Here is a 57671-nt window from a genome sequence, read left to right as displayed (position 1 = left end):
ATCAGGCCCATTACGGTTTGCCGATAACAGTCGCAACGATCATTGAGTATGCACACCTACGAAAGACTGAAATTGATAAACTACTTGAGGAGTATGAAAGATAAGCAAGTGCTTCCTAACTGAATTTCTTTTTTGGTTTGCCCTTGAAAAGTTTAAATCAAAAACGTAAATCGTTATCTTTGTTTACTAACCTACCAAAGGCAATGGAAAATACTGACACCCCCGAAAATCAGCCGACTCCCGGCGAACCGGTTTCAAAAGAAGAGCATAAATCCAAAATTGAACTCGCCAAGTGGCAATTTGAGCAAGGCTTTATTACAGAACAACAGTACAACGCTATTGTCAATGAGCATCAGGACAAATTGCCTGAATAGCCCTTAATTGAAGGCAGATTAGGGGGTGAAAACACGTTTGAACCCTATGCTCAAACGAATCAGAGTAGCTTTTCAAAAGCGCGGAAAGCAGCAAAATCTATAATTCAGGAGGCAAGCCAAAGGTTCAGCTTGCCCCACAATTTCACAATCGCTATAACTGATTTCAATCTATTGCTTTATCTCACCGGCTTGGAATGCCTATGGATATTTTGAGTTGCTACATCGGCCAAATCCATCCCAGCAACCTATCCGATTCATATCGGGCCAGTCCGGTGAAAGTAATCGACCCGTCTACGATTTGAATAGTTACATTCCGGTCAGGATATTCCAACATTACGCGTTTTTCCCAGTATTCGCGGGTCTGAATTTGTTGTGCAAGTTTTTGAAAGCGTTCGCTAAAATTCATGATCATTATTGAGTATAGGTAAAGTGTTTTTTTGCAGTACAAAGAAAACGGACATTTGCTTACTCCAAACCTGAAATAAATGAAATCGGCATTTTAAAGAGTGAACGCACTAAAAAATTAACTAATCGTTAATTTCTCTTAATCAAAGAGTTAGCCCAGAATTTAGCTAAAATAAGATCGCCCGGCTTTCAAATGAGCCGGGCGATACTCCAAATTATCCCTTATATATTATTCTACTATTATATCCATCAACAGGGCAAATAATATGCCAAAAAGGTAAAAATTAACCTAATTTTACTAAAATTTACATAAATATATTCCAAATAGATATTCCGCAACTGACATAAAAAATCGGTTTGAACTGAATTGGCTTTTCTATAGGTCTGTCTCTTATTAGTCCCGCGAAGATTTTTTCTGATTTTATCCGATTAATTTCGGCTTTTAATTCTTTAAAGTCAGCCACTGCCTGAGCCGGAGTAGTCACCGGCTATTTTAACATTCTACAACGGGGTAATAATGAAATTAGGCCCGGTTGTCCGGGTTTTTCTTTTTGGGGCGTCCGCTATCCGGCACACGCCTTGCAAGGTTTTAAATATATATCTTCGACAGAAAGGTTCTCCCAAATCCAAAGCTGTGGATACACCGCAGCACCAAAGCGGGAAAATTTTCTTGAAAGGAATGGGGAGTACTTACCCCATCGGGTATTTAAAACCCCAAAAGCAGGCAGACTTTATGTCTGATAATAGTGGTACAATCCTTTCCTTAATATAATAGAAAATTGTATCCTTTAATTCCTGACCAATAAATAGTAGAGCCACTAAATCGTAAAGGAAAAATTCCAAAAAACGACTGCTAAAGACTCTGAACTCCGATTCCAAGTAGCCGATACCGAAGGAGTATCTAAAAACAAAAGCTCGCAAAGTAAAAGCGCCGGTGGCCGTGTTGTCGGTACCAACAAAACCGGTAACAAAGGGAAACAGCGAAACTCCCTTATTACAACTTTGGAAATTCCCGGTCTTTCCAAAGTATAATTTGTGTGCCCCAACAGTCGGAAGAAATAACCGAAACAGCTCGAAATCGCACTGAGCTAAAATAAAAAAAATGTCACACTGTTATTTAAACTATTATGGAGCACTTATTGACTGACATTGTATGCTTTTCTCATTTACGTTGGGATTTTGTCTACCAAAGACCTCAACATTTGTTGAGCCGATTTGCCAACCATTCACGCGTTTTTTTTATTGAAGAACCCGTTTTCTACGACGGCATTGATAAGATAGAAGTAAGTACTCCCCAAAAAAACCTCTGGGTCGTTACACCCTTTCTGCAATCTTCTTCTTCCGGCTGTTCGCGGGAAAGACAAAAAAAATTAATCACGGCATTGTTTTACCAAGAATCCATCAAAAACTATCTGTTTTGGTATTATACTCCTTTGGCACTGGCCATCAGTGACATTTTTAGTCCACGCCTTATCATCTATGACTGTATGGATGAATTATCGGCCTTTAAATTTGCCCCGGTCGAATTAAAACAAAAAGAAAAAGAACTTTTTTCGAAGGCCGATCTGGTTTTTACCGGAGGAGCAAGCATTTTTGAAGCGAAGAAAAAGACGCATGAAGCTGTCTACTGTTTTCCCAGCAGTATTGACAAAGCTCATTTCAGCCAAGCTCGACAACGCTGCGAAGAGCCCGCTGACCAAGCAGCTATTCCTCACCCCCGTATCGGTTTTTACGGCGTTGTGGATGAGCGCTTTGATATTGAATTGTTGAGAAAAGTAGCAGAACAGCGCCCCCGATGGCATTTTGTCATCATTGGTCCCGTCGTCAAAATTGACCCGGCCCACTTGCCGCAAGGGGCTAATATCCATTATTTAGGCAGCAAGAAATACGACGAATTGCCACGCTATCTGGCCGGTTGGGACATTGCCGCCTGCCTGTTTGCCCGCAATGAATCTACCCGTTATATCAGTCCCACCAAAACACCGGAATACTTGGCCGGAGGTAAACCGGTTGTTTCCACGGCTATCAAAGATGTGGTGGATACCTACGGAAAAAATGACTTGGTACACATTGCCGAAACACCCGAGGATTTTATCGAATGTGTCGAGAAAGAGCTGGCAACTACCGATAAGAAGATCTGGCTGCAACGGGTTGACACCTTTCTTCAACATGATTCGTGGGATGCTACTTGGGCGAGTATGGCGGCCTTGGTACGCCATCGGTTGAAAACAAAAAAAGAAACTGCCCTCCAAAAAATCGAAAGCAATACGGCAATTTTGCCCGTAACAGGTTTTCCTGCCGCAATTGCCTGATACAAATAGGCTTATGGGGAGTGCCGATGTTAAAAGGAACTAATGTATGACGCCTGAAAATATTCATAATTTCGTGCCGGAGATGTGGGCCGGTTTGGAATGCAGTTATAACCGGGTGGAAGATCTGTTCATTGATCAATTATCTCTAAGCCGCCATTATGACCGTCCTGATGACCTGGAGCGGTTCGCTCGTTTGGGGATAAAAGCGCTGCATTACCCGTTGCTTTGGGAAAGGCATCAGCCCCGGCAAACAGCTCCAATACAGTGGGATTGGGCCGCATCACAACTGAATAAGTTACGTTCTCTTTCTATTTTGCCGATCGTTGGGCTGCTTCATCACGGGAGCGGCCCTGCGTTTACTCATTTGCTTGCAGATGATTTTGCCGAAGGCCTAAGTGCTTTTGCCAAACAGGTTGCCACTAAATTCCCTTGGATTACCCATTATAAACCGGTCAATGAACCGTTGACGACGGCGCGTTTTGCGGGGCTGTACGGGCTTTGGCATCCGCATGGCAAAGACGATGCCGTTTTTGCAAAAATACTACTGAATCAATTAAAGGCCATTGTGCTTTCCATGCAGGAAATTCGGAAGATCAATCCCGAAGCTAAGCTAATCCAAACCGAAGATCTGGCGAAAACCTACAGTACGCCCTCGCTGCTCTACCAAGCCGACTTTGAAAATCAACGCCGTTGGCTGACCTATGATTTTCTTACGGGCAACTTCAACCGGCATCACCCCTTGTGGGATTATTTTATCAACTTACGTATCCCGGAGAAAACGCTTTTATTTTTTTCGGACAACCCTTGCCCTCCTGATTTATTGGGGGTAAATCACTATGTTACTTCAGAACGCTATCTGGATGATGGTCTTTCTTTATATCCCACACACTTACACGGCGGCAATGGCAAAGACGCTTACGCCGACATTGAAGCCGTTCGTATCCCGCACGGCCAACCTTCGGGCTTGAAAGTTTTGCTGCAAGAACTACGCAGTCGTTATTCCGGTGACATTGCGTTGACAGAAGTCCATCTGCATTGCAGTCGGGAAGAGCAACTTCGTTGGTTGAAACATGTTTGGGACATCAGTACAGAATTGAACCGCGAAAAACCGACGATAAAAGCCCTGACGGTATGGTCATTGCTGGGGGCTTATGGCTGGAATAAATTACTCACCCAACCTGAAGGTGAGTACGAATCCGGTATTTTTGATCTGCGTTCGCCGGCCCCAAGGCCTACGGCATTAGCCCACTATGTTGAGGCATTGAGCAAAGGGACTTCCTTTCAGCACCCGATATTAGAACAAAAGGGATGGTGGCAAAAAGACAGTCGATTTATTTATCATCCATTGCCGGGAAGCGTGGAATTTCAGAATGACCCGTCTTCGCCTCCATTATTGTTATTGGGAGACAATGGCTCATTGAGTCGGGTATTTGAAGCCTGTTTTCGTCAACGGGGAATCAAGTACCAACTCCTGAACATCCACGGGATGAATGCAGATGCAGGCACTGCCTTGGAAGAAGCGGTACGAGGCTACAAGCCTTGGGCTTTGGTAAATGCCATAGGCTACCCTACCGTAGCCGGTCATGAGCAGATGGTTGCCGGAGGTTTTATGAATCAGACCAACGCTATGCAACACCTGACGCTGATCTGTGAAAGGTACGGGCTGAGACTCCTTACATTTTCATCAGTATTGGTCTTTGACGGCACCAAAAACAGCCCTTATTTAGAGAGTGATGACGTAATGCCTCATAACTCGTATGGCAAAAATATGGTTGAAACCGAAGGCATGGCGATTGCCGGTAATTGCCGGGCATTAATTATTCGCACGGGCTTTTGTTTCAGCCCTTGGGACTCCCCCGATTTTATTTACACCATTTCAAGTTGTTTGGAACATCACTATCCCTTTGCAGATATGGAGCGTACGGTCATTTCCCCTACCTATGCCCCTGATTTGGTGAATATGGCACTGGATCTATTCATTGATAACGAAAGTGGTATTTGGCACGTGAGCAATCGCGGAGAAGTAAAATGCGCAGAATTTGCCCGGGAAATAAATCGCCGGAAGCGTTCCGGTTCACAAAAGATGAATCCTTTTCCTCCGCAAAGTGTGACTCCGTTGCCTAATCGCCCGCTTTATTATGCCTTAGGTAGTGAAAGAGGGAATTTTCTTCCTGTCATCGACAATGCGTTAGACCGCTATTTTGCCGAAGCGATGTATATATGAACCTGCGTACTGTGTAGGTGTTTTATCAAGATTAGTGAAATGCCCCTGATTTGTTTGCAGAGTTATCTTTTGTGTTTTTACCGGTTGCTTCACGTATGGCATCTACGTCATGTTGACTGTAAATCGAGCCATCGGGGCGGAAGATATCATGAAACCATACGGTTGGCTCTTCTCCGCTGTGAATCGGTTCATTCCAAGCATAAATGGTGTTCGTTTTACCTTGGACCAGCCCCCAGTTAATGGCTCCTACTCTATGCTTTTTAAAGATAGGCAACGAACCTTCAAACGTGCTTTTCTGGGTTCGGGCCATGTATTCCGTACAAATGACCGGCCGATGAAACCGCTCTTGCAGTTCTCGGATCTGACGCTCCAAATACGGCGGTTCCAGATAGTTATGAAAGGTAATAATATCAGAATTGGCAAACATAAACTCGTTGGAAAGTGCATGATCGATCCACCACCCTGAAGTGATAGGCTGTGTCGGATTGGCAGCGCGGGCCCATTCAAATGATTTTTCCAACAAAGGCATGATCGCATCCGTATAACCACTGTTGCTGGGTTCATTGTAAATATCCCAAACCAAAATACGGGTATCATGAGCAAAATGACCAATGGTATCTTTGGTATAGGCTTCCAGCCGATGCCAGGTAGAGGTATCAAACAGCATTTTACTTCCGGGGCAACGCAACCAACCTGAATTATGAACGCCCGATTTGGGTGGGATCTGCGGACCGGAAACAGGATCATCGTTCCAACAACTGTCAAAGAAGACGAACATGACTTTTATTTGATGCTTATCCGCAATCTGTAAAAAATGCTCCAAGCGTTGAAAATAACCTTGGGTATCTTGCTCATACGCAAGGTTATGCAGAAAAACCCGGACAATATTCATTCCAAGACCGGCTGCCCAACCAAGCTCTCGATCAATGACATCCGGCGACCAAGTATCTGCCTGCCACATTTCCAATTCATTGACCGCGTTGCTCGGAATGAAATTACAACCTACCAAAAAAGGCTGTTGGGCATACCATGCATTGGCTTTTTCAACAGGCCATTTGCCTGGAAATATCGTTATATTCTCTGAAACGGCGTTGGAAGAAGTAGAAGGAATGGATGAAGTTATCATACTTAAGATACAATCAGATTTGTTAGAATCAGTACGTTAAAAGAGCAAAAAGAATGATTGTAGATTTTAATGAAGCAATAGAAAAATCGTTAAGCACTACCGATCAGGTTCCTCCTGAAAACGTATGCCTACTGATTTAAGTGCAATTTTGGTATACTATTTTGGTGGCAGATAACTTATTGGAATGCGTCGCTTTACTCATTTCATGAGCTATTCAGGTAGAATATTCCTCGTTCTGCTCCAAAATACCTTTGGAGGAAGCGTACCAAACTAACCACCATTATTTTCACACTGAGCAATTCTTTTCCCAAAATTTCGAATAAGAAGGAGAATACTTCCCTTACAAGAGTCTTTCCCTTTGGGCATACTATTTTACGAATACTCCCGGTAAGTCAGATGATTGGAACCAAATTGATAAAACAATGAAAACTAACGTAATTTCTCCTAAAATGCATGGTTTGAATGACTATGTATTGGCCGCTATTTTATTATCGGTCCCTCGTATGCTCAATTTGGATAAAGAATCACAGCAATTATACAGGGGAGTTGCCCTTAATCTTTTGGGATATAATGCTTTTACCGATCATCCATTGGCCATTAAAAGAATGATTTCCATAGCTGATCATTACAAAATGGACATGGCGAGTCTAAGTGGTTTGGCGCTTGGAATTTTAAGCAAACATATCAGGAAAGACAAAAAATCCCTTGTTTTCCATTTGGGCATTCTTACCCTGTCTACTTTTAATGTTCTCCTGACCGATTGGAACACCAAATCAGTCGTTGATTAGTCGTTTACCATGTCCCCGTGCAGAGGGTTGCTCACAACCTCACCATTCGACGGACCATCTGACCGTTAGAGAAAAAGCTTATGAAACCCTCGATTTTTAATGGGTTGCCGTTGCTCTACAAACTCTTTTTCTTTCACCTAAACTGCTTCGGCTTCATTTTTTGGGCGGCGAATTCTGCTATTTCATCAATTCTTTTTTGTCGGGTTTCGGGTCGTTTGGCAAGTACAAGCCATTGCAACATACTTTTTCTTACCGACTTGCTTAAATTTGAAAAAAAATCGTTTGCCCCTTCCCTGCTTTCGAATGCAGCAGCTAAGTCAGGGGGAATTTGTAATGTTTCCACCTCATCTAAAATTACCCACGAACCATTTTGTTTAGCAATTTCAATAGAATGCAGCCCTGCTTCTGTCATCAGGCCATCGGCGATAAGCCGTTCTATTTTGTCTTTGTTGATTTTCGACCACGTACTTTTAGCCTTTCGTTTGCTGAAAAACTGATGTGATTTCTCGTTGTCTATTGAGATTTTCTTACTGTCGATCCAACCAAAGCACAGGGCAACATCTACTGCCTCACTCCAACTGATTGTAGGTTTTGCGGAGGCTTTCGTGTATTGTACAAGCCAAACAGACTGTTTTGAATTATGGTGTTCCTGCAACCATTGTCGCCACGCTGCTTGACTTGTCGGGTAAAAGATTTCTATTTCTATTAAGTACATTGGCTAAAATAGTTTGATGTATTTCGTATTTGTTTGACGGCAGCGGCCGACCACCCCATCCGGGGTCAGATATTTGTAGTAATGCCGCTCTTTTCTACAAACATCTGACCCCGGATGGGGCGGTCGGCCGCTGCCGTCAAACAAATAATGCAAAGTATTTTTAATGAACTACTTATGTTATCCTGCATTGTTTTATTTCATTGCCACTAAAATAGTGCTTACAATCAAGATACCCACTAAATGATACGCCCCGCTTATGATTCCATAAAGGATCGGCCGGGGAATATTGGGGTTGATCGCAATATTTACCGTATTGGCAACCAAATACCCAAAACCGACAACGAGCGCAAATCCCATTGCTTCTCCAAAAGACTGAATATTCAGGGCATAGATCAAAATCGAACTCGCAATGGTGATCACGAGCGAGCAAATTGCCGGCCCAACGATGAAAATGGGTTTGTTTTGTAACGTTTCGTTCTCACGCCCCAAAGAAATTTTGTACTGCTTACTGAAAAATAACGTGAACCATAAGGCTCCAAGCAGAAAATACGCCACAAAGGCGAGTAAAACACTGATCCAATGTAAGTTTACTAATTGACCGATCATCATTTTTATTGGTTTAAAATGTATGATGCAAAGCTACATCGGTCGAATGACAGCGGTATGTCAGGGGTAAAAAAGAAATCAATGATACCGGTCAAAATATTCCTGCAAAGTCATTTTGCGCGGGGTAAACTTCTCGGTAAGTACATGCAGTTTTTTGATCCGGTCAAGTCGAAAATACCGAAATTCATTACGCAAACGGCACCACGCCACTAACAGTCAATTCTCCTGTGTACTTAGTAATGCAAAGGGTTCGATCAATCTGCTCGTGGCATTGTTTGCTTCATTGATGTATTCGATTTTTGTCAGGCAAAAATTGGTAAGCGCAAATTGCAGTTCAGACAAATTATTGCTGTTTCTTTCATTGTTACTATTTTGACTGAATCGGGTTCGTTCGGCAAGCAGGTTCGCTTTGTCTTTTATCGTATGGCCTAATACCGCTTTGATCTTCTCGATAGCTTCCGAATAATCTTTCACAAAAGAAGCATCCTTGTTTTTCAGCACTAGTTGTTCGGCAAGGATCAACGCGTTGGCTTGGCTTTCGGTAAACATCACAGGAGGGATTCTATACCCTTCCATCAATGTATATCCTTTCCCTTCTTCTGTCAGGATCGGAACACCTGCCTGTTCCAATGCTCTTATGTCTCGGTAAATTGTTCTGACACTTACCGAGAATTTGTTGGCAAGTTCCGTGGCCGTCAAAAGGCGTTTTGTCTGCAATTGGGTTAAAATTGCCGTCAGGCGCGAAAGTCGTTTTGTGTCATTATCGTTCATTCGTCAAATGTTTCAGCGTCGATTGGGTTATAACGGGTCTGTCTAAAGTAGCGCCTAACCGGTAAATATGCGAATGGTTTGTCGGATTTTAATTTTGCAAGTTTCCAAAAATAACTGACGCTTGTGAAAAGCGCCTTAAATGCCTGTTTGGCGGCCGCTTAGGGTAATTGTCCATATTTTGTCCATCACCTTTCTTAGTTATTCAAACCGGTGCGATGTACGTTTGACCGCTGATCTGATTGGCGTTGTTATCAAATCAATACGTCATTAAACCCAAAATGATTTTTTAAAAATCGTATTTAACGTAATCTCTACTCATAAATAAAATCGCTAAAACAATGAAAAAACCAGTCTTGGTCGGTCTTCTTGCTGTTTGTTCGTACCTGAGCAATGCTCAAAATGTAATTGATGTACCGGAAAACAAATCGGTCACAGAGAATGGAATAGAGTACAGCTATACCATTAGTAATGAACGTGATGAAGAAAGTTACTCCCGTTATGAAGTAACGATCATGGCCCAAAATAAAAGCGGCTGCCAATTGATCTATCTCAAAAATGACAATCTGTTAAATTTGTTTGACAGCGACCCTTCCGCCATTGCTCGGTTTGAATGCCTGAATGCAACCGGCAAACGCCTTACCTCAAAAGGCGCCAACTTGAAAGCGCGCCCGTTTTATGTTCCTTACAACCAACCCGAAAAGAACGCTGAAGGCAAAACTGTGTATCGTAATGTGCGGGTTCAGGGCGGTTTTTTACTCAAAAACGGCGGCAGTGTTTCAAACGATCTGATCGTTATTGTACCTAAAGGCGAACGGCCCCGTTTTAAGATCAGAATTCAAAATTTCACCGAACTTACTGCTGAATAGTTACCCTGTTTTTTATTTTATCACCCTATTTAAATCTTAACGTTATTTATGAAGTCCATCTGTTTACCTGTGGTCATTATTGTCTTATTTTTTACGAAAATAAATGCCCAAATGGGGCCTCAACCCGCTTCTGTCAAATGGAAATACATTGAAAACAATAAAGTAAAAGTCATTTTTCCGGAAAACACCGACAAAGAAGCCACGCGCATTGCGGATGTGGTTACGTACATCAACCAAAAGGCAACGGCATCGGTCGGAAACAAGAGCAAGAAATTGTCTATTTTGTTGAACACTAATAATGCACAGGGAAACGGTTATGTTGCCTTAGCGCCTTTTCGAAGCGAGTTTTATGCCACCGGTTACCAGGATTTCAATCAATTGGGCTCCATGAATTGGTTGGATGTGCTCTCCATTCATGAATATCGCCATGCCCTTCAATTTACGAATGCCAATCGAGGTTTTACCAAGCTTTTGTATTTGCTTCAGGGAGAAACCGGTTGGAGTTTGGGGTCTAATCTTTCAATACCTGATTGGTATTTTGAAGGAGATGCCGTCTTGTCGGAAACCATGCTGACAAATGCCGGCCGAGGCAGAACGCCAAGCTTTCTGGAAACCCAACGGGCACTGTTGCTCAGCGGAAAAAATTACACCTATCTACAGGCCCGCAATGGCTCTTATAAGAAGTTACTGCCGGATCATTACCCGTTGGGCTACGCCATTCTCAACTACGGTCGTAATCATTTCGGGCCCGAAATGTGGCCAAAAGTGTTGGCAGATGCCGGAAGGTATCGCACCGTTTTGTATCCTTTTGCGGGGGCATTGAGACGTCAAACCAAGATGGGAACGTATAAAATGTACCGACTTGCGTACCGGGAAATGAAAGACAATTGGGAAAAGGAACTGAAAACACTGGAACTGACACCCACAAAACCACTTACCAAGCTGCCAAAAAAGACCGTAACGAGTTATTCTTTTCCTCATTTTTTGGAAGATGGAAGCCTTATCTATCTGAAAAGCAGCTACAAGCAGCTCCCGGGGCTGTATCAACTGAAAGACGGTAACGAGAAGTACATTACCTCTATTGGCATGGCAACCGAAGGGTATCTTGGCGTAAATAACTCGAAAGTCAGTTGGACAGAAATGCGAAAAGATGCGAGACGAGATGCTGTTGTGTACAGTGTTATTATGACGTATGATCTGGAAACCGGCCGAAAAACAGAAGTAACGCATAAAAGTAAATTTTTCAGCCCGGTGTTTTCCTCTAAAGGAGATAAAATTGTGGTGGTAAAAGCGGATGAAAATATTGTCAATCAGATCGTGTTCATTTCGCCGTCTGATGGAGCTATCATTGGCTCAATTCCTAATTCACAAAATGACTTTGTAGTCTATCCTAAATGGACTACCGACGATGCCGCGATTGTCTATCCGGCTAAACGAAACTCCAAAGTTGCGCTTCTAAAATATGACTTAGCGACAAAAGCAACCACAGAACTAACGCCTTGGACTACGCATACCATAGGCGCGCTGTCGGTCAGTGCCAAAAACGTGACCTTTACTGCTTCGTTCAGCGGCATCAATAATATTTATGCCGTGAGCCTGAACGGAGATAAGCAGATCCGTCAGCTAACATCGGTAAAAATAGGTGCCACCATGCCGGCTGTTTCAAAAGATGAAAAACTGCTTGTGATGACCGAAATGACCGCTATGGGTAAACAACTGACGCAACTTGAAATCCAAAACCCCAAGACCATTGCGGTTTCGGAACCGGTCGATATGAGCCGTTATCAGGTTAAAACTACCGAAACTGAGAAAAACATTTTGCCGACCATCGCTGAAAATAAGTATGAAGTGAAATCTTATAAAGGACTGTTGCGAGGCGTAAAGTTGCACAGTTGGAACATTGGCTCTGATAACAGAAACATAAATGTATCGGTTAGAATGGGCAATATTCTCAATGATTTCTCAGCAATAGTGGGAGGAAGCCTTAACTACAATGAAAAAACGGTCAAATTTTCGGGTGGGTTAGATTATGGAAAGTATTTCCTGCCCATTTCATTCAGAGTAAACACCGGTGAAAGAGCAAACACTACGCTTTTGCCCGACCAAAAAACCTTGCGCACTCGTTCGTTTAAACAAAAGGATATCAGCGCCGGACTTTCATTGCCCCTTAGTTGGATCAGAGGAAACTATACAACGGGTCTAAGACTAAGTTCTACTTTTTGGAATATTTCTACTTCCGATTATAAATTGGGCGATGTGGCGGAAAATAAATCCCTCAACTTTAACGCTTTACAGTTCGGTCTGAATTTTTCCAACATTCGCAGAAAGGCCTATCAAAATACAAATACGAAGTGGTCGCAAACGGTGGGAATTTCTTACGAAAAGTCGATCAGCACCGTAAAAGCCGAACGGTTGATCGGTTCGGTCGGATTTACTACGCCCGGTCTTGCCAAAAACCATGCGTTGGAACTGACGGCAAAAGGAAAAAAAGAACTGATCACCAATGACTACATTTTTGAAGATCAATTCTTTCATGCCAGAGGTTTTTTGGCAGCGCCAAGCGATGTAGAAACCGTTGTTTCAGCCACTTACAGTTTACCGTTGTTTTATGTAGACCGAGGCTTTGCCGGAATATTCTTCGTGAATCGGGTAAGAGGCAATGTATTTTATGACATCGGAAATCTTGAACGAAAAGCTACCAATACCAATTTCCAACAAAAATCGTACGGCGGAGAGCTTATTTTAGACATAAAACTGCTGAATTTAACTGCCCCGATCGGGTTTGGTTTCAGAAATTCATATTTATTGACGACAGACCCGTTGAGTCCAACGACGAAGCAACGATTTGAGTTTTTTGTCTCCTCAGATCTGTAACTTTTCAAAAAGTAATTTCATTCTATTACCCAACCTGCCCAAGTATGATTTGGGCAGGTTGTCTTTTTTATAATTATAGGCACAAAGCAGTTTCCGGCATACTGTTTTTAGGTTTAACAGGATTCTTTTTACTACAAAGAAAAAGACCTTTAACCGTTTCTTTTTTTAAAATATGGTTCTTAAAATCAGCTTTTCGGCTTTTATTTTTTTCTTTTTAGGGTTCATTGGTGCTTTTTCGCAATCAGAGACCGAAGATTCAATCGCCTTTTTTAAAAATCGATTGGCCACTCAAACCAAACTGGCAGAAAGGGCGCAATCGCTCTCAAAACTTTCCTGGTTTTACAGTACCAAAGGCGATTCTCAAAAAGCAATGCAGGCGGCATTTGAGGCCATTTCGCTGTTTGAAAAGGGGAAAGATTATGAAGGCATACGATTGACTTACAATACCCTCGCTCAGGTTTTTCAGTTTCAGCATAATGAAGCCAAGACTACTTATTATACCAAAAAAGCCTTAGAATATGCTCTTTTAAGTAAAAACCCTTCGGTAATTACCACTGCCACCATGAACTACGCGGTGAGCTTGTCCGATGAAAAAAAATTCGATGAATCATTAAAAATCTTTGGTGATGCGTTGGCAATAGCGATAAAGAATAAAGATACCCTCAATATTTTAGGAATACAGTTAAACATTGCCAGTACATTATACGATAAAGGCGATGCGGTCGGTATCCTTAAACCGGCTGCCGCAGGGCTTGAACTGGCCAAGAAAACCGGCAATACAGAAGCTACTTTAAGAGGCGAAGCGATTGTAGGCGCCGCCCTTATCAGACAGAAGAAATTTGAAGAGGCCGATGAACATTTCAAAAGGGCGGAGGCATTGTTGCCCGAAGTAGGCTCGGCGTATTATGACCGACAAATGGCTTTTATACGCACCGAGTGGGCCGCTATGCAGGGAAAGTACAAGGAAGCGTTTGGTTTTCAGCAGAAGTTTTATGAATTGGACACGCTGATGGCAAATACCGAAAACAAGCAAAAAGTAGCCGAGTTGGAAACAAAACTTCGAACGAACGAAAAGGAACTCGAAAATGCTACGTTGCAAAGTAAGCTTACTCAACAAAAATGGTTGCTTGCCGGCGGCTTAGTGCTGTTAGGACTGCTCATCCTTATCTTTTATCTACAGCGAAAAAGCCTCGTTCAAAAAAACAATTTGCTTCAAACCCAGCATAAACTTTCAGAAACTGAGCTTACGTTGGTCCAAAATCAGTTAGAATCTTTTGCGAATATTGTCAGTGAAAAGAACAAGCTGATCGGTCAGTTTGAAAATGAGATCAAAGACTTGCGACTGAAAGATGAAGCTTCGGGCCATGTACTGCTTGAGCAAATCAACCAAGCCCGGATCATCACCGACGACCAATGGCAGGACTTCCGACTGAAATTCGAAAAACTCCATCCGCAGTTCATCACCCGCCTTCATCAAAGAAACGCCAGCCTGACCGATACCGAAACCCAAATGGCGTGCATGATTCGTCTCAATTTCTCCAACAGTCAGATCGCCGGCATGTTGGGTATTTCAAACGAAAGTGTGATCAAAAGCAAATATCGATTGCGTAAAAAAATTGACCAAACTGACCTAAACTCTTACGTATCAGACATATAGATAATTGTCCATATTTTGTCCATGCCTGTTTTTAGCAGTTCTTCTTCCCAAGCCGTACGTTTGACATATAGATGGCAAGCACTACTTGTCTCTCCTTACTCAACGTTATGAAACAGTTCTTTTACTGCTGACGATGTAAGATCGTCAGCAGTATTTTGAGATTTAGTTTTCCCGAACCGGATTTAAAAAACACCTTCAAAGTGAAAGTGAAGATTTACGTTTGATCTTGTATAGTTGTAATACTAAAGTAGTAGTAAACGGTTTCAAAATCACAAAGAAAAACTGCTTCCTGAAAAAGCTCACAATCGTCTTGGTCATCATCGGCCGGCAAAATGTGTAAAGGTTTGATGTCTATCCGATACGTGTTTTAAAATATAGGTCAACTACCTAAATGAGCATGCCGGCAAAGTATATTATTACGAAAAGAAGCAAAGGAACGATTAGTCGGTATTTCGTACTGCGATTTTAGAGAAGCGGTTTTCTATTCATTGAACCCTATTGGGTGATAATCGTACATCTTGACCTCTTTGCCGACATTGATTCCCTGCGGTACATCTTTTACCGCTTTCGGCAGTTAAGCCCCTTCAGTCGTTATCAGAATGAAAACGGCCTTTCTTACAACCATCTCTTTTATTGGAGCAACGAGAAGAAGTGTCTCCAACTAAACCGGGGTTCATCGGTACACCTGCCAAAAACGGTTGCAAACTATATTAACAGGCCGCCAATAAACAGTTTCCCTATCTATACCCTCCTGACAATGTGGGATATATACAAGAAAACCCTAAAAATATGTAATAATTTACCCCTGAAACCGTATCACCTTTGAGGCGTGCTATATAAATTATTCTGTGTTGATTTTAAGCCGGTGTGGTAAGTAAAGGAATGATTCCTGCGTCACTTTTTTTAGCGGCCCCCCTTTTATTAAATCATTATTCGCCGGCGCTGTATGAGGCCTTAATACAATCAGTCAAAAAAGCAGACGTGGCGCAGTAAACTGTTGCAGGATATTTTTGTGATCGACCGCAGTAAATGAGCAGGAAATGGCGGAACTATACGCAATCGGGGCATGGCATTATATTCAAAAGCCTGATACGTGCGGCCACCTGAGCAAAATCGTTCAGCAGGTGTTTCAGCTCTCGCAGGAGAAAAATCTAAAACAGCCACCAAAAGATGATTTTATTCTATTCTGCCATCCCTATGTAAATCATCGCTATGAGTACCGGGGTACGATATAACTCCGGCTCACCAAACAGCCCCGGAATTACCCTGTGAGCCGGAGATAAGCGACAGAATCACAAACCGGACAATCAATCTCAAAAGTATATTCTTAATTCCAATCATACCTTACGCTATCCAAATGCAGAACCGCTCAACTCGCTCGGAAGACTTAAACAGAAAAAAAAATGAATTGGCAAAACTTTTAGGCCACCACTCCGAAGAATTCGCAAGAATTGCCCACTCAAACAATGATTTTGTAGCCAATTACTTAATTGGATTTTTAGGCGAAGGCGACCTGAGACTCTTACAGGAAAACGAGTATCTCCAAGATTTGGCGAACGGATTAGTAGCGCTTAAATGGCAATTTATCCATGGTATCAATCATGAAATTTCTTACGCTAAGTTACATACTACTCTGCCAACGACACAATTGGAATTCAATGCTGTTTTGAATGAGTTACTGTTACTGACAAAAACAGGCGACTCAAACAATTAAGACAGAATACATACGTATAAAAAAGCCTTGCCGGGAGGTAAGACTTTTATATAAGCAGCTTCCGAAAAGTTTTTTACTAACGGGGTGAAAATGCCATCTTTACTCATGAAAGGCTTGCCTGCAAAAAGTTTCCTCAAAGCTTTCTGTTGAAACTTTCATCATCGAAAGAGTCCTTTTGCATGTTTGCGTTATTATATGTAAAGTTATGAATTCGACTTTACGGACGCCGTTAAATGGATACTCCCAATAATGAAATAAACCTGTTATTGTCCTTCTCATCCGTGGCGGTCAATTTGTGTTGGCCGAATTAAAATCAGGAACCGCTTTGCAGAAATGCATGTCATTTTTTTACCTCCGGGGAAACGACGATGAAATCATACTTGTCAATAATTTGATACGTATCTTCTGTCAGTGTTTTGTCGTTATTGTAGCGAACTCTAAGGGGGCGTAAGTCGACCAAGACCCACTTTTCTTTATCGTATAATTTCAAAAACTCTTTCGGATAGTCACTTTCGGCACTCTCAAAATCATCGATGATTTTTCCATCTTCTGTCGTGTATCTCAGGATGAAATAAATATTGGTGAAGTTAGTTTGGTTATGCTGAGACAATTCATAGACCGAATTTCCAATGTCGTACAGGTGCGTCATCAGGTTTAAGCCTTTAGCTAAATGATTCGCCCCCATTTTGAAAAACACCTTCTCGTTTTTTGATTTGGCAGAGTCATAATAAGCATAGAAATTCTTTTTCATCAATGCCGCTCGCATTAATGAATTATCTTCATAGTAGATCGTTCGGGATAGTTTAATATCATCCAATACCCGTTTATAATTTTCCTGCGGAATCCCGTTTCGTAAACTGTCCAGCAATTTAACCTTGGGCATCCACCATTTGGCCAACAAACTGTCTCGAACGGCCTGATATGCTTGTTTTATCTTGGGTGATTGCGCATTATAGACTCGGTTAATCCCGTAAGGGAAAGCCATTTGAAATTCCTGGTCTATCCCCCAAATTGTGTACTTATATTTTTCTGCAGCAGCCAACATCAGGGCATCTTCTCCGGTCTTGAAGAATGGAAATGTCCCATAGGTTGGATGATCTTTAGAGACGGCAAGCAAGCTGTCATAAGGGTTTTTACCGGCTGCAATCCGCATTAATTCAGAAGCGACAAACGGACTTACTTCGACACACCAATTCTTAAATCCATGTTTGGATGCAGCTTCAAGTGCATAGGCGGATAGCCGGGATAACAGTGTTGAATTATGGTATTCACCCCAAGCCACAAATTGATTATCGGCAAATTGTTTTTCCAGAATTTCCCAACCTCGACCAATCGGTTTTTGCCCGTTAAATATGAATGAACTTGTGTTCCCGGACAGGTATTTATTGAATTTTGCAGAATCGCTGAGGGCTTTTTCTTTCTGAGCAAAACAGGTAGTTACAGTCAGCAAACTAACTATTGGTAGAATTTTCTTCATATTGAATTTATGATATTACTCACTTAAGATAAATGTAAAGACCTGAGGGTCATTGGCTATTTTCTGTTTATACCGATTGATTATTAACGGTACAGTTAACATCCCTGACAAAATACCTGTTACAATGACTATATTTTTTTTCTTCCTGATCAAATCTTCTGTTGTCAGTTTTTTAAAATTTTCGTTTTTCATTTTGTGTCTATTTTGTATGTTTTCTTATAATTACAGCCCGCAATTCTATAGAATATTCAAAAGGCGTTCTTTAGGGTTGCAGTTGTCTCTATACTCTACTCAGTAAAAATTCATTATTTAAGTTCCTGAACGTTTTTCCCGGACTTTAAACTGTCTGTGTTACAGGGACTGAGATTTATTTAAAACAATTTGGAAAAGGCTATAATCACCCAAATCATCAGCCAACAAAATAGGTAATGCAGCAGATAATATCTAAATGGCATTAAGGTCACAAAAGCAGGCTAAATATATACTAAAATACTTTTAAGCGGCTTTGTTGTTCAAATTTTTCCGGGTTTAAGATTGTGTTTGGGAATTGAAACTGAGGGAATCGTACCACCTTTGCAGTGGGATTTATAGCGTATATTTATTAGCCCACCTTTACAAAATAAACTTCCCAATAAAAAACAGCTTATAGATTAAGAAAGCGACGGGGCACCCCTTTAAACCGTCAATCCATTTTTTTACGTAGTGATAATAGGATACCTTTATCATACTCATGGCTAAGGCAAAAAATCTTCTATATTACTATCCAAACGTTCGTTTAAAAATGAATAAAGTAAGTACCGAATCTTTAATGTGTTACAATAATTAAAAATATTATATTTCCTAAAATAAAACCCTTATTGATCTTTGTGAATCCGGTAATATATCTAAATATTTGTATAATAAGGTCTCCTCAATTTTCCTGAATTACTCTAATGGGTAAAAACCAGCAATACTTACATTCTAACAGTTTTCTAAGTTTTTGTTTTTTTCTCTTTTTAAGTGCATTTTCTTCTTACATTACTGTTGTTTATGGTCAAAATTTTATCTTAGAAACCCAGCTTTATAGTGTGAAAGAAGGCTTATCACACCGACAAGTCAATGATATTTTAGAAGACAGACAAGGATTTATTTGGATTGCTACCTCCTCCGGGTTAAATCGTTTTGATGGATATTCTTTTCGAGTCTGGGGGCGGGAAGATGGACTTCATTCAGATCAGATTAATAATATCTTTGAAGATGCATATGGGTTAATTTGGGTTTTCTCTTCTACTCACGTAGAACTCATTGACCCCGGAAATAATAAAGTCGTTCCATTTTCTGAACATTATGGCAATAAAATACCCAATGGATTTAATGATAAAGTTAGTAAACCTATATTAACCAAAGATTCTACTTTTTACTGGGCCACCCATCATGGTTTCATTACTTTTCACCCAAAACATGGCTTCCACTCAGTATCGATCAAATCTCATTTATTAGACTCAACTGCGACTTTTTCTTTAAATTTTGTATCTGAAAAAAAAACGGTTTGGGGACTTATCAGCGGCGCCAAAGGACGCAATATCATTGAAGTATCTCCCACCGGAACTCTCTTGCAAAACATTGAAAACAGCTATGGAGAAGTTGTTTTTGTCCGTTCCGGCCGAAACTCAGAAAACCTTCACCACTATTACAACTCTACAGATGAACGTACTCATACCGCCGTTTGCGTAAGTATCAGTCCAAACAATAAGATTCAGATCATCCCCTCAAACAAAGTCTTACCTGGTTTTGATTATGGATATTATTTAACGGCGCTTGCTCCATTAGATAATGGAAGATTGGTGGTCTCCGACTATGGTATCCATGCAAGAGACAATAAAAACATTTTATTAGATTACAATAAAATTAAGGAAGGTCTAAAGGAAAGACCCAGGGCACTGCTGATTGACCGATCACAGAAGGTTTGGTTGGGTACTGACTATGGTTTACTACTTATCAATTTTCACAAGAATCGTTTCAAACGCTATCTTTTTAATACTGATACCTCAAAAAAAGGGATTGCCTGTCGTGGTATACTGGAAAAAGGCCAAGAGCTGATTGTTCAAACAGAAGGAGAAATTTTCAGCATTGAAAAAGCATCGGGGGCTATTAAAAAACTTCCGGTAATGCGTCGGTATTGGTATGCAATCGCACATGACACAACAGAAAATATTTTTTCAGGATGGGAGTTTGGCTTAGAGCTTTTACGTATTAACCCAATAACCGGTACAATCACTTTTAGTACTTTAATAAAATATCCCAACTTAACAAAGGAACAATTTGGCTTTGGTATATCAAGCAATGGTCCCTTAAAGTTTCTCTACATCCCATGGACTATTTTCCCGGATAATAAGCATCACCTATGGATTGGCACTTTTCGAAACGGTCTTTATATATATAGCCTTGTTACCCGACAACTCTACCCTTTTTCAAAATACAATGGTTTCGATGAATTGAAAACAGCCGGCATCGTTTCTATTCAATATGACAATGAAAACAATATTTGGTTATGCGCCACGACAGGTCTGTATCTTATAGATCTAAAAAAAGGTGTTTTGGAAAGACATTGGTCAGGCGGTAAAGGCTCTTTTTATCTGCCCTATGATAATATTTACCATTTTTACCAAGATACAGAGGGCGTGTTTTGGCTAGCGACAGGCGGAGGCGGGCTCATTCGCTGGGATAAAAAACGCAGTACAACTCAACAGTTTTCCAGAAAAGCAGGTTTGCCTAACAACACTCTTTATGGCGTCTACGAAGATAATTATAAACACCTTTGGCTACCGAGCGATTACGGCATTATTCAATTTGATAAAGACAGGGGAAGAACTCGCCGCGTCTATCTCCCTGAAGACGGAATTACACACCCTGAATTTAACCGCATTTCTCACTATAAAGGGATTGATGGCACGTTATACTTTGGTGGCTTAAATGGTGTTACTGCTTTTCACCCAGCCGATTTTTACGAAAGAGGAGATGAAAAAAAAATATCATTAGTGGTGACAAATTTCCAACAATTCGATGGCACAACTAACAAATTAATAGATAGAACCGGCGAGTTACTCACTACCAATGAAATCGTTTTAAACCCCAATGACCGTTTTTTAAATCTGGAATTCGCCCTTTTAACCTTTAACCAAGTTGATAAAATTCAGTACGTTTATAAAATTAATGGTATAGATAACGATTGGAATTATCAAAACGAGCCGAATGTACGCCTTTCTCGCTTACCTTATGGTACTCACACCCTGCACATCAAAGGCCAAGCTGCTAACGGTTTTTGGGGTAGCAACGATTTAATAATTAAGATTCGTGTACTTCGTCCGTTTTATCTACAGTACTGGTTTTTGATCTCCGTCCTAGTATTTACTTTAGTAACCATTCGCTCCTTTTATCAATGGCGAACGCGTGAATTGAAGCAAAATCAACTAAGACTAGAAAAAGAAGTAAAATTGCAAACGCAGCAAATTTGGAGTCAAGCCGAAAAACTGCGCCAATTAGATACTCTAAAAACTCGTTTTTACACCAATATCACCCATGAATTTCGTACGCCCTTGACGGTTATTATGGGTTCGGCGACAGAAATTGAGGAATCAGAGAAAACAGCACCTTTTTCCTTGGCGTCCTCTGCCGCCAAGCTGATTCAACGCAACAGCAAAAATCTCCTTCGGCTCATTAACCAAATGCTCGATCTTTCAAAACTTGATTCGGGGATGCTGAAAATACATCTTGTGCAAGCTGATGTTATCAATTATCTACAATACCTCGTCGAATCATTTTATTCTATGGCTTTGGAGAAAAAAATAAGTCTCGTTTTTTATCCGGAAACGCCGACATTGGTGATGGATTTCGATGAAGAGAAAATGCAAATCATCGTCTACAACTTGCTTTCCAATGCTCTCAAATTCACTCCGGAAGGTGGAGAAGTTGCATTATATGCAATACAGATACAAGAAAAGGCAATTTCATTTTTACAGCTAAAAGTACGCGATACGGGAGTCGGCATTGCCCGGCAAGAGCTAGGGCACATTTTCGACCGCTTTTACCAGGCGGATAATTCAATAACCCGCACAGGAGAAGGCACAGGTATTGGGCTCGCACTCACTAAGGAATTGGTCGAATTGCTGGGGGGAAGTATAACAGCAGAAAGTACACTAGGTAAAGGTGCTGAGTTTACGTTACTCTTACCTATTTCACAAGTGACCAAAGAACAACAAAGAAATCCTCACATTGAACAAATCGTTGCCATAGAGTTTTTATCTGCTAACCCTCCGGAAGTCGAAGTAATCAATGAATTATCTGTTAATTCAGGCAGACCTTTAGTGCTCATCATTGAAGACAATATTGATGTCATTACTTATCTCAAAGGAATATTGAATGATAATTATAAAGTTGTTATTGCTACAAATGGAAAAAGCGGGATCAGCCAAGCAATGGAAACCATCCCCGACATCGTCATCAGTGATATCATGATGCCGGAAAAAGACGGCTATGAAGTCTGTAAAACGCTCAAAGAAGACGAACGAAGTTCTCATATTCCTATTATTCTTTTGACGGCAAGAGCAGCACAGGAAGATAAAATAAAAGGTTTACGAGCAGGCGCCGATGCTTATTTACAAAAGCCATTCGATAGAAAGGAATTGTTTGTATTGCTGGAAAAACTAATCGAATTGCGCAAACGACTCCAACAGCGGTACGCAGCAATTACCTCTTCTGAACTAAAGCCAATTAAGGATGAACCAATTGTTCCGACGTTGGATGATATTTTCGTGCAAAAAATTATCCAAGTCATCGAAACACAGCTAGACAATCCTGATTTAGGCGTTGAACAACTATGTATCGCTGTAAACTTGAGCCATACGCAAGTCTTCAGAAAATTGAAGGCACTTACAGGTGAAAACCCCACCTTATTTATCCGAAAAGTGCGCTTACAAAAAGCCCAATTTTTGCTTCTAAAAACAGGGATGAACATCTCTGAAATCGCCTATGCTACCGGCTTTTCTGACCCTAATTATTTTTCGAGGGTTTTTCACGAAGAATTTGGCAAAGCGCCGAGCACCTTTCGTAAATAGCTGAATCCAATACTTTATTTTTATTTTTCTTCTATTGGCATATTCTGAAGAGGGTATTTTCAAAAATGCAATCTCAGTCCAGACATTTGCAATCTGAGTGCAGGGCCTACTTATGGAATCTCTATACTTTTGATTCGATAAATTTCTGCGTCAAAAGGGAAGCGGTTATTCATTACAGCTTTACGTCTTTAAAAGAAATTCTTCTAAGACTCACTATGATTAAAATTTTGTAATGAGTGAGAACGTGAATAGAATTTGAAATATCTGTTGATATAACTGGTCCTATAAAACAAATAGAAAAAGCGTTTAATAAATTGATAGAGAAAATATTTTGGCAAGATACGTTTTAAAAGATATAAAAATGGTATCATCTATGAATCTAATCATTAATAATCTACCTAACTCAGGAGCATCTGATGAGCAAGTTTTTGTTTGCATTACCGGACACAATCCTATAGATGATTCCTTTAGTTATTATGATTTTGATCATTGTATACCGGTTCCTAACCACGTTATAGGCATTACCTCAAAAGCGCTTAACAAGATCAGTATACCCATTAAAGTTCCTTCCCTTAAAAGCGCAAGAATATATTTAGCCATAAACAGTGATTTCATCAATATGACTGCATCAGGCCTCTCTCCCAGCAAGGACTATGAGCAGCCTGAGAATAACATTTTATATGATAAAATTGAATTTGACACGTCAACAGATAATTGCATTATCAATCCGACATCGGTAGATTTTTATGGCTTCTCATATACCGTGAGTGTCATACCGATTGGAGAAGTCACACCCAAAACAGTAGGCATTACTACCGGCCGAACGAATATTTTTAACGCCTTTAAAAATATTCCCGCAAACGATTCCGGCCCGTTTTCCGGCAATACGGCTATTTATCAGCAACTCTTTGTTTTTAATGAAAAAAATGAGGTAGTGCGTTTATTATCACCTAAAACAATGGCCTATTCCGATTGGAATCAAGACCCTACAAAGCGAGAACTGTTTGCTCAATACTTCACTCATTATTTTGACGATTATATAAACAATAGATGCTTTATCCCGGGACGTAAATTTAGTTTTTTCAGTAAGGATTTTATTCCCGATTCACGCAATCCGGTCTTTTTTGGAAAGATAAGCGATGATGGGAAAACATTGCTTCTTTTTGCCGATGAGCCACTTTCCGAGCCCTACCAACCTGTTCCTTTCCTTATTAATCCCAGCAGTCCCCGGTTGAAACTCCCCGGTGGTCAATACCACAATGTTGTAGGGAATGATCCGACTACGATTGACTGGGGATATCTAATCAGCGGCAATGTTATCGCAGGCAGTTTGTGGAGCTCTGACCCTGTCACCATCGCCATTTTGGTCTCAATTTGCAGAGGAGTAATGCACCTTGATAAAGGTCATATTGATTGGATAAACAGTTCAAATTATTATAAGAACGATGGGGCAGTCGAATTTTATTCAAAACTATTACATGAAAGTGCACAAAACGGGAAAGTCTACGCTTTGTCGCTGGATGATGTGTATGGAAACGATCCCACTATTAGCTTTCAGGCCGAGTCTACTGTTACAATCAACCTTAATTCGCTTGAACCGGTAAACTTTTCATAAACTCATCAGATATTTTTGATTACATACATTTTATTCTCAACATTTTAAACAACAAATTATTATGGCTTTAAGAAGTTACTTAGTCAGCGCTCCGGCTAATTTACTGGATGCCTCTTCCTATGCTGAGGAAATTTTTAAGTTATCCGCCGAAGCGGGGGCAATAAAAAATGTACATAGTGCCTTTAATTTAAAGGCCACCCCTTCAGCTACAACCGTTGCAAGCGGAGCCAGTTCTGATGATCTCAACACGCTTTTAAACAATGTTGGAACAGCGCCCGGTGCAACTACAGTGGTTACAGTTCCAGCTGCACCGGTTACTGGCGATGCTGCTCTTGTTCAAAATGTTCAAACTTTGGACTCCTACATCGCTGTTCTCACTGCACTTGTAATGTATAATTCTCACCCGCAAATGTATGACCTTTCAGATAAACAGCAGGCAGCACAATTCGTGATTGATTTAGCGAATGCAAGAAATTTTGTAGTTACAGGTGGAACAATAAAAGCAATCCCAATGTACTTGCCAATGGGTGAAGCATCAACACAAACAATTAATAAATCCACTACTTCAGCTGATCTTCATCTCGACCTTTTAACAGCGATGTTTGGTTCGTTGGGATTACCTGCTGCGGTTTTAACTGAAATGGATGGTATTCTTACTGAAGTGGCGGATTCTTTAAAATCCCTTCAGCTGACATTTACAGATCAAACACAAACATTGAACCATCTTGTTAGCTTTTACCATCTTGTGCCGGTAACCGGGTCTAATCCGGTAATTAATCAGATGAATGTAGATTTTATCTATATTCAAATGGAGCAAAATTCTTGGAAAGCCTCGATAGGGAAGTCATCAATCTCAAATTTTAACCTTAATGTTACAATGACACGTACTACCGCTACAATGAGTGCCGGTATCGTTGCAGCCAACACTTCCAATATTGTTAATTCCTTGATGCAACTGACCACAAATGATGCAACTACTATTTCCAAACTCACTAAAATGAAAGGAATTAAAACTTAATAATTGAGTTTTAAAGTAAAATTTTAATTCAAACATTATAAAATTAATTATTATGGGAATTAGAGTTGATTTTTTAATTAAACATGTTCGCCCTTATGGGACGGATGCATTTGTAATGTTAACAACTCCTGGTCCTGGATCACTTACACAATGGCTTTTAGATAATAACGTACCTCAACAGCAAATAAATTTTGCTTACAATTTATGGGCCAGTACTACTGAACTTGATATAACACCTCAAACATTACCACAGTTTGTTCAGTCTGCGCAAATAATTTCCGAAGCCCGTTGGAGCGAGTTGTATCCTACAAGTAAGTCAACAATTATGTTTTTAAACCAGCCTTTGATAAAGGAGTTGAGTTATCGAAGCCAACAATATAAAGGACAGGCATTTGAATTTGCCCCTTACGAAGTGATTCCTCTTGCAGTAACAATATTAAAAGGATCAAATCAAGGTTTAATCAATCAAAATGTCACAGGAGCGAATCTGGCCTCAGACTCTAACGGTTTATGTTATCACTTTGATAGCCTTGTTATTTAACAGAGGTTTTACAAATTCTTGGGGTGCCTTTTAGAATATTCCTCAATAAATTAGTTTCATGGAATTTAGGTCACTTGATGGCTTAAATTCCATGTTTTGTCCCGAATGTTAGTAAGCTGAGGTGGTCTGGTTTATCCGGGCATATTTTAATTTAGAGTTTTATTGAAATTAGCTTGATAATACTGTTTTTCAAAATTAATTGGCGATTGGTAAACAATAGCCGAACGTAAACGCTGGTTGTTATAATAGCCGTCAATGTAATTAAATAGCTCAAGATGGGCATCCTCCAGGTTTTCAAAACAATCACCTTCCAGCAGTTCGGCCTTTAAACGACTGCGTCGGCAGTCCGATCCATAAAGATTCAGCATAGGCATCGCACCAATTTCTATGGTTAAAGCAAAAATATAACGAAAATTATACGACTACTCTCGTTTAAATCATGAACTGTGTTCAAATGCAAGCATTCAATCGAAATTTTGGTTGATAATTATCATTATAATCTTCATCAAATCGAACTAATGCGAAAGCTTGGCGGAGTAACTTGTTGGCAACAGCAATCAGAGCTAATTTAGATGCTTTACCGGCAGCTTTCAGACGCTGATAAAACTCTCGACACGCTTTATTATAACGGATTGCTGACCAACTGGCAACATATAATAAACCACGCAAATCAGGATCTCCCGTTCGACAAATACCGCGATGAGTAGCCATTTTACCTGATTGATAAGTAGTAGGGGCAAGGCCAATAAATTTGGCTAATGCTTTAGCCGAACGGAAATCCTGAAAGCCATTTGTAGTCTCAATCAGTGCCGTAGCAACTTTATGCGAAATGCCTTTTATTGATGTTAATCGATTATACTGTTCTTTAAAATCATCCTGACATATTTGGCATACCTCCTGTTGGAGGCTGGCAATAGCAGCCTCAAAGCGATCAATCATTTCCTGTAAACTTTGCTCAGTTGATAAATCTTTAACCGGTAGGGGAGCAAACGAATGTTGTAAATTTAGAAGTATGGTGCGTTGCTTGTGATATTGGCGCAATAGTGTTCTCTTTTGTCGAAGACGCAACAGACTATCAGTAGTCATTTGATATAGAGGCGGTTGTATTAATCGACCGTATTCGGCCAATAAAACAGCATCTCTTGGATCAGTCTTAGTGACTGACAATTGCATCTTAGCGAAATTATGGCTCTGTTTAGGATTAATGACCGATACATTAATTTTTGCCTGACAAAGCATGTATGTCACCAAAACGGAATAAGAACCCGTAGCTTCCAAAATACAGTGAGATCCATTAGGTAAATGGCTTAATAAGGAATGGATACCCTCCGGTGTATTATGATAAGTGTTAATAGTCCAGCCTCCGCTCATTGTTGGCAAGGCCACTGCTAAGGTAGTTTTAGCTACATCAATCCCAATGTACTTTTTCATAAATAAATCGGTTTAATAAACGTTTAGCAAACAATGAAGAAGCGAGCAGTGAATTTTTAGACCCTGGCATAGCATACACGGTTTCAAAACCAATTGAACTGTCGAGGCTTTAAAAATTCACCCGTGCAGATCGGAACATGATTCACAGGGTTGGCTATAGAAATCGCGGATTTCCCTACACGGGTTGCTCAACTGACAGTTTAATTACGGCCATTTTGAGTATTTATTACAACAGAGTTCAAATGTACTATAGAAATCGGTCCGATCCCTTTCATAACTTGACACTAATCGTGTCAAGTTATGAAAGGGATATACAGGTTCACCATGTACGAAATCCAATGATAATTATACCGAGGATAGTTTATTTAAAACACAAAATCTCCCTTCATTTGCAGAAAGGAGATTTTGTGTTTAATGGACTCGTAAATTAGATCAATTTTGATTTTTTTACTTTGTTTACCTTAAATGGGATACAAACATTGGTTGGACAACAGGTATCGCTTGGCTCAATAATAATCGGGCAACAACCTTCTACGGGACAGGTGGAATTCGAAGCTGTAAAGCTATAAGTGCCCGTTTCGCTGAAAAGTACTTCATTGCCTTGGGCAATTACGATAGAACTCCCTGCTTTGTACCATTTTACATTAGTATACTTCTCCGAAATATTCAGTTGCACTTTCTCTCCGGCACAGAGTTTAACGGGAACCGTAAAGCACTGACGATCCAAATCATCTTCTTCCTCTTTACCATTTCCCGGTGTTGAATCCTTGTCCTTTTCATTGGTCTTGGAAATTTCGGCCACATTGAAGTGCACTCCTTCCCCGATTGCTTTGATCTTATACGTTAGTGTTACAGTATCGCCCTGCGCTGCAATGTTGCCGATAGTCCATTTAATGACACTGCCACTTAGTGAAGCACTTCCCCGACCGGCAGTAAAGCTGCCGGTGATGAATTGAACGGAGGTGGCCAGTGAATCAGTTACTTCTACACCTGTGGCGTTGGCAACACTTTCATTCCACACTTTGAGCGTATAGATCAGGGTATCTCCGATGTGGGCGATCTTCTTATTGATCAATTTTTTCAGCGCGAGATCAACTGTTACGTTACAATTCTGAACATTTACCGTTACCGCAATACGTTCGCTGACGGAATTTAAAGGACAGTTTTGATCGGTGCTTTTGGCCTGAACATAAAAAGTATCGGTGACAGCTATCGTTCCGGAAGGTTTATAGTTTATGCCGGTAAAAAGTACCGCTCCACCCGTGGGTTGCGCAAACCATTCCGCTACTGCCTGTCCAATGATCGTGGCTTTTAAGGTAGGGAAAGTATCACCTGCGCATACGGTCAGGCTTGGAGTCAAAACAGTAGGCAATTGTGGAGTACAGTTACAATTGGGTCCTGCCACCAGCGTATCGTATTTACAAACAACACTTAAGCTATCCGTAATTTTTAAACTCGCTCCTCCCGGAATACCGGTAACAGTGTAGGGATTACTGCCCGAAAGAGAACCGTTATTTACTTTAAGTATCCCAACCTGTCCGGTAATCGTAAAACTTACTGAATAAGTATTACTGCCGGGCGAGCAAACAGGCGCGGCCGATAGGGTAATAATCGGTTTCGGACAGGGGATCTGACAGACTTTAGCCGTAAGAGCAATGGTATCGCTGCATCCGTTGATCGAATATATGAAAGAATAAGTGCCCACTGATGAAAGGCCCGCAACCGCTCCCAAGTTGGTCACCGTGATTCCGGCAGGCGCTCCGACAACACTCCAGGTACCGCCTGCAGGTGTGGCTGATAGTTGAGCGACTCCGGCAGTGGTACACACTTCACCGTTTGCGGGTGTAGCTATTGTAGCGACGGGTTTGGCTTTGAGGATGACAGAAGCGGTATCAGTACAGGTCTGTCCGCCTAAAGTAACCGAATAAATAAATGTATAAGTACCCACGGCAGTTATTCCGGCGATATTTCCCGAAGCATCAATGGTGGCAGCGGCAGGGTTTCCGGCCTGCGGAGCCCACACGCCACCCGGAGTAACCGCTGTTAGTTTTGCCGAAACAGCGGGGGCACAAATCGTAACATCAGTGCCGGCATTGGGTTTAACGCAACCCGTGCAGGGCTCCACCGTTACCGCTACGGTATCTTTACAGCCATTGGCATCATAAATAAAAAGATAAGTGCCGGCAACCGTCATGCCACTTACAGCACCCAAATTTGTGATCGAAGCAACGGCCGGATTGCCCGTATTGGCGGCCCAAGTACCGCCCGCCGGGGTGAAACCGGTTAGGGTCGTGCTTGTCTGCAAGGTACCCGCCGTTGGATTGGCACATGTCAGACTCTTGTCTGTCCCGGCATTGGGCTTGGGCGTAATCGTTATGGTATGGCTTGCCGTATTACTGCAACCTGTCCCGGCATCGGTGTATTGATAACTGAACGTCAGCGAAGAAAGTCCCGAACCGGCATTCAGCGTCAGAGTAGTACCGTTTTGAGTAACAGCTCCTGCCGGTAGACCATTGGGCAGGCTATAACTGCCTCCTGCCGGAGAAGCCGTAAAGTTTACGGGCAACGCATTGGCACAAACCGTTGAAGGACCGGTAATGGACACGGATGGGCGGGGAAGGATCAAGACCAACCCGCTGTCGATACGGGAACAATTGCCGCTTGTCTGGGTATAATAAATGTAAAAACTTGCAGGAGCGCTTACTCCCAGTGCTGTCAGAGCCACTGCGCTGTTTAGGGTAGCGCCGGTGCCGGTATCCGTGATTCCGGGCCCGCTCCAGGTTCCCGTAAGACCGTTAGGGTCTGTATAAGTGGCTGTTTGGTTGACACACAGGGTGTCGGTTCCGATGTTTACTTTTGTTCCACCTGAACTGATTGTAACGGCTTTTTGATCATTAGCCGAGCAACCCGTCACAGGATCGGTATACGTATAGTTGAAACTCAGGCTACTTAGGTTAGCCCCGACCGTAATGGTGAGTACATTGCCTGATACAGTTACTCCGGTCGGAAGACCGTTATTGAAACTGCCACCTGCCGGTGAGGCGGTAAAACTGATAGGTAGTTCTGTAGAACAAATAGTGGTAGGTCCTGAAATAGTAACAATCACGCTGCTGCGGGTAATGGCGACGGTATCTGAGCAGCCGGCACCGGCCGAGAGAGTGAATAGGTAGGTACCATCAACGGTCAAACCGGTTACTGCGCCCGAAGCGTTGATGGCTGCGACGGCAGGTGTGGTTCCAAGTTGGCTCCAGGTTTGTCCTGAAACAGCGGCGGTCAATGCGGATGTAGTGGCAGGAGCACAAATTTTCAGATCCGTTCCTGCATTGGGTTTGGTACAGACCGGAAAGCCAAAATCATAAGTATAATTATTTTCACCGGCATTGCCGATGGTCAGGCTGATGGTTGGTTGTCCTCCAATGATGAAGGCATCATTGTTCGATAATGTGGTACCTGTATTGTTTACTCCCGAAGTCTCGCCCGGAGCGGGAGAGACGGTTGTCAGTGTTAATCCGGTTACGGATGGATCACTGCCTAAAGAAGTAACTTTTAAACAATAAGCGGTAGTATATTTTAACGTAACTCCGTAAATAGCGCTTGCAGTAGAAGAGCCGGCCGCCGAAGAAAAGTAATAATTCCCGTTGGCATCGGTTGTGGCGGTCGCAATGGGATTACCGGTACAATTTTCCAATAATGCGACAGTTACTCCTGCCAGCGGGGGTTCTTCAGCGTCCTGAATGCCATCACCGTCGGTATCTTTCCAAACACGGTTACCGATTTGAATAGGAGCCTCACTTCCGACAAATTCCAGGTCTCCCAATCCATTTGCCTTGCCGAAACCGCCGGCAAAGATTTGAAAGCGTCTTGCGCCGGGAGCTTCTCCGGTCTTGTTATTGAATTTTCCAATTCCTCCTGTATTTGGCTCAATGGGGTCCAGAAATGTCGTAATCACTTCCCCTGAGCCGGGCCAAAAAGTAATTCCTCCCTGAGAGGATTCTTTATGAAAACCCAGTCCTTCATTGTAATATTCCCCACCTCCGGGACCTTGATTATTGCCGGCGCTTGCGGTTGTAATCCCCCCCGAAGTACCGTTGCTCTCCAAGATATATCCTCCGTTGCCGTTCGGGGCTGCCCGAAGCAAATCACCGCCTGTTGAACCTACACCGATGTATCCACCTCCTAACGGGCTGTTATTGCCAAAACCTACCTGATTCCCCCAGCGATCGGAAAATCCGAGAATCATGGAGCCGTCTACATCAAATTCTATATCGGTCAGCATAGGAGTAGGCCGCACAATCTGTGGACCTGCGGCCTGTGTACAAACAGGCGTTCCGGCAGGCGGGAAGGTATAATCATTGGTCCAAGGGTACCACCCGGGATACTGATCACAGGGAGCGTAATCCAATGCTTTTCCTTTTTCATAGTTTAAAGGTAAACTTAACACATTGGTAAAGGCCTGGGTTGCAGGATCGAAACGCAGAACGGAAGCACTCAAATCGTCTTTGTTTTGCGAATTGCCTGCATCGCAAACAATTCCCACGTACAATTGCCCTCTGTAATATTTTAAGCCGAACGGACGGCTTTGGCCTCCCGTACAGGGAGAAGTTACCGGCCAGCTTTGTACATCGCCGGCGGTTGGAGCAGTAGTGGGATTGTTGTCGGCATCCAGTTTGATAGCTACCAATCGGGGATCTGCTTCATTAATAACTACGGCCCATAGCGTTTTGGCATCAGTAGAGATATCAATATCACCGATCCCGACCTTTCCAATCAGATCATAGGCCAAGCTGTCCTGACTCGGGGTCGTGATACCGCCTGTAATTCCACGCGTTGCATTATCCGGAATGGTACCGACATTAATTCCCAAATCCTGTAAATTAAACAAAAGCGTAGGATTACCAGTAACAGGGTTGATTGAGAATACATTCCCAAGTCCATTGTCAGGCTTTCCGTTATTAAGCAAAATGGTGTGCCTCTTTAAAAAAGCAGAGGTATAAATGAGTTGTTTGTTTTTATCATATGCTACTCCCCAAACCGTTCCCAATTGACTCAGCGTTGCTAACGCTTCGGGATTCGGTCCTGTCCCACCAAACATTTGGGGTACTCCGGAACTGTTATAATTCCATTTTACAAATACTTTTTCACCGCCGGCGGACGCTTCATTTCCGGTTGAGTAGCAGGGTGTAAACAGGGGTGGGGGGCTGCCGTCACTATAATGGTCAGGATAGTTTATCCCTAAATTTATCCCGGAAATTCCACCCGCCGTAACATCCACAAATTGGACACTGGTATTGCTGCTGCTGCCAATGGCTCCGTCAAAATCTTTCCCTGCGAAATCTGTAAATTCTACCCTGTATTTGCCGCCCGTTGCGGTAGCCAGCGTATAGCTTCCGTTTGTTGCCGTAGTGGTACTGACAGCAGAGCCGACTTGGTTATAAGCGGTAACTTTAACTCCCGCAACCCCTGTTTCCACAAAAACAGAGGTGCTGTCTTTTACTCCATTGGCATTAAAATCGCGAAAAACGCTACCGCTGATTTGGGCATGGGTATTTAAACAAAAAGCTAACCCCAAAACAACAGTCAGTAAATAAAATCCTGTAAATTTTTTCATAATTCATTGAAGATCAAAGCGTATAAAATAAACTGATCATATGTCTTTTGTCTCACTATATCTCATTTCAAAACTCCGGCTGAAGCAGCAAACAAAGTGATATAACACTTGTTACAAAAATTTGATTATGTCGAGTTAATCGGTAATGAAGAGATTGCTGCCATGAGTGTAGGAAATTAGATAGTTACTCAAAAAATTTGATGGGAATTATAGCTTACTCCGGCACCTAGCAAAATATACCGGATTTGTCTACCAATGTATCTCAACAAACTTCATGCGTTCATGAGACAGCAGGCCTTAAGAAGTGACAACTCACTCAAAATTGGTGATACTTAACGGCTTAAATATACAATCGAAGTAGGATTATACGGATTAACAAATATTATGCCAAATTCATGACCTTAACTTAGAGTCTTTACGAGGTAGCCTCAATCTATCCATTTTATCTTTTAGGGCTATTTTTTGTAAAGATTATTTTATTAAAATATAATAAAACAAAGTAAAACAGCCCTAAATAAGAGATTATCACCTTTTTTTTGCGAATTATCCCAGAAAACAAAAATACTGGTATATTTTTTTACTGATTTGCTAAATAATAATCATAGTTTAGCCATTTTTTATATTCCTGCCATTTTTTCATATACCTTTTAAATGCTCAATATGAACTATAACAGCCGTATTCTTATAGTTGAAGATAGGCAAAGTGACGTGTTTATTGTTAAAACAGTGCTGATAGAACTAGGGTATACTAATATTATAGGGGCTCGCACAACAGCTGAAGCACAAAATATTTTACAAAATTCTATACCGGCACTAATTATTATTGATCTACTTTGGGAAGAACAATCAATTTGGATTGATTTGTTGGATTCTATTCATGATAAAATCCCTACAATTGTTATAACGGCTTCAAATGAAGATTCCCTTTATCATACTATAACCGAGAAAGGGAAAATTGCTTATTTAGTCAGGCCAATACATAAACTTACTCTGGGTGCAACAATAAAGCTGATAACACATGAAAATAAAATTGATAGATCAATATATCTTCATGGCAACCACAATAACCGTATAAGAGTATTTTTTAATGATATTTATTTTTTTGAAGTTGATGGTAATTATAGTTATGCCCATACTGATACTTCTAAATTTATTGCTAAGTATTCGCTTAACAAATTGATCGATGAACTTGACAATCGCTTTGTAAGGGTTCATCACTCATATTTGGTCAACATCCATCATGTAAAAAGCTTTACTTCTGAAAAAGTACATCTGGAAAATTATGTACTCCCCTTGAGCAGAACATATAAAAAGGCATTTGTCGATCAGCTTCATATTCTAAAAAATAAGTTATAATGTACTTTTGCAGTAATATATCACCTCTTTTCGGTATTGTGTCATTTGTATATAAGTATAATATTTTTTTAGTATGAAAATTGTTAACAGTTCTATTGTTTAAATAACAGTGAACTAATGCAAGACTATACATTATAAAACAGTAACTTTCAATGAATATGAATGTATTATCAGATAGCCAAAAAAACGAAAATAGAATTGAAATTTCTATTAAAGAACCTATTGTTATCTTGAGAAATTTAAATGATTCAACAAAGCCTTTAAATCCAACAAAATTATTCGATGGTCTGTATATGCACTACCCTTTGCAACCTACTCAAGTATACAATAATGACTTGATTTTAAACATAGATGCTATTTTTATAACTTTTCCTAATAAAAACAAGTGGTTTTTTAAGTCGATTAATTCGCAGTCGCAGGTGATTACAATTTGCCTGCCATGGGATTGGATATATCTTAATTTTAATCGTAGCAATTATTCTATCTTTAAAAAAAAGAATAACTTAGATATCATTCTTACCTCTATAAAACAGATTCACCAATTAGCAATAATACCGGAAATAAAAAAAATTTATTTAAAAAATAGCGAAAATCTTTTAGAATTATTAAATATCGTTTTTCATGAATTTGCTATTAAACAGAATATGAACAAAATTAATAAACAAGACGTCTCAGGATTTGATAAAGAAGTTTTAAGCTCAGATAGCGAAAAAATAACATTTATTTACAAAAAATATGTATTAAATCCTCAGAGTAAGATTCCTACAATTGCAGAGCTCGCTGCTGAAATAAATATAAAACCCGAAAAATTAAAAAGAGTGTTCAAAGAAGTTTATGGAAAACCTATCTATGCCTGCCATTCTGATATAAAATTTAATTACGCGATGCAGCTACTGCAAGAAGGGCATAAAGTTAGTGACGTGTCTGAAGTACTTTGTTATACCCAAATATCGAAATTTGTCAGTACATTCAAGAAAAAATATAATACTACACCGGGTATCATAAAAATGAAGGCCAAATAATGATGAAGTAATATATTGTAAGTACCCCTTTATAACAGACAGTTTAAAATTAGATAATTTTCATTAATGAGCCCTTCCCAAATCTTGGACAGCGTATAGTAGAGGTTCAGGCTGTTTTTTCTTTAGCGGCAAAACGAACTCATCAGGGACCGTCCGCGGCTGCGGTTAGTCCACCGAGCGAGCTGTGGGGTCGAAACGACGGGGCGGCCCGAGCCGTTATATTCCCTCCGCCAATTTTCAATTTTCTCCTTTGCGTCTTCCAGCGATAAGAACCAGCGGTACGCCGCCGCGGTGAGTGTTCAAACATTCATCTCGAAAACTTCCGCACGGGCGGCCCCGCATTAAATGACTCAATGAAAGGGTTATCAATCGTTTTTCCAGGTCTGGAGAAGTCCAATGTTACCTCATTATCATAACACCATTTATCTAAAGCTTTAGATATGAACTCACTTCCGTTGTCAACCGCCAGGCGGCCCTGTTGGATTCTGGTTGGGACTGTTAAAGTTACTGCCGCAGCGGCGTACCGTTTTTAATTGATTCATTACATTTACTACATCTTCTCCTTTCAGCGATTGCCCTACATGAATCGACAGACATTGACGGCCGCAGGGGCGGACCCCTATAATTATCGATGGCACGGATTTCCATGGTTTAAGCAAGCATAGGCGTATAATTTTTATCATATTTCTGTTGGCGGTGAACAACCGAGCAAACTCGATGAATAAGCTTATTACGCACCGAATTCAGAACTAACATTTTGTTTTTACCTTCAGCTACTTTGCGTTTGTAATAATCTTGTAGCTCCCCTTTAGCACAAATAACAGACATCGCCCCCAAATGGAGTAAGCTTTTGAGTCGTTTACGTGCATGTTGGTTCACTTTGGTTTTTCCTCGGATACTACTGCCTGATTGATATTCAAAGGGCGCCACACCGGCATGACAAGCCAGCTTTTTGGGATTATTTATTGTATTAAATTCTTCTGTTGCAATAATTAACTCTGTCGCTGTCGTAGGTCCAATACCGGGTACAGACGTGACTAATGAGAATAGTTTTTTCAATTGCTCGTCAGCTTGGATTAGATCATGTATGCGCTTGTCTGTACTTTTCAAATCTGCATCAATTGCCTTAATAGATGCCTGACAGCTTTTAACCAGTTCTTTTTGGAGTAAAGGATTAATGAATCGCTCTTGTTCATTGATAGGTTGCTGTAATTGCTGACGTATCAAGAGTAAACGCTGACGTAGAACACTGAGAGCAGCCAGTTTTTGTAAAACGAGGCGTTGTGGACTCCAAAGCTGCATTTTATCACGAAAGCGATAGGCATATTCAGCTATTCTTATCGAATCAATTGCATCGTTCTTACCACGTTGCAAACCTCCTGCCCGTTTAATCTGCAAACTGTTTTCCAGCCAAGTAGGAAAGTGTAACTTATGCAGATAGGATAGCAGATGAGCACAATATATGCCCGTATGTTCCAGGCAACAAACAGCTTCAGAGACTTTAAAATTCGGCAAAACTTTAATAAGTTTAAGAGCCGCTTTAATTCCGGCTTCAGAATTGACGCATTGTGTTTGTAAAATAATAGTTTTGCCGTCTGAGACAGCCCAGTCAAGCGTAGCTTTTGAGACATCAACTCCAATGTAAAATTGAGTAGTCATAATAGTAATATGTTAAAGTTTAAACTGGTCGCTTAGCCTGTAACTCGAACCCTTACTAATGGGGCTTTTCCCCGAATTTCCATTTGAGTATTAGCCAAGCAATACAAGATGGGGCCTGAATCCGTGCTTAGATCAATATCTCGGGCGCCCCCTAGGTAACCCACCCTGTGTTTTTGAAAGCAAACTAAACTAAATCTTGAAATATTACCACACTACAAACCTAAAGGACCGCCCCGCTTACTAATGAGTCATTATACTCGAATTTCCATTTGAGCTTAAGAAAGCCTGAAAGAGCAGGACCTTAATCCGAGCATAGATCAAAATCTTGGCCACCCCATAGGAAACCCTGCCCTTTTTCTTCTAACTACAAGTTATGTTAATTCTTAGAATTTTACCAGATTGCAAATCTAAAGGGCCACCCCGTACAGTTAAGGCTCTGATTTTACGCCCATCAAAGAGTTGATCTGCTACAAAATCCATACTCCAACTCTGATTAATTGTAGAGAGTATAGGCCTCTCTAACCGATGCGAAGCAGCTCTGTTCCGTCTTGGACGTTTACTGCGTAGATTTAGGCCTTCTTCACAATATACTCTATAAACGCGTTTATGATTGTCGCGCCAGCCCTCACGACGCAATAAAATATGAATCCGCTTATAACCGTAACGAATTCTTACCTGAGCGATTTCTTTGATTCGATGGCGGACTGCTGTATCATCCCGTCGGTGAGATTTGTAGTACCGCTCCGGCGGCCCGGCAACACGAGCGTTGCAAGCAAATCACTGAACATGCCCATTGAACAGGAACACGATAATCTGTGATTAAGCTATCGGCCAGTTTCTTCTTCTGAACCGGCCTTAGAGCTTTTTTTTTAGCACGTCCTGCAGCATTTGTTTGTCCAAACTTAGCCGCGGTGGCGTACCACTCCGCCACTAACTGTTTTAACTGTCGATTTTCCTCCTCCAATTGTCGAAGTTTACGCAGTTCAGGTACTCCCAAGCCGGCGTATTTTTTCTTCCAATTATAAAACGTAGCTTCGCTGATCCCCATCTTGCGGCAAACCTCCGAAACGATCACGCCTGTCTCTGCCTGACGAAGTGCAAAAATGATGGCTCGGATTTCCATGGTTTATGCAAGCATAAGCGATTTTTTTGTTTTGTTAAGTTACCAAAAATCGCCCAATTCTCTACTTTTCCAATGTCCACTTTTCAGGGAGAAGGTCAAATACAGTGAGCCCCACTGTGATTGAAAACTCACCTCAGTATTTTTCATTTTTTCCGGGTGAAATACCCACTACCATGAAACAACTGGAATACGGCTTCAGAAAAAGTGTATTTGGCGGAAATACCGGTCAGGTAATTCAACCTTAGACAGCGATTCTAAAAATGCTGTCTAAGTAAATAAAGAACATTTTTAGCCACAACCTAATTCACCGACCGGGGCTTGCATATTCTATGCAATTGCTTCGGTCGATTTGAAGTATCAGTACAGTACATAAACGTATTATTCGCATTATGCAAATTGTCAAAACAACTGAAAGGTGAAAATGACGAGTTTGCCGATATCTTTTACCGGTTTGCATATCTTTTTTCCGGTGACTTCAAAGAGGCTGTTCTTTTAATCAGTAATTTTAAATCATGAAAAAGTCATTTGTGATTTTGTTACACGCGGGAGTTTGGCTCTGTTTTTACTTAATGGTAGCCATTGTACTTACAGTTTATTATAGAACGGATGTAAATGCTGTAAACCAAATGGATCGAATCATGAATGCATTTAATAATATTTTCCTCTTTGCGTTTCTCCCTGCAGCTGTTTCTTTTTACCTGTATTATTTTGTTCTGTTCCCAAAATATCTTCAACAAAAGAAGTATGTGCTGTCTCTGGTTTTTGGGTTTGCGATATCGGCCACAGTTGCCGTTTTGGCATATATATTACATCGTTATTTTATTGAAACAGGCCGGGTGATGGACATGGATGAAGGGGGTAAACATGGAAGGTCAACGGCATTGACAACAATTGCCGTAATGACTTTTATTGGAATAATTGGGGGCATTGTAGGATGGGTAGTAAAAGGATTTATTACCTGGTTTAATGAAATAAAACTGAAAGAAGCCTTAAAAGAGAAAAATCATGAAATGGAATTGGCGCTGGTAAAATTGCAGCTCGACCCTCACTTGTTATTTAACACCATCAACAATATTGACTCATTGATTTTAACCGATGCAATTGCGGCTTCCGAATACCTGAACAGGTTGTCTGACATTATGCGGTTTATTCTATATGAAACCAAGTCAGACAAAATTCCGCTTACTAAAGAAATTGAATATATAGAGAAATACGTAGACCTGCAAAAAATACGTACGGCCAACGAAAACTATGTGCAGCTGACGGTAATCGGCAATGCAGGCAATAAATTCATTGCCCCGATGGTCTTAATACCGTTTATTGAAAATGCCTTTAAACATACAGGCAATAAGAAACTGGAAAACGCCATCATAGTTCAGATTTTTATACACGATCATACGATACAGTTGATATGCGAAAATAAAATTGATCCCGGAAAAAAAATGAAGCATCAGGCTGGGGCCAACTCCGTTGGGGGCCTTGGCAATGAGTTGATTGAGAAGAGGCTTGATCTTATTTATAACGGGCGACATACACTGCAAACGCACAAAACAGACTATTTGTACAGCATTAATCTAAGCATACCCCATGAGTAAACTTACCTGTATCATTATTGAAGATGAGCCTCTGGCGCTCGACAAAACCAAGAACTTTATTCAGAAAATCCCTTTCTTAAACCTGGTCGCTACCTTCGACAATGCACTGGCAGGTCTTGATTTTTTAAACAATAATAAGGTTGATTTACTTTTTCTGGATATCAATATGGACGAGCTATCGGGTATTGAAATGCTGGAAAGTTCTAAAATCACCAGTCAGGTAATTATTACCACGGCTTATCAGGAATATGCGTTAAAGGGATATGAACTTCGCATTACTGATTATTTGTTAAAACCCTTCACATTCAATCGTTTTTTGCAGGCAGTAAATAAAGCACATGAAAATCTAAGCCATCGCCCCGAAGAAAAGAAGCCTGATTTTATTTTTGTAAAAACCGAAAATCGTCTCGAAAAAATCATGATCAACGATATCCTCTATATCGAAGGCATGAGAGACTATATGCGCATTCATACTCTGACTAAAAAAATCATGACCCTGCAGGGATTCAGCGAACTTGAACAATTGCTGCCTGCAAACCTGATATGCAGGGTGCATAAATCGTATATGGTTGCCGTTAATAAAATAGAATCCATAGAGCGCAGCAGGATAAAAATTGCCGGTCAATTGATTCCTGTTTCTGAGACTTACAAAGAAACATTTCTCCAACTCATCAACGGTAAGCCATAAATCCGGTTGTAGTTGGCAGATTAAAATCATGGCTTGGCAGACATCTCTTCTTACTTTGCATAGCCAAATTGCGGGCCTTTTTATCGCCCGGTACTTTTACTTCATCAAATTATTTATACACAATCAAACACAAATAATCATGAAGAAGAAAGTACAAACCGGAATGCTTATGAGCATATTATTATTATCAACCGTTGCCTTTGGTCAAACACAGGAATCTGCCTCCGGCAACACAAATCTCCACCGGAAAACAGCAGGAACCTATGTGGATCTGATGGTGAATATGGCAAGCTCCAACTTAAATTATGGGACAGCTAACAGGGCGCTGCAAGACTATAAAGAATCGACCAAAGGTATACAGGCAGGTGTATCGGTTCAGGCGGGTATTACTCCTTGGTTTTCACTGGTAACAGAACTGTATTTTATGCGGAAAGGAGGGAAGTTAAACGTCAACAACCCTTTGGCTTCAGTGGAATCTAATCTACGTCTTAACACGTTGGAATTGCCCTTGCTTGCTCGTGTTCATATGGGTAAGTTCTACTTAAATGCAGGCCCTTCCATTGCATATACTATGAGTGGTAAGAACACAGTTGGCGAAGTATCCAATAAGATTTCATTTGGAAATTCGCCGGATGGATTCAGGCGTTTTGAGGCAGGTGTTCAGGTAGGTGGAGGTATTGCGTTTCCACTCAAGCAAAAAAGAATTGCCTTGGATGTAAGATACAATTATGGCTTAACCAATATTTCTTACAACAAAGAAATGTATAACAGGGGCCTGATGATCAGCGTACACTTTTCCAAAGCATTGAATAAAAATTAAGCATCCATTCATTGAATTCGTTTTTATTAATAATAAAATGAGTATAGCAACTATGAGTAATTCATCTCACCGGAATCTGATGAATTCACAGCGTAAGACATCACTGTCCGCAGGTTTATTCTATCTGTTAACGTTTGTTTCTATCCCAACCCTGGTTCTTTATGGACCTATCCATGAACCGAATTATATACTTGGAACCGGCAACGACAATGCGGTTGTTTTAGGCGGTATTTCAGAAATAGTAGTGGCACTTTGTGGGATTGTTACGGCGGTTGTCTTGTATCCTGTCCTTAGAAAGCAAAACGAAAGTCTTGCCCTGGGTTTGATTGCCTCACGTATCTTGGAAGCAGGGACTATGTTTGCCGGGGTGGCATTCCTGCTAACGGTGGTAAGTTTACATCAAAAAGGAGCAGGAGCGGATGCCTTGCCCGTTGGCCAGGCGTTCGTGGCTTTATATGACCGTATTTTTGTGTTAGGACAGGGTTTTATTCCGGCTATAAACGATTTACTGTTGGGGTTACTGCTCTATCAATCACGTTTGGTACCTCGCAGCATTTCATTGATTGGGATTACAGGAGGTTTGCCACTGGTGGCAGGTTACCTTGCTATGATGTTTGGTTTGATAGAACGAACCTCTCTAATGGCAGGTGTATCCGCGATTCTCGTAGCAGTATTTGAATTTTCGTTAGGTATCTACCTTGTTGTTAAAGGTTTTAAGCCGTCACCTTTGTTAGTGGTGAAGTAAATTTGTCAGGAGTGAGTCGCCTGAAAAGTGAAAGATTGCAATACAGTATTTGACAAAGATCACTCTCAATCCCTAAACTCCTCTTCCCGCTGTTGGGGAGAGGAGTTTTACTCCCTTCCCTGCTGTAATGTTCGACGAGTCAAACAACATCCGGAAGTGCCAATGTTTTATCGAAAGTGCAACCCGGCTCATCTCCGGCAGTTATTATTAATACAGAGCTTACCCCTCTTATCCCTGAAATAGCTTAGCACTAATCATATGAATTTATGAAAGAGATCGAAACATTGAACGGAGTTGGCTGCCAAACTTTATAGCGACAAGGCCGGCAAACGAATTGAAACAGTAGTGCCTTGGTTTGGTACAGATGTTATAACGAGAACTCCCCCGTGAATTTTTACAATTTTTTCGGCCAATGTTAATCCCAGACCGAACCCTTTGACGGTACCTACATTTTCGGCCCGCATCATCGGTAAAAACACATCCGAGAGCTGCGTTTCCGGAATACCGACCCCCTGATCAACGACTGCAATAATAACCCAAAAGGATTGGTAGGTTATTTGTACCTTAACAGGCTGGTGGTTGGAGTATTTACAGGCATTATCAATGATATTGATCAGGGCCGTTCTCAAAAGACTGTTGTTGCCCACCACTTTAATGCGCGAACTGTTTTCGGTAAATATATCAGTCAGTTGGAGTTCAATCTGTTGGGGGGGGTATTTTTCCTGAAAATAGCCCACTGTATCCAAAATAGTGTCTACCAAATTAATATCCTCCAGTAATCGGCCCGGATTGAGCCCCTCCACTTCCGTAAGCTGCAACAGGGAATTGGCCAGTTCAATGGCTCCCTCCAGCCGATGCAATGCTTTTTCAATGCTTTCTTGCGCAGACTTTAAGGTTGTATCATACGCCAGACCGGTTTCCAGCATTCCTTTCACGACCGTCAGAGGCGTGCGGATTTCATGGGAGGCATATCCGACAAAATGCTCGTGGCTAAGGGCCAACTGTTGCAACCTGCTTAGCAGTTGATTGAATGATCCGGCCAGGTAGTTGGCTTCGTCAGGTTGGGATTTATAGATCAGTCGAAAAGAGAAATCATTGACGGTCGCCGCGTTTATTTGGCTGATAAGTTGATCAAACGGATGCATGGCTCGACGCGCAAACAGAAAACCCGCGAGTACAATTACCGCCAGCGATAAAATATTGCCTCCGATCAAAATAGCCACCAGATTTCGGCTGGTTTGTCGCCCCGTCAGGTCATAGGCCGTAACAAGGGCTACATATACCCGGTGTTTGTACCTGAAAGACAATACCACCCCTTCTTTCTCGGAATCCCACATCGGATTGAAATAGGTAAAATATACTTCTCTGCGGCGGGCATCCTGCAATAAAGTTGATGATGGCACATAATCATTGGGGCCGTTTGAGGCATAAATCACTTTGTTTGCACCATCAAAAAGCATTTCATGCTGTTCGGGTAAGGTCAGATAGGACGATTGCTGAAATTCATTCCGGTTCAGAAAATAAGCCTGTGCAGACAGCGCCCGGCGTTGCAACCGGGTACGCATCAACGAGCGTCGGTAGGACTCATAGGCCTGAAAAATGAAAAACGAGAAAAGTAACAGGATCGTTGCAACCAGCAAACCGAAGACAATCGTAATTTTTTGCTTGATGCTCATGGCTCCGCTCCGATCATGTAGCCGACCCCGAAGACGGTATGGACCAATTTCGGTTCTACCGTGTCAATTTTTCGCCGCAGATAATTGATGTACACATCCACTACATTGGTATTGGTATTAAAATGCACATCCCACACGTTTTCCTGAATGCTTACCCGACTGACCACACGCCCCTGATTGGCCAACAGGTATTCCAAAAGCGCATATTCACGGGCGGTCAGGGTGATACGTTGCCCCGCGCGCCAAACCTGATGGGACTGGGTATCCAACTCCAGGTCAAGCAGCTTCAATCGTTGCGGCAACAGCGGGCGCGATGAATGTCGTCGGGCGAGAGCTTTTAACCGAAAGACCAATTCTTTGAAGGCAAAAGGTTTGGTGAGGTAATCATCAGCCCCTGATTCAAATCCCAACACTTTATTGTCCAGACTTCCCAGCGCCGTGAGGAGAATGACGGGAATCGCCGGCCAATGTTGCTTGATAAAACGACACAGATCAAATCCATTCATGCCGGGGATGTTGACATCCAACACGACGACATCAAACCGGTTTTCATTGACTAAACTGCGGCCGATGATTCCGTCGAAAGCCATTGAAACGGAAATGCTTTCCGATTGTAATCCCTTCTGAATGAACTGGGCCAGTTCCACGTCATCTTCTACCAATAGGACATTCATAACTGCTTACTATTCTTTTCAATAAATAAATGTACCGCTAAAGTAACCAATTCAGGGCTCTTTTCGGGCTTCTAATCAAATTCTAATAAATCCCTAATCAGCCTTTAATGGGAGAGGTGGTTAATTTGAGCGGATTTTCAAAGCTATCCCACGCATTCATTGAAGTAGTTAACCCGCCTGATTGAATCGGCGTTACCACCCATTTACTAAAATAACTGAACGATTTATGGTGCTGACCAAACGTTTTCTGTCTGCATTTGTCTGTATCCTCGTTTGTCAAACCGTATTATTTTCACAGGTATTGACAATGGAAGGAGCTGTTGAGGCTACACTTTCGCAGTATCCGACGCTGGCGGCTCAACGGGCAGCGCTTGAAGCTATTCGGGCAAATGCCCGCGTAGTACGGGATAATCGCCTTCCCAATGTACGACTGCATGATCAGATCAATGTCGGTACGGCCAACGGTTTATCCGGCTCTTATTTCTCACTGGGGCTGATCGTCCCTACCTCAGGCGGACGGAGATCTGAAAATCGAATGGATTTGGCCTCCGGAAACATTGCACTGGCTACGATGGATTGGGAGGTGTACAATTTCGGTCGTTTTAAAGCCGAAGACCAACTTGCCCGAACCGATATTTCAGTAAGTGAATCGGCCTTGGAACGGGAGCGGTTCGGACTGCGTCAAGTAGCCATTAATACCTATTTAGACCTGCTTCAACTGAATCAACAGTTAAAAATAGAAGAGCGAAACCTCGCCCGCGTTGATACCATTCGCCGAATCATTACCAATTTGGTCCGCAACGGCATTAAACCGGGGCTGGACTCCTCGTTGGTGATGGTACAGGTTTCAAAAGCGAAGATGGCGTACTGGCAGGTACTGGAAAGCTACCAACAGGCCATCACTCAATTAGCTACACTTACCGGCCGCCCTTCCCGGCAGCTTCAAATTGATACGGTTTTCAGCATAACGCCTGCATTGACAATGCGGGCCGATCCGGGAATAAACCCCGGCCATCCGCTGCTCAACTACCGCGAAAATGTAGCCATGCGGCAAGCAGCGGAAATTGACGTCATGCGCAAAGCAGCTTTGCCAAGAGTATCCCTGCTGACAGCGGCATGGGCCAGAGGTTCCAGCATTGACGTTGAAAACAATTACGGTTCTCTGGGCAGCGGCCTGCTTTACAGTCGGGGGAATGTATTGGCGGGAGTGGCTATTACAGTCAACCTGACCGACTTTCGCCGGTCTTCCCATCGGGTTCAACTTCAGCAGTTCAGAATAAAAGAAGCCGACAGCCAATTGGCGACGGAACAACTGCAACTCAGAAACATGATGACGGCGGCGGATTCCGTCATGGCAGTAATGCAATTCGAATTAAGGGAGATTCCCAAGGCAATACGTTCAGCGGCCGATGCGTATGACCAGCGCTTATCGCGCTATAATAATGGATTGGAAAATATTTTAGGCCTCACGGATGCATTGCAACTGCTTGTCTCGGTAGAGAAAGACTATGTACTCCTCCAAAGCCGTGCGGCCAAAGTTCAGCTTCAGAAAGCATACGCCACCAATAATTTCGAGGCGTTTTTTGCGCTTTTCCGACATTAAATATCCGTAACCGGTTAACCCAAGTTTGTATGTCGCTTTTGTCCACCTCGTTAAAACGTCCGCTTTCGGCATTGGTGCTGATCGGCGGTATTGTCGTATTTTCCATCCTATCGGCTACCAAGATACCGATTGATATATTCCCGCGACTGAACTCACCGGTCATTTATGTCATTGAGCCCTACGGCGGCATGTCGCCTGCCCAAATGGAAGGTTTCTTTGCAACGCGAATGCAGGACCAATTTCTGTATATATCGGGGGTTAAAGAAATTCAGAGCCGCAGTGTACAGGGGCTAACCATTGTAAAACTTTCTTTTTACGAAGGAGCTGACATGGCGCAGGCGGCTGCCGAAGTGGCGATTCAGGTCAATCGAGCCATGAAATTTTTTCCGCCCGGGGCTTTGCCTCCGCAGGTGGTTCGGTATGATGCATCGTCGGTTCCCATCGGAGATCTGGTGTTCAGCAGTAAAACACGGGCCCTCCGGGAAATTCACGAATTAGCCGTCACGCGTATTCGTCCGCTGTTTTCGACCATCCCCGGCCTGACGGCTCCGCCACCGATCGGGACGAACTCGCGAACGGTGGTCATCAACTTAGACCCCGACAAGATCCACAGTCTGAATGTATCTCCCGACGAAGTGGTGGAAGCTTTGGCAGCCAATAATGTCATGACACCCTCGGGAAATATTCGGATCGAAAACAAAACGTATATCACGACGCTTAACTCGTTGGAGGAAAAGGTCGAAGACTTCAACCATATTTCCATCAGTACGAAAGGCCATCGCACTATTTTCCTGCGGGATTTGGCGACAGTGTCTGACGGCTCTGATGTAACGGCGGGCTATGCCCTGGTCAACGGCAGTCGCTCTTCGTATATTCCGGTGGTTAAAACCGCCGACGCTTCTACGTGGGATGTAGTGACGCGACTGAAGGCGAAATTGCCCGAAATGCGCAGCCTGTTGCCCGAAGACATTGAGGTTTCGTACGAATTTGATCAGTCCGTATTTGTAATAAACGCCGTTGAAAGTCTGCTGTTTGAAGGCGGGTTGGGCGCTATTCTGACGGGCCTGATGGTGTTGCTGTTTTTGGGCGATTGGCGGAGCTCACTGATTGTGATCATAACCATTCCGGTGTCTATCATTGCGGCGGTGTTTCTGCTGAATCTGGCGGGGCAGACCATCAATATCATGACCTTGTCAGGGCTGTCGCTGGCCATTGGGATTCTGGTAGATCAGGCAACGGTAACCATCGAAAATATTCACCAGCACCTCGAAATGGGGAAACCGAAAAAGTTGGCCGTGTACGATGCGTGCCGGGAAGTTGCACTGCCGCTGTTGCTGATCCTGCTTTGTATTTTGGCGGTATTTGCTCCCTCTTTTTTGATGACAGGTGTGCCGAAAGCCATGTTTTTACCGCTTTCACTTTCCATTGGTTTTGCCATGACGGTCTCTTATTTTCTGGCCCAAAGTCTGGTGCCGATTCTGGCCAATCGCCTCATGAAAAGTCATGTGCATGCCCATCCTCATAAAATCAATGTCAAGCAAAAGACGTCCTATTTTGAATGGATACGCGATGGATTTATTCGTCAGACCGAAGGACTGCTAAAGCACAATAGGGTCATCGTAAGCATCTATCTATTGGCCATTTTCATTTTGGCAGGCATTGGTTTTGTCTTTATCGGGAAAGATATCTTACCGCAGATCAACTCCGGGCAAATGGTTATCCGGATGAAAACCCCCGACGGCACCCGACTGGAAAGAACGGAAGAACGCGTTGGCGAACTTCTGGCGCTGGTTGATGAAGTTGCCGAAGGAAATTTGGCCGTTTCATCGGCATATGTGGGAGTAGTACCTACCAATTACGCAACGACTAACCTGTACGTAAGCACGAGCGGACCCAATGATGCCATCATCAAAGTGGCGTTGGAAAAAGAGTATCACGTCAATACGCAGGATTTTAAAGAACGCCTGCGCGAAGCGGTGAAAGAGCAAATGCCGGACATTACACTTTCCTTTGAGCCGGCCGACCTGACCGAAAAACTCATGAGTCAGGGTGCGTATACACCCATTGAAGTTCAGGTGGCGGGCCGCGATATGAAACAAATTGAAGAATATGCCAACCAACTCGTAGGTAGACTGTCAGAGGTAGAATTCCTCCGGGATGTGCGAATTATTCAGCCGCTCAACTTTCCGGTCATCAATATAAAACTCGACCGGCAGAAACTCGCCCTAATGGGCCTGAGTCTGCAACAGGTGGCCCGTTCCATTACGGCTTCCACTTCATCAAGTCGGTTTACGGAAAAAAACCAGTGGTTAGATCAAAAATCGGCGTATACCTACCAAGTTCAGGTTCAGATTCCCGAATATGCCATGCGAAATCTGTCGCAATTGCAGGAAATACCGCTGGTGGCGGGTCAGGTTCGTCCCGTCCTGTCCGACGTAGCTACCTTTTCACCGGATACATTACCCGGTGAATACGCCCGCACCGGCCCTCGCCGTTTCGTGACGGTTTCGGCCAATGTTCACCATACAGATTTGGGCACCGCTACGCAGGCCGTTGAAAATGTATTGGCAAAAATGGGAGAAACACCCAAGGGCCTCGTCACACAGATCAAAGGAATATCATCGCTGCTGACTGAAACCCTGGACAGTTTGCAGGTGGGGCTGGGTATTGCCGTTTTGGTTATCTTCTTGCTGTTGGCCGCTAATTACCAATCCTTTAAGCTGTCATTGGTTGTACTTTCCACCATTCCGGCGGTAATTGTCGGCGCCCTTGGTTTGCTGCTGATCACCGGAAGTACGCTCAACCTGCAATCGTACATGGGCATTATTATGTCGGTTGGTATTTCGGTTGCCAACGCCATTTTGATTGTCACCAATGCCGAGCAACTTCGGTGGGAGTATCGGAACGCCCGCAAAGCTGCTGTCGAGAGTGTCGGTATTCGCCTGCGTCCCGTACTGATGACAAGTTTCGCCATGATCGCGGGTATGATTCCCATGGCACTTGGTACGGGGGATGCAGGCGAACAGGTAGCCCCATTGGGCAGGGCAGTGATCGGAGGACTGATAGCCTCTACCTTGGCGGCGTTGTACATCGTTCCACAAGTGTATGTCTGGCTACAGGGCAGTACCGGTTTCAAAAACCCCTCTCTCCTGCCCGACGATGAACCCGATACCCACCCGGTTTTTGAGGAAGAATCCATTGAAACTCATCATTTAGTACATAAAGAGATATGAAAACGATCATCTATGGCTGTCTTGCCACTTTGGTGCTATCCGGCACACTCGTTTGGTACCTGTCTTCAAAACCTGATTATACTGCAAAAGTCAGGGTCGAAAAGGCGATCAAAAAACAGAAATACCAAATCGGTAAAGCTTCAACGGAGAAGGTTGGTCAAGTGGTCAGGCTGCCGGGCGAGTTCAAAGCGTTTCAGGAAGTATACATTTATCCGAAAGCCGACGGATTTGTGGAACAGGTGTTGGTAGACCGAGGTTCATTCGTGCGAAAAGGCCAGGTAGTAATGATACTGGATTCGCCGGAATCGGAAGAAAGACTGGCGGCTGCCCGTTCAAATACCCTCAAAGCCAATGCCATGCTAACGGCCAGTAAAGAGCATTACCGTCGCCTGAAAGCAAGTAACAAAGTGCCCGGCTCTGTCTCAGCGTTGGATCTGGAAACCGCCAATGCCCGAATGATGGCCGACAGCGCCTCTATGTTGGGCGAAGAAGCCAATTTCCGGGCACTAACAAAAATCAAATCCTATCTGACCGTCCGAGCTCCCTTTGACGGAGTAATCACGGAACGCAACGTCCACCCGGGGGCTTTGGTGGGTTCGGGGGCTAAAATGGAACGGCCCATGATGGTACTGCAGCAACAAAATCGCCTTCGACTGGTGCTGGATATTCCGGAAACCTACAGTATGAGTTTGAACCAAGGCAATGCCGTTGCGTTCACCGTCGGTGCCATGCCGGGGCAGTTGTTTCAGGGGAAAATCAGTCGCCGTTCGGGGAATATGAACGAGCAATTTCGCTCCGAAACCGTGGAAATTGATGTCCAAAACGTATCCGGGAAGTTTAAACCGGGCATGTTTGCCGAAATTATACTGGATGCCAAAGGCACTCCCGGTGCACTGGCGGTTCCCGTATCATCCGTTGTGGCTTCCACCGAACGGCAGTATGTTATCAGGGTTCAGGATGGCAGGGCGCAATACGTGGATGTTCGACGCGGTCAACAATCAGGGGAAATGACGGAAGTGTTCGGTAATCTGAAGGCCAATGACCAAATCGTTATCAATGCCCGCGAAGATCTGAAAGAAGGAATGAAGATTCAGTAGAACGACAGTTCAGTATAAACTCGGCCAACGGATGAACGTTTTCTTACCGGTTCTGTGTGTATATGCGTTTGTTACAAATGCACAGGTTCAAAAGCCTGAAAGTGAACATTTAAACGGGGTGTATTTAACCTTGGAGGATTATGTTCATCATCACCTTACGCATTCCTTTCTCAACCAAACAAAAGGGTATCATTTACGCTTGCCCAACAGGAGCCGACTAAAACTTAAAACGCCCGATTCAACCTATATCTATGATCTGACCAAGATTTTCGGGTATTGCGAAGATGGTGCAAGTTGGTGTTATCGAAGCGGTGAATTGGTGGAAATCATGGGATATACTTCCGTTGGGTATATCAGTTATGAAGGCTTATGGCTTTATCGTCGCCATGATTGGTCAGAGTCAAGGAATGGCTACACCTATTTTTTCAGCAAAAATTCAACCGGAGAACTCGTCTGGTTTACCCGCAAAAAAATAAAGGAAGCTTACAAAGAGGATAACGCTTTTTTAAATTTACTCAGTAAAGTTCGGTGGGGACAATTGTTATATAATTCACACAAGACCCGCCAGCCATTAGTGTTGGAGGTGTATGCCACCTCTCACCAACTTGATTATAGCCGTATGGAATGATATTTTTACAGGAAAGTTTTACTTTTCCTATAGTTCTCCGGTTGTTTTAAAAGTCGGGGGATGACTACCCAATATAACTCATTGCTTTACTCTTCGCAGATGCATTAACAACTGTATAATTACACTGCTGCGCCTTACGATTAAGCAACGTTAAGGATCGTTTATCCAACTTGTGAAAAGCTTTTTGGGCAATGGCCCCCGATTTTCAGCACAACATAAAATGTCTTCGGCTTCTTATGCCTCTCCTCAAAAATCATACTTACTTGATTTTGTTTTGTAAACTTCTCCACCCGCCACCATTGTAAACTTCGTTGTAGCCGTTTGATTTTAGTATACTTTTTGCTGATGCACTTCGCATACCTGATGCACAACAGGTAATAATCGGTTTATCTTTTTTCAGCTTGCTCAGATTATTCTTTAAAGTGTCAACGGGGATATTGACTGAACCTTTAATATGTCCGCTTTGAAATTCGCCTTTGCTGCGAACATCTAAGATGATCGCTCCCTGCTTTATTAAATCGGCATAGTTCACTTTAACTCCAAAGCCAAATAAATTTTTTATTGCGTTTATCATTTTTATAGTGTTTGTGAGTGATTGTTTCCAATCTTCATTATAATTCAGGTGCTTTTATGATGTTGCCGGCCAGGTAACCGGTCTCCGATAAAAACTGCACAGGATGCTTAAAAAACTACACTTATTTAACTTTTAACCTTACAGGTATTGATTCCAACTAAGGTATAAAGTGGACAAAAACTAACCAGACTCGTAAGTAAAAAAACAACGGCCAACACCAAAGCTACAATACTGACCGTGCCGGTGATCGTACCTGTAAAATATAAAACAGCGATGATCGCTGCTATTATCAAGCGAATAATACGGTCGGTGCCGCCCATATTTGATTTCATTTTTATATTAGTTTAGGGATTTAAAAATCTTGATAATGAAATATATGCTCACAAACCTTTGTAGCGGCTGTCCCAAATTCTTTCATGAATGTGCCAATTGGCCGACTATCTGTTCCAATTGCTGTTTATGAACTACTCCCGATTGCCGCCATTTAATTTCTCCTTTTTGAAATAACATCAGCGTAGGAACACCCTGAATTCGGTATGCCTGCGCAGCGTTCGGATTTTGATCCACGTCAATCTCTCACACGGTCACCCATTTGACCTGTAAATTCCTTCAGAATCGGCGACATCATTTTACAGGGGCCGCACCATTCGGCAAAAAAATCAACCAAGGTTGGAATTTCGGAATTGATAATATCGGCAAATGTTTCTCTTTTCGGCGTTATTTCCATGACGATAAAAAATAGCATTGCCTGAATCCTGCAAAGGTGTACAGCGTCGGAATGCCTGATTTAATAGTTTGATTACTTACAGCATGGTACTTGGACAGACATACTCAGTCAAAGGCAATTTGCCCACCGCTTTGATGGCCGCAAAACCACCGGCTACATCAATAAGGTTGTCAAACCCGCGTGCTTTCAAAATCGAAACGGCGATCATCGACCGGTACCCTCCCGCACAGTGCATATAACAGGTTTTATCGGGATTGATTTGGGCCATGTTTTCGTTCAAAAAATCGAGCGGCAGGTTTTCCACGCCAATCACGTGTTCTGAATCGTATTCACTTTTCTTACGCACATCAAAAGCGGCAAGGGATGGATTTCCGGCCAATAAGTTGGAAAAAGCTTCGGCAGAAATGGAGGTCACGGTATCGAGTTCTTTCCCCGCTTCTTTCCAGGCCTGCACTCCTCCCTGCAAATACCCGATGCAATTGTCGTACCCTACACGCGCCAAACGCGTGATGGTTTCCTCTTCTTTGCCTGCCTCCGTTACCAACAGGATCGGTTGTTTTAAATCGGGAATGAGTGTACCCACCCACGAAGCAAATTGACCTTCAATTCCAATATTAATGGCGTTGGGAATAAACCCTTTCGCAAATGCTTGTGCCTCGCGAACGTCCAACACCAACGCTTCGGTTTCGTTGGCAGCCGCTTCAAAAGCCTCGGGAGGTAGCGCCTGACTGCTCCGTTGCATCACTTCGTCCAGACTTTCGTAGCCCTTTATGTTCATCAGTACGTTTTGGGGAAAATAGCTTGGCGGCGGCACCAACCCTGTCAATATCTCTTTGATAAATTGCTCTTTGGTCAACTTCAAATTCAACGCATAATTGAACATCTTCTGATTGCCGAGCGTATCGGTGGTTTCTTTGCTCATTTTTTTACCACACGCACTGCCGGCTCCGTGTCCGGGATACACGATCAGATCATTCGGCAATGGAATGATTTTATTGCGCAGGGATTCATACAGGTACCCGGCCAGTTTTTCTTCAGTTAAATCGCTGATGACGTGTTGAGCCAAATCGGGGCGGCCCACATCACCGATAAACAGGGTATCCCCCGTAAAAATGGCGGTTTCTTTACCTGTTTCATCAATGAGTAAAAAACAGGTTGATTCCATCGTGTGCCCGGGGGTGTGAATGGCTCGGATTCTTATTTTTCCCAGCTGAAAATCTTCGCCATCCTGCGCTACATACGCGGTGTAAGCAGGTTTTGCTGAAGGTCCAAAGACGATGGTTGCGCCGGTTTTAGCAGATAAGTCCAAATGCCCCGATACAAAATCAGCGTGGAAGTGGGTTTCAAATACGTATTTAATGTTGGCCCCCTCTTTTGTTGCACGGTCGATGTACGGCTTTGTGTCGCGAAGCGGATCAATGATGGCTGCTTCTCCTTCCGATTCGATATAATAAGCCGCTTCGGCCAAACAACCGGTGTAAATCTGTTCTACTTTCATGTTTTTTTAAGTGTTTAAGTGAGGTAGTTATCCTCAAACATTTACGGTTTGACAGAACAAAATTAGAAAACCGCAGCAACGACTTTTGTAACATTTGGCACACAAAAAAGCTGATCTTAGTCAGCTTTTACGAGTCATATTATACTTTGACTTCAATTAGAAACACACTAAAAATGGCCACATGATAGTGTAAAGGTATAGTGAGCGGCAAAGTCGATCAGTGACTTTTATTCCGGAAGCCGACTTTTTCAGTTATTGGAAGAAAATCTCTTTGGAAATGATGTAAAAGCCCAAGACCAGTACAAACCAACCAAAAGCCATTTTAAGTTTTTCGCCGGCAATAAACTGCGAAAGGTAAGACCCTACAAAAATACCGACAACCGAGAGAGCCGTAAATTCCAGTAAGAACCTCCAATCAACTGAAACATTGGAAATATCTCCCACGAAACCGATCAGTGATTTGGCCGCAATGATCAGCAGCGAAGTCCCCACGGCCATTTTCATCGGTAAACGCGCCAGTAAAACCAAGGCGGGAATAATTAAAAAACCTCCACCTGCTCCTACGATTCCCGTCAGAACGCCCACGACCGCACCTTCCAGTCCAATGATGGGGTAATTGAATTGAAGTTCACCCGATGCCTTTTCCTCTTTTTTATTATTCCCTTTGATCATCGAATACGAGGCCGCCAGCATCACCAACGCAAAAAACAGCATGATGCCGATATTTTTGGTTACTTCAAAACCCGCAACGGTAAAGAGAGAATTCGGAATGGACGGAACCAAATATTTACGGGTCAGAAACACCGTAATAAAGGAAGGAATGGCAAAAACGAGGGCGGCTTTGTAATTGATCAGGCCCTTACGCATAAAATTGAAAGACCCCACCAACGAAGTGGTCCCCACCACGAACAATGAATAAGCGGTGGAAAGTACGGGATTAATTCCTAAAAGATAAACCAAAACAGGCAGGGTAAGGATACTTCCTCCTCCTCCAATCAGCCCAAGGCTGATGCCGATAAAAATAGAAGCTGAAAAGCCGAAAATCTCAGTTGAGTTCATTTTCCTTGGGTAATGTGATGAATAAATGACATCACAAAAGTAGATGACCTCAAAAGCTCGTTCCGTGATAATTGTTACACAGACGCAGAGATAGTTTGATTTTTTACGGTAGTAAGCAATTCTATTTTGTTCCGGGAGAGTTTTACTTTACCTAATTTCTCCAATTGTTTCAATAGCCGGGAGATGACTTCGCGGGAAGTAGCCAACTCATTGCTCAATTCTTCATGGGTGACAGTAAATACCGTACATCCGCACTGCTTCGATTTGCGATTGAGCAACGTTAAGAGTCGATCATCCAACTTATAAAAAGCAATTTGGTCAATGGCACCCAATAGATCATCAAAACGTTTCTGATAAGTGGCAAATACAAATTGTTTCCAGGAAGAATATTTGCTCATCCATTCATCCACTTTGTCTACAGGCACTAAAATCATCCGTGTTTTTTCGTCGGCTGTAGCGGTAATTTCGCTTTGACGGCGACCCAAACAACAGGTGAGCGACATCGCACAGGAATCAAGCCCTCCCAAATAATACAATAAGGCTTCGCGCCCGTCGGCATCAGCACGTGATATTTTGACTGAACCGCTCAATAAAATAGGCACCGTTCGAATATAACCTCCCGGGTGCATGAGTACAAAACCTTCCTCTACTTCCATGTAATTGCCGACTTGGGCTAATTCCTGTAATAAGCCCATCTCAAATAAATTACCGAAACTTGCTTTCAATGATTCAATATCTAATTTCATTCTACTGTCATTTTATCGGTAAAATAGCACATTTTAAACGCAACTATTGTTAAAATCGGATTTTGCCCAAAAAACTTTCTTACCTGATTTTCAAACCAAAACATAAATTGTACTGAATCCGGAATGTCAGTCTTATGCCTACCCCTCAGGTAGTAATGTTCTTAAACTTTATGGGGCATTCTATCCATTCACTTTTAATTATTATAAAAATGAACACCGTTATTGAAGCATTCATTGTCGCAGAAATTTAACGATCAGCCGCCTGAAAAAATCCCGGTGCGTGTGGTAACGCACCGGGAACACCTTTAATTATGACATAAATGTACTGTGCATAGTACAATTGTTGCCCAATCTTACCGAATAAAGAACAACCGGTTAAAAAAAACACCCTACCGGCAGTGCCAATAGGGTATCTACTTATCCTAAACGCTATTTTATCCTTCTCTTTTTAATCGTAAACGGAATACAAATTTCCGTAGGGCAACAATTATTACCGGCTTCGATGATGATGGGACAACATCCCTGCGCCGGACACGCATTACTCTGACTGGTATAAGTATAGGTACCCACCTCACTGAATAAAACTGTGTTACCCGTGGCAATCGGTGTACTGCTGCCATTCCTGTACCACTTCACACCCGTGTATTGCGAAGGTACACTCGCCTGTATTTTCTCGCTGTCGCACAACTGAATCGGTACCGTAAAGCACGCATGGTCTATATCGTCTTCACCTTCCGTGCCATTGCCAGGTGTCGAATCCACATCCCCTTCGTTGGTCTTGGTAATCTCCGCCGTGTTGAACCATACCCCCTGCGAAAGTACTTTCACCTGAATCGTCAATGTAACCGTGTCGCCGTTGGCACCGATGTTGCCGATGGTCCACTGTTTAGTTTGGTCAGAGTAACTGCCCCGAGTGGCGCTACTGCTCACAAACTGCACGCCCGCGTTCAGATTGTCGCTTACTACTACCCCCGTGGCCGGCGTTGACGACTCATTCCATACTTTAAGGGTGTAGTCAATCAAATCCCCCACGCGCACCTGCTTACGGCTGATGAGCTTTTGAAGATGCAGATCCACGCCGGCAGAAGTACAATAGACCGGTGGAAAGACAATGGTCTTATCAACACAACCCGCTGCTTTTACCGTCAGCGTTACATTTGTACCAACCGGAATACCGGTAATCTGACCCGCTCCGACGGTTCCCGCACTGGCCGTCAGTGTTGCTCCCGGACTCAGGACATAATTCAAATGATACGTATTGGTCGATGAAGCATCACAAATCGGGCCACTGATACTTACCCCCGGATTCTCACATACATTCGTGCAATTCACAGGGCTCAGCACACTGCTCTGACTCACACAGTTACCTTGAGTTGCGGTTATAAGAAGCGTGGTACCCACCGGGATATTCACTACGCTGTAGCCGCTGACAGTTCCGGCATTCACACTGATAGTACCACGGTCATTGTAGAAACTTACCGAATAAGTCCCGTTACCATTGCAGGTAGGTTGACCCACGATCAGAGACGGCATTACACACGTTGGATCTGTTGTACAGCTCTTGGGCCCCTGAATCGTTAATTGACTGCTGCAACCGGTCGATTGAGTAGCCGTAATGGTCACATTGGTTCCCACCGGGATACCTGTCACCCTATTGCCGCTGAGGGTCCCGGCACTTGCCGTCATATTGGCCGTGCTGCTGTAGAAGACCACCGAATAGGTTGTTCCCGAGCATGTTACGTTACCTGCCGTCAATACAGGTTTGGTACAGTTGACAATGACCGTAATCACTTCCGGATCACTGTCATCTTCATCGCCGCCGTTTTTGCCATTCTCGTTAATAACATCGTTCTTCGGCGTGCCGTCGTTGTTAGGATTATTGTCAGGCGTGCTGTCCACATCCGTCGGCGTGTTGCCGTTGGCGTCTTTGGCA

At 42.5% G+C, this 57671-nt stretch carries 42 protein-coding genes and 4 pseudogenes (2 of these 46 running past the window's edge); 24 read left to right on the top strand and 22 right to left on the bottom strand.

All coding sequences use genetic code 11. The features are described 5' to 3' along the window. Both ACQY73_RS29450 and ACQY73_RS29445 read left to right on the top strand, forming a co-directional pair. Positions 1–104, top strand: the final stretch of a protein-coding gene (locus ACQY73_RS29450; protein WP_428657754.1) for a hypothetical protein. Its footprint begins 190 nt before the window's first position; only the last 104 of its 294 coding nucleotides appear in the window; the start codon falls outside the window, past its left edge; its stop codon occupies positions 102–104. A gap of 99 nt (positions 105–203) precedes the next feature. Beyond that, a complete protein-coding gene (locus tag ACQY73_RS29445) occupies positions 204–374 on the top strand; it encodes a hypothetical protein (protein ID WP_428657753.1) in 171 nt (56 codons plus the stop codon). A 217-nt stretch (positions 375–591) separates the two neighbouring features. Here the strand turns inward: ACQY73_RS29445 and ACQY73_RS29440 are convergent, their stop codons facing one another. After that, positions 592–780, bottom strand: coding sequence for a hypothetical protein (locus tag ACQY73_RS29440; protein ID WP_428657752.1), 189 nt, complete (start codon positions 778–780; stop codon positions 592–594). 1126 nt (positions 781–1906) lie between these two features. Here ACQY73_RS29440 and ACQY73_RS29435 point away from each other — a divergent pair. Both ACQY73_RS29435 and ACQY73_RS29430 read left to right on the top strand, forming a co-directional pair. Next, positions 1907–3091, top strand: coding sequence for a glycosyltransferase family 1 protein (locus ACQY73_RS29435; protein ID WP_428657751.1), 1185 nt, complete (start codon positions 1907–1909; stop codon positions 3089–3091). Between the two features lie 46 nt (positions 3092–3137). Then, positions 3138–5315: a family 1 glycosylhydrolase gene (locus ACQY73_RS29430; protein ID WP_428657750.1), complete on the top strand. Its 2178-nt coding sequence runs from the start codon at positions 3138–3140 to the stop codon at positions 5313–5315. A 31-nt stretch (positions 5316–5346) separates the two neighbouring features. Here the strand turns inward: ACQY73_RS29430 and ACQY73_RS29425 are convergent, their stop codons facing one another. Next, positions 5347–6441: a glycoside hydrolase family 2 TIM barrel-domain containing protein gene (locus tag ACQY73_RS29425; protein ID WP_428657749.1), complete on the bottom strand. Its 1095-nt coding sequence runs from the start codon at positions 6439–6441 to the stop codon at positions 5347–5349. Positions 6442–6863: 422 nt separating this feature from the next. On the opposite strand from ACQY73_RS29425, the gene ACQY73_RS29420 reads away from it, so the two are divergent. Beyond that, a complete protein-coding gene (locus ACQY73_RS29420) occupies positions 6864–7229 on the top strand; it encodes a hypothetical protein (RefSeq protein WP_428657748.1) in 366 nt (121 codons plus the stop codon). Positions 7230–7362: 133 nt separating this feature from the next. On the opposite strand, the gene ACQY73_RS29415 is transcribed toward ACQY73_RS29420, so the two are convergent. The 3 genes and pseudogenes from ACQY73_RS29415 to ACQY73_RS29405 form a co-directional block, all read right to left on the bottom strand. Further along, on the bottom strand, positions 7363–7944 hold the full coding sequence (locus ACQY73_RS29415; protein WP_428657747.1) for a YdeI/OmpD-associated family protein: 582 nt from the start codon (positions 7942–7944) through the stop codon (positions 7363–7365). Between the two features lie 192 nt (positions 7945–8136). After that, positions 8137–8553: a DUF1761 domain-containing protein gene (locus ACQY73_RS29410; RefSeq protein WP_428657746.1), complete on the bottom strand. Its 417-nt coding sequence runs from the start codon at positions 8551–8553 to the stop codon at positions 8137–8139. A gap of 75 nt (positions 8554–8628) precedes the next feature. Further along, positions 8629–9321: pseudogene (locus ACQY73_RS29405) on the bottom strand (helix-turn-helix transcriptional regulator). A gap of 338 nt (positions 9322–9659) precedes the next feature. Here ACQY73_RS29405 and ACQY73_RS29400 point away from each other — a divergent pair. The 5 genes from ACQY73_RS29400 to ACQY73_RS29380 all read left to right on the top strand — a co-directional run bounded on the left by ACQY73_RS29400 (position 9660) and on the right by ACQY73_RS29380 (position 16432). Continuing rightward, on the top strand, positions 9660–10187 hold the full coding sequence (locus ACQY73_RS29400; RefSeq protein WP_428657745.1) for an ABC transporter permease: 528 nt from the start codon (positions 9660–9662) through the stop codon (positions 10185–10187). A gap of 48 nt (positions 10188–10235) precedes the next feature. Further along, positions 10236–13061, top strand: coding sequence for a hypothetical protein (locus ACQY73_RS29395; protein ID WP_428657744.1), 2826 nt, complete (start codon positions 10236–10238; stop codon positions 13059–13061). Positions 13062–13233: 172 nt separating this feature from the next. Further along, positions 13234–14718 carry a hypothetical protein gene (locus tag ACQY73_RS29390; protein WP_428657743.1) on the top strand — a complete coding sequence of 495 codons (1485 nt, stop codon included), beginning with the start codon at positions 13234–13236 and terminating at the stop codon, positions 14716–14718. Between the two features lie 1040 nt (positions 14719–15758). Further along, on the top strand, positions 15759–15953 hold the full coding sequence (locus tag ACQY73_RS29385; protein WP_428657742.1) for a hypothetical protein: 195 nt from the start codon (positions 15759–15761) through the stop codon (positions 15951–15953). Between the two features lie 122 nt (positions 15954–16075). Further along, on the top strand, positions 16076–16432 hold the full coding sequence (locus ACQY73_RS29380) for a hypothetical protein (RefSeq protein WP_428657741.1): 357 nt from the start codon (positions 16076–16078) through the stop codon (positions 16430–16432). A gap of 340 nt (positions 16433–16772) precedes the next feature. Here the strand turns inward: ACQY73_RS29380 and ACQY73_RS29375 are convergent, their stop codons facing one another. Together ACQY73_RS29375 and ACQY73_RS29370 are read right to left on the bottom strand one after the other, a co-directional pair. Beyond that, positions 16773–17909 (bottom strand): hypothetical protein, encoded by a 1137-nt coding sequence (locus tag ACQY73_RS29375; protein WP_428657740.1) that lies wholly within the window; start codon positions 17907–17909, stop codon positions 16773–16775. A gap of 15 nt (positions 17910–17924) precedes the next feature. Then, positions 17925–18101: a hypothetical protein gene (locus tag ACQY73_RS29370; RefSeq protein WP_428657739.1), complete on the bottom strand. Its 177-nt coding sequence runs from the start codon at positions 18099–18101 to the stop codon at positions 17925–17927. A gap of 740 nt (positions 18102–18841) precedes the next feature. Between ACQY73_RS29370 and ACQY73_RS29365 the strand changes: the two genes are divergently transcribed. The 4 genes from ACQY73_RS29365 to ACQY73_RS29350 all read left to right on the top strand — a co-directional run bounded on the left by ACQY73_RS29365 (position 18842) and on the right by ACQY73_RS29350 (position 26176). Further along, positions 18842–23002 (top strand): ATP-binding protein, encoded by a 4161-nt coding sequence (locus ACQY73_RS29365; RefSeq protein ID WP_428657738.1) that lies wholly within the window; start codon positions 18842–18844, stop codon positions 23000–23002. Positions 23003–23333: 331 nt separating this feature from the next. Beyond that, positions 23334–24617: a beta-1,3-glucanase family protein gene (locus ACQY73_RS29360; RefSeq protein ID WP_428657737.1), complete on the top strand. Its 1284-nt coding sequence runs from the start codon at positions 23334–23336 to the stop codon at positions 24615–24617. A 61-nt stretch (positions 24618–24678) separates the two neighbouring features. Further along, complete coding sequence (locus tag ACQY73_RS29355; RefSeq protein WP_428657736.1) at positions 24679–25635, top strand: hypothetical protein; 957 nt, start codon at positions 24679–24681, stop codon at positions 25633–25635. A 52-nt stretch (positions 25636–25687) separates the two neighbouring features. Beyond that, positions 25688–26176 (top strand): hypothetical protein, encoded by a 489-nt coding sequence (locus tag ACQY73_RS29350; protein ID WP_428657735.1) that lies wholly within the window; start codon positions 25688–25690, stop codon positions 26174–26176. Between the two features lie 146 nt (positions 26177–26322). Here ACQY73_RS29350 and ACQY73_RS29345 read toward each other — a convergent pair whose 3' ends face one another. The 3 genes from ACQY73_RS29345 to ACQY73_RS29335 all read right to left on the bottom strand — a co-directional run bounded on the left by ACQY73_RS29345 (position 26323) and on the right by ACQY73_RS29335 (position 33215). Then, positions 26323–26544 (bottom strand): IS3 family transposase, encoded by a 222-nt coding sequence (locus ACQY73_RS29345; RefSeq protein WP_428657734.1) that lies wholly within the window; start codon positions 26542–26544, stop codon positions 26323–26325. Between the two features lie 82 nt (positions 26545–26626). After that, positions 26627–27607, bottom strand: a complete 981-nt coding sequence (locus ACQY73_RS29340) for an IS110 family transposase (RefSeq protein WP_428657733.1) — start codon at positions 27605–27607, stop codon at positions 26627–26629. A 427-nt stretch (positions 27608–28034) separates the two neighbouring features. Continuing rightward, positions 28035–33215 carry an SdrD B-like domain-containing protein gene (locus ACQY73_RS29335; protein ID WP_428657732.1) on the bottom strand — a complete coding sequence of 1727 codons (5181 nt, stop codon included), beginning with the start codon at positions 33213–33215 and terminating at the stop codon, positions 28035–28037. Between the two features lie 660 nt (positions 33216–33875). On the opposite strand from ACQY73_RS29335, the gene ACQY73_RS29330 reads away from it, so the two are divergent. Together ACQY73_RS29330 and ACQY73_RS29325 are read left to right on the top strand one after the other, a co-directional pair. Next, a complete protein-coding gene (locus ACQY73_RS29330) occupies positions 33876–34571 on the top strand; it encodes a LytR/AlgR family response regulator transcription factor (protein WP_428657731.1) in 696 nt (231 codons plus the stop codon). Positions 34572–34723: 152 nt separating this feature from the next. Beyond that, the gene (locus tag ACQY73_RS29325) at positions 34724–35593 is read left to right on the top strand and encodes a helix-turn-helix domain-containing protein (RefSeq protein WP_428657730.1); all 870 of its coding nucleotides are present in this window, start codon (positions 34724–34726) and stop codon (positions 35591–35593) included. A gap of 142 nt (positions 35594–35735) precedes the next feature. Here ACQY73_RS29325 and ACQY73_RS29320 read toward each other — a convergent pair. The 3 genes and pseudogenes from ACQY73_RS29320 to ACQY73_RS29310 all read right to left on the bottom strand — a co-directional run. Beyond that, positions 35736–36062: pseudogene (locus tag ACQY73_RS29320) on the bottom strand (integrase core domain-containing protein); the annotation flags it as partial. A 182-nt stretch (positions 36063–36244) separates the two neighbouring features. Then, complete coding sequence (locus ACQY73_RS29315) at positions 36245–37252, bottom strand: IS110 family transposase (protein ID WP_428657729.1); 1008 nt, start codon at positions 37250–37252, stop codon at positions 36245–36247. A 423-nt stretch (positions 37253–37675) separates the two neighbouring features. Continuing rightward, positions 37676–38375, bottom strand: a pseudogene (locus ACQY73_RS29310) (transposase); the annotation flags it as partial. 512 nt (positions 38376–38887) lie between these two features. On the opposite strand from ACQY73_RS29310, the gene ACQY73_RS29305 reads away from it, so the two are divergent. The 4 genes from ACQY73_RS29305 to ACQY73_RS29290 all read left to right on the top strand — a co-directional run bounded on the left by ACQY73_RS29305 (position 38888) and on the right by ACQY73_RS29290 (position 42223). Continuing rightward, entirely contained in the window at positions 38888–39970 is a 1083-nt protein-coding gene (locus ACQY73_RS29305) for a sensor histidine kinase (protein WP_428657728.1), read from the top strand. Beyond that, positions 39963–40658, top strand: a complete 696-nt coding sequence (locus tag ACQY73_RS29300) for a LytR/AlgR family response regulator transcription factor (RefSeq protein WP_428657727.1) — start codon at positions 39963–39965, stop codon at positions 40656–40658. The genes ACQY73_RS29305 and ACQY73_RS29300 overlap by 8 nt, the downstream gene beginning before the upstream one ends. 139 nt (positions 40659–40797) lie before the next feature. Next, positions 40798–41478 carry a porin family protein gene (locus ACQY73_RS29295; protein ID WP_428657726.1) on the top strand — a complete coding sequence of 227 codons (681 nt, stop codon included), beginning with the start codon at positions 40798–40800 and terminating at the stop codon, positions 41476–41478. A 79-nt stretch (positions 41479–41557) separates the two neighbouring features. Beyond that, positions 41558–42223: a DUF4386 domain-containing protein gene (locus tag ACQY73_RS29290; RefSeq protein WP_428657725.1), complete on the top strand. Its 666-nt coding sequence runs from the start codon at positions 41558–41560 to the stop codon at positions 42221–42223. A 308-nt stretch (positions 42224–42531) separates the two neighbouring features. Here the strand turns inward: ACQY73_RS29290 and ACQY73_RS29285 are convergent, their stop codons facing one another. Both ACQY73_RS29285 and ACQY73_RS29280 read right to left on the bottom strand, forming a co-directional pair. Continuing rightward, the gene (locus ACQY73_RS29285; protein ID WP_428657724.1) at positions 42532–43899 is read right to left on the bottom strand and encodes a sensor histidine kinase; all 1368 of its coding nucleotides are present in this window, start codon (positions 43897–43899) and stop codon (positions 42532–42534) included. Then, positions 43896–44573, bottom strand: coding sequence for a response regulator transcription factor (locus ACQY73_RS29280; protein ID WP_428657723.1), 678 nt, complete (start codon positions 44571–44573; stop codon positions 43896–43898). The genes ACQY73_RS29285 and ACQY73_RS29280 overlap by 4 nt, the downstream gene beginning before the upstream one ends. 226 nt (positions 44574–44799) lie before the next feature. Between ACQY73_RS29280 and ACQY73_RS29275 the strand changes: the two genes are divergently transcribed. The 4 genes from ACQY73_RS29275 to ACQY73_RS29260 are packed head-to-tail and all read left to right on the top strand — an operon-like array spanning position 44800 to position 51134. Continuing rightward, positions 44800–46176 carry a TolC family protein gene (locus tag ACQY73_RS29275; protein WP_428657722.1) on the top strand — a complete coding sequence of 459 codons (1377 nt, stop codon included), beginning with the start codon at positions 44800–44802 and terminating at the stop codon, positions 46174–46176. Between the two features lie 29 nt (positions 46177–46205). Further along, the gene (locus tag ACQY73_RS29270; RefSeq protein ID WP_428657721.1) at positions 46206–49409 is read left to right on the top strand and encodes an efflux RND transporter permease subunit; all 3204 of its coding nucleotides are present in this window, start codon (positions 46206–46208) and stop codon (positions 49407–49409) included. Then, positions 49406–50506, top strand: coding sequence for an efflux RND transporter periplasmic adaptor subunit (locus ACQY73_RS29265; RefSeq protein WP_428657720.1), 1101 nt, complete (start codon positions 49406–49408; stop codon positions 50504–50506). Before ACQY73_RS29270 ends, ACQY73_RS29265 begins: the two co-directional genes overlap by 4 nt. 31 nt (positions 50507–50537) lie before the next feature. Continuing rightward, positions 50538–51134, top strand: coding sequence for a hypothetical protein (locus ACQY73_RS29260; protein ID WP_428657719.1), 597 nt, complete (start codon positions 50538–50540; stop codon positions 51132–51134). A gap of 259 nt (positions 51135–51393) precedes the next feature. Here the strand turns inward: ACQY73_RS29260 and ACQY73_RS29255 are convergent, their stop codons facing one another. The 7 genes and pseudogenes from ACQY73_RS29255 to ACQY73_RS29225 form a co-directional block, all read right to left on the bottom strand. Then, positions 51394–51708, bottom strand: coding sequence for a rhodanese-like domain-containing protein (locus tag ACQY73_RS29255; protein ID WP_428657718.1), 315 nt, complete (start codon positions 51706–51708; stop codon positions 51394–51396). 125 nt (positions 51709–51833) lie between these two features. Then, positions 51834–52040 carry a YgaP family membrane protein gene (locus ACQY73_RS29250; protein WP_428657717.1) on the bottom strand — a complete coding sequence of 69 codons (207 nt, stop codon included), beginning with the start codon at positions 52038–52040 and terminating at the stop codon, positions 51834–51836. Between the two features lie 82 nt (positions 52041–52122). Further along, positions 52123–52435 (bottom strand): annotated as a pseudogene (gene trxA / locus ACQY73_RS29245) (thioredoxin). Positions 52436–52511: 76 nt separating this feature from the next. After that, positions 52512–53933, bottom strand: coding sequence for an MBL fold metallo-hydrolase (locus tag ACQY73_RS29240; RefSeq protein WP_428657716.1), 1422 nt, complete (start codon positions 53931–53933; stop codon positions 52512–52514). A gap of 252 nt (positions 53934–54185) precedes the next feature. Continuing rightward, on the bottom strand, positions 54186–54992 hold the full coding sequence (locus ACQY73_RS29235) for a sulfite exporter TauE/SafE family protein (protein WP_428657715.1): 807 nt from the start codon (positions 54990–54992) through the stop codon (positions 54186–54188). A 74-nt stretch (positions 54993–55066) separates the two neighbouring features. Next, positions 55067–55738 (bottom strand): Crp/Fnr family transcriptional regulator, encoded by a 672-nt coding sequence (locus tag ACQY73_RS29230; protein WP_428657714.1) that lies wholly within the window; start codon positions 55736–55738, stop codon positions 55067–55069. 429 nt (positions 55739–56167) lie between these two features. Then, positions 56168–57671, bottom strand: partial view of an SdrD B-like domain-containing protein gene (locus ACQY73_RS29225; protein ID WP_428657713.1) — the 3' end only. The gene runs 6548 nt beyond the window's last position; the window shows 1504 of its 8052 coding nt (coding positions 6549–8052); its start codon lies beyond the right edge, outside the window; the stop codon is at positions 56168–56170.

Origin of the sequence: Runella sp. (genome assembly GCF_965279615.1) — a bacterium.
In the GTDB taxonomy this organism is placed as follows: Bacteria; Bacteroidota; Bacteroidia; order Cytophagales; family Spirosomataceae; genus Runella.
The sequence above is the reverse complement of the archived record's forward strand: the minus strand, read 5'-3'. Positions and strand labels throughout refer to the sequence as shown.

What these genes read in the sequence shown, in the direction of transcription:
- ACQY73_RS29300 (WP_428657727.1), top strand. Translation starts at nt 39,963, where the DNA reads ATGAGTAAACTTACCTGTATCATTATTGAAGATGAGCCTCTGGCGCTC.
- ACQY73_RS29280 (WP_428657723.1), bottom strand. Translation starts at nt 44,573, where the DNA reads ATGAATGTCCTATTGGTAGAAGATGACGTGGAACTGGCCCAGTTCATT.
- ACQY73_RS29375 (WP_428657740.1), bottom strand. Translation starts at nt 17,909, where the DNA reads ATGAAGAAAATTCTACCAATAGTTAGTTTGCTGACTGTAACTACCTGT.
- ACQY73_RS29335 (WP_428657732.1), bottom strand. Translation starts at nt 33,215, where the DNA reads ATGAAAAAATTTACAGGATTTTATTTACTGACTGTTGTTTTGGGGTTA.
- ACQY73_RS29380 (WP_428657741.1), top strand. Translation starts at nt 16,076, where the DNA reads ATGCAGAACCGCTCAACTCGCTCGGAAGACTTAAACAGAAAAAAAAAT.
- ACQY73_RS29390 (WP_428657743.1), top strand. Translation starts at nt 13,234, where the DNA reads ATGGTTCTTAAAATCAGCTTTTCGGCTTTTATTTTTTTCTTTTTAGGG.
- ACQY73_RS29290 (WP_428657725.1), top strand. Translation starts at nt 41,558, where the DNA reads ATGAATTCACAGCGTAAGACATCACTGTCCGCAGGTTTATTCTATCTG.
- ACQY73_RS29340 (WP_428657733.1), bottom strand. Translation starts at nt 27,607, where the DNA reads ATGAAAAAGTACATTGGGATTGATGTAGCTAAAACTACCTTAGCAGTG.
- ACQY73_RS29330 (WP_428657731.1), top strand. Translation starts at nt 33,876, where the DNA reads ATGAACTATAACAGCCGTATTCTTATAGTTGAAGATAGGCAAAGTGAC.
- ACQY73_RS29410 (WP_428657746.1), bottom strand. Translation starts at nt 8,553, where the DNA reads ATGATGATCGGTCAATTAGTAAACTTACATTGGATCAGTGTTTTACTC.
- ACQY73_RS29365 (WP_428657738.1), top strand. Translation starts at nt 18,842, where the DNA reads ATGGGTAAAAACCAGCAATACTTACATTCTAACAGTTTTCTAAGTTTT.
- ACQY73_RS29240 (WP_428657716.1), bottom strand. Translation starts at nt 53,933, where the DNA reads ATGAAAGTAGAACAGATTTACACCGGTTGTTTGGCCGAAGCGGCTTAT.
- ACQY73_RS29345 (WP_428657734.1), bottom strand. Translation starts at nt 26,544, where the DNA reads ATGCTGAATCTTTATGGATCGGACTGCCGACGCAGTCGTTTAAAGGCC.
- ACQY73_RS29305 (WP_428657728.1), top strand. Translation starts at nt 38,888, where the DNA reads ATGAAAAAGTCATTTGTGATTTTGTTACACGCGGGAGTTTGGCTCTGT.
- ACQY73_RS29255 (WP_428657718.1), bottom strand. Translation starts at nt 51,708, where the DNA reads ATGATAAACGCAATAAAAAATTTATTTGGCTTTGGAGTTAAAGTGAAC.
- ACQY73_RS29385 (WP_428657742.1), top strand. Translation starts at nt 15,759, where the DNA reads ATGGCGGAACTATACGCAATCGGGGCATGGCATTATATTCAAAAGCCT.
- ACQY73_RS29435 (WP_428657751.1), top strand. Translation starts at nt 1,907, where the DNA reads ATGGAGCACTTATTGACTGACATTGTATGCTTTTCTCATTTACGTTGG.
- ACQY73_RS29395 (WP_428657744.1), top strand. Translation starts at nt 10,236, where the DNA reads ATGAAGTCCATCTGTTTACCTGTGGTCATTATTGTCTTATTTTTTACG.
- ACQY73_RS29400 (WP_428657745.1), top strand. Translation starts at nt 9,660, where the DNA reads ATGAAAAAACCAGTCTTGGTCGGTCTTCTTGCTGTTTGTTCGTACCTG.
- ACQY73_RS29250 (WP_428657717.1), bottom strand. Translation starts at nt 52,040, where the DNA reads ATGAAATCAAATATGGGCGGCACCGACCGTATTATTCGCTTGATAATA.
- ACQY73_RS29315 (WP_428657729.1), bottom strand. Translation starts at nt 37,252, where the DNA reads ATGACTACTCAATTTTACATTGGAGTTGATGTCTCAAAAGCTACGCTT.
- ACQY73_RS29285 (WP_428657724.1), bottom strand. Translation starts at nt 43,899, where the DNA reads ATGAGCATCAAGCAAAAAATTACGATTGTCTTCGGTTTGCTGGTTGCA.
- ACQY73_RS29415 (WP_428657747.1), bottom strand. Translation starts at nt 7,944, where the DNA reads ATGTACTTAATAGAAATAGAAATCTTTTACCCGACAAGTCAAGCAGCG.
- ACQY73_RS29370 (WP_428657739.1), bottom strand. Translation starts at nt 18,101, where the DNA reads ATGAAAAACGAAAATTTTAAAAAACTGACAACAGAAGATTTGATCAGG.
- ACQY73_RS29295 (WP_428657726.1), top strand. Translation starts at nt 40,798, where the DNA reads ATGAAGAAGAAAGTACAAACCGGAATGCTTATGAGCATATTATTATTA.
- ACQY73_RS29440 (WP_428657752.1), bottom strand. Translation starts at nt 780, where the DNA reads ATGAATTTTAGCGAACGCTTTCAAAAACTTGCACAACAAATTCAGACC.
- ACQY73_RS29230 (WP_428657714.1), bottom strand. Translation starts at nt 55,738, where the DNA reads ATGAAATTAGATATTGAATCATTGAAAGCAAGTTTCGGTAATTTATTT.
- ACQY73_RS29445 (WP_428657753.1), top strand. Translation starts at nt 204, where the DNA reads ATGGAAAATACTGACACCCCCGAAAATCAGCCGACTCCCGGCGAACCG.
- ACQY73_RS29235 (WP_428657715.1), bottom strand. Translation starts at nt 54,992, where the DNA reads ATGAACTCAACTGAGATTTTCGGCTTTTCAGCTTCTATTTTTATCGGC.
- ACQY73_RS29260 (WP_428657719.1), top strand. Translation starts at nt 50,538, where the DNA reads ATGAACGTTTTCTTACCGGTTCTGTGTGTATATGCGTTTGTTACAAAT.
- ACQY73_RS29270 (WP_428657721.1), top strand. Translation starts at nt 46,206, where the DNA reads ATGTCGCTTTTGTCCACCTCGTTAAAACGTCCGCTTTCGGCATTGGTG.
- ACQY73_RS29275 (WP_428657722.1), top strand. Translation starts at nt 44,800, where the DNA reads ATGGTGCTGACCAAACGTTTTCTGTCTGCATTTGTCTGTATCCTCGTT.
- ACQY73_RS29425 (WP_428657749.1), bottom strand. Translation starts at nt 6,441, where the DNA reads ATGATAACTTCATCCATTCCTTCTACTTCTTCCAACGCCGTTTCAGAG.
- ACQY73_RS29265 (WP_428657720.1), top strand. Translation starts at nt 49,406, where the DNA reads ATGAAAACGATCATCTATGGCTGTCTTGCCACTTTGGTGCTATCCGGC.
- ACQY73_RS29350 (WP_428657735.1), top strand. Translation starts at nt 25,688, where the DNA reads ATGGGAATTAGAGTTGATTTTTTAATTAAACATGTTCGCCCTTATGGG.
- ACQY73_RS29420 (WP_428657748.1), top strand. Translation starts at nt 6,864, where the DNA reads ATGAAAACTAACGTAATTTCTCCTAAAATGCATGGTTTGAATGACTAT.
- ACQY73_RS29355 (WP_428657736.1), top strand. Translation starts at nt 24,679, where the DNA reads ATGGCTTTAAGAAGTTACTTAGTCAGCGCTCCGGCTAATTTACTGGAT.
- ACQY73_RS29325 (WP_428657730.1), top strand. Translation starts at nt 34,724, where the DNA reads ATGAATATGAATGTATTATCAGATAGCCAAAAAAACGAAAATAGAATT.
- ACQY73_RS29430 (WP_428657750.1), top strand. Translation starts at nt 3,138, where the DNA reads ATGACGCCTGAAAATATTCATAATTTCGTGCCGGAGATGTGGGCCGGT.